The sequence below is a fragment of the Planctellipticum variicoloris genome (genome assembly GCF_030622045.1).
GTDB classification, from domain to species: domain Bacteria; phylum Planctomycetota; class Planctomycetia; order Planctomycetales; family Planctomycetaceae; genus Planctellipticum; species Planctellipticum variicoloris.
This window is the reverse complement of record NZ_CP130886.1, coordinates 5,592,859-5,650,529: the sequence shown is the minus strand read 5'-3', so window position 1 is coordinate 5,650,529 and position 57,671 is coordinate 5,592,859. Positions and strand designations below refer to the sequence as shown.

44 protein-coding genes (2 of these 44 only partly in view) are annotated in these 57,671 nt (G+C 64.4%); 17 read left to right on the top strand and 27 right to left on the bottom strand.

The window, feature by feature from the left end; genetic code table 11:
* The 3 genes from SH412_RS22030 to SH412_RS22020 form a co-directional block, all read left to right on the top strand.
* A protein-coding gene (locus SH412_RS22030; RefSeq protein ID WP_336518647.1) for an IS630 family transposase crosses the window boundary here: on the top strand, positions 1–1,005 show its 3' portion. 27 nt of this gene lie to the left of the window's left edge; 1,005 of the gene's 1,032 nt are visible here — the last part of the coding sequence; the start codon falls outside the window, past its left edge; it ends in the stop codon at positions 1,003–1,005.
* A 383-nt stretch (positions 1,006–1,388) separates the two neighbouring features.
* Positions 1,389–2,198: an enoyl-ACP reductase FabI gene (locus SH412_RS22025; protein WP_336520185.1), complete on the top strand. Its 810-nt coding sequence runs from the start codon at positions 1,389–1,391 to the stop codon at positions 2,196–2,198.
* Between the two features lie 86 nt (positions 2,199–2,284).
* Entirely contained in the window at positions 2,285–2,677 is a 393-nt protein-coding gene (locus SH412_RS22020; protein WP_336520184.1) for a (deoxy)nucleoside triphosphate pyrophosphohydrolase, read from the top strand.
* A 24-nt stretch (positions 2,678–2,701) separates the two neighbouring features.
* Here the strand turns inward: SH412_RS22020 and SH412_RS22015 are convergent, their stop codons facing one another.
* From SH412_RS22015 to rfaE2, 3 genes are read right to left on the bottom strand one after another with little or no spacing between them, the layout of a single operon-like run.
* Entirely contained in the window at positions 2,702–3,871 is a 1,170-nt protein-coding gene (locus tag SH412_RS22015; protein WP_336520183.1) for a glycosyltransferase family 4 protein, read from the bottom strand.
* A 27-nt stretch (positions 3,872–3,898) separates the two neighbouring features.
* A complete protein-coding gene (gene waaF, locus SH412_RS22010; protein ID WP_336520182.1) occupies positions 3,899–4,948 on the bottom strand; it encodes a lipopolysaccharide heptosyltransferase II in 1,050 nt (349 codons plus the stop codon).
* Positions 4,945–6,483, bottom strand: a complete 1,539-nt coding sequence (gene rfaE2 / locus SH412_RS22005; protein WP_336520181.1) for a D-glycero-beta-D-manno-heptose 1-phosphate adenylyltransferase — start codon at positions 6,481–6,483, stop codon at positions 4,945–4,947. Before rfaE2 ends, waaF begins: the two co-directional genes overlap by 4 nt.
* 700 nt (positions 6,484–7,183) lie before the next feature.
* Between rfaE2 and SH412_RS22000 the strand changes: the two genes are divergently transcribed.
* A complete protein-coding gene (locus SH412_RS22000; protein WP_336520180.1) occupies positions 7,184–7,831 on the top strand; it encodes a hypothetical protein in 648 nt (215 codons plus the stop codon).
* A 101-nt stretch (positions 7,832–7,932) separates the two neighbouring features.
* On the opposite strand, the gene SH412_RS21995 is transcribed toward SH412_RS22000, so the two are convergent.
* Both SH412_RS21995 and SH412_RS21990 read right to left on the bottom strand, forming a co-directional pair.
* Positions 7,933–10,524, bottom strand: coding sequence for a bifunctional serine/threonine-protein kinase/formylglycine-generating enzyme family protein (locus tag SH412_RS21995; RefSeq protein WP_336520179.1), 2,592 nt, complete (start codon positions 10,522–10,524; stop codon positions 7,933–7,935).
* Positions 10,525–10,594: 70 nt separating this feature from the next.
* On the bottom strand, positions 10,595–11,191 hold the full coding sequence (locus SH412_RS21990) for an ECF-type sigma factor (protein ID WP_336520178.1): 597 nt from the start codon (positions 11,189–11,191) through the stop codon (positions 10,595–10,597).
* Between the two features lie 161 nt (positions 11,192–11,352).
* On the opposite strand from SH412_RS21990, the gene SH412_RS21985 reads away from it, so the two are divergent.
* Genes SH412_RS21985 through SH412_RS21970 form a run of 4 tightly spaced genes read left to right on the top strand, consistent with a single transcriptional unit; the run spans position 11,353 to position 16,435 of the window.
* Complete coding sequence (locus SH412_RS21985) at positions 11,353–12,387, top strand: efflux RND transporter periplasmic adaptor subunit (protein WP_336520177.1); 1,035 nt, start codon at positions 11,353–11,355, stop codon at positions 12,385–12,387.
* Complete coding sequence (locus SH412_RS21980) at positions 12,365–14,161, top strand: ATP-binding cassette domain-containing protein (RefSeq protein WP_336520176.1); 1,797 nt, start codon at positions 12,365–12,367, stop codon at positions 14,159–14,161. Before SH412_RS21985 ends, SH412_RS21980 begins: the two co-directional genes overlap by 23 nt.
* Entirely contained in the window at positions 14,158–15,309 is a 1,152-nt protein-coding gene (locus SH412_RS21975) for an ABC transporter permease (protein WP_336520175.1), read from the top strand. The genes SH412_RS21980 and SH412_RS21975 overlap by 4 nt, the downstream gene beginning before the upstream one ends.
* A 16-nt stretch (positions 15,310–15,325) precedes the next feature.
* Positions 15,326–16,435 (top strand): ABC transporter permease, encoded by a 1,110-nt coding sequence (locus tag SH412_RS21970; RefSeq protein WP_336520174.1) that lies wholly within the window; start codon positions 15,326–15,328, stop codon positions 16,433–16,435.
* A 365-nt stretch (positions 16,436–16,800) separates the two neighbouring features.
* Here SH412_RS21970 and SH412_RS21965 read toward each other — a convergent pair whose 3' ends face one another.
* The 5 genes from SH412_RS21965 to SH412_RS21945 form a co-directional block, all read right to left on the bottom strand.
* Positions 16,801–18,531 (bottom strand): NCS2 family permease, encoded by a 1,731-nt coding sequence (locus SH412_RS21965; protein ID WP_336520173.1) that lies wholly within the window; start codon positions 18,529–18,531, stop codon positions 16,801–16,803.
* A gap of 153 nt (positions 18,532–18,684) precedes the next feature.
* On the bottom strand, positions 18,685–19,914 hold the full coding sequence (locus tag SH412_RS21960) for an MFS transporter (RefSeq protein ID WP_336520172.1): 1,230 nt from the start codon (positions 19,912–19,914) through the stop codon (positions 18,685–18,687).
* Between the two features lie 182 nt (positions 19,915–20,096).
* On the bottom strand, positions 20,097–23,153 hold the full coding sequence (locus tag SH412_RS21955; protein ID WP_336520171.1) for a PSD1 and planctomycete cytochrome C domain-containing protein: 3,057 nt from the start codon (positions 23,151–23,153) through the stop codon (positions 20,097–20,099).
* Between the two features lie 78 nt (positions 23,154–23,231).
* A complete protein-coding gene (locus SH412_RS21950; protein WP_336520170.1) occupies positions 23,232–24,428 on the bottom strand; it encodes a hypothetical protein in 1,197 nt (398 codons plus the stop codon).
* A gap of 207 nt (positions 24,429–24,635) precedes the next feature.
* Positions 24,636–25,367, bottom strand: a complete 732-nt coding sequence (locus SH412_RS21945; protein ID WP_336520169.1) for a M90 metallopeptidase family protein — start codon at positions 25,365–25,367, stop codon at positions 24,636–24,638.
* Between the two features lie 574 nt (positions 25,368–25,941).
* Here SH412_RS21945 and SH412_RS21940 point away from each other — a divergent pair.
* Entirely contained in the window at positions 25,942–27,048 is a 1,107-nt protein-coding gene (locus SH412_RS21940) for a DUF1559 family PulG-like putative transporter (RefSeq protein WP_336520168.1), read from the top strand.
* Between the two features lie 92 nt (positions 27,049–27,140).
* The gene (locus tag SH412_RS21935; protein WP_336520167.1) at positions 27,141–28,403 is read left to right on the top strand and encodes a transthyretin-like family protein; all 1,263 of its coding nucleotides are present in this window, start codon (positions 27,141–27,143) and stop codon (positions 28,401–28,403) included.
* A gap of 57 nt (positions 28,404–28,460) precedes the next feature.
* Here SH412_RS21935 and SH412_RS21930 read toward each other — a convergent pair whose 3' ends face one another.
* From SH412_RS21930 to SH412_RS21900, 7 genes are all read right to left on the bottom strand, one after another.
* On the bottom strand, positions 28,461–30,071 hold the full coding sequence (locus SH412_RS21930) for a tetratricopeptide repeat protein (protein ID WP_336520166.1): 1,611 nt from the start codon (positions 30,069–30,071) through the stop codon (positions 28,461–28,463).
* Between the two features lie 160 nt (positions 30,072–30,231).
* Positions 30,232–31,080 (bottom strand): 3-deoxy-8-phosphooctulonate synthase, encoded by an 849-nt coding sequence (gene kdsA, locus SH412_RS21925; RefSeq protein ID WP_336520165.1) that lies wholly within the window; start codon positions 31,078–31,080, stop codon positions 30,232–30,234.
* Positions 31,081–31,107: 27 nt separating this feature from the next.
* A complete protein-coding gene (locus tag SH412_RS21920; RefSeq protein WP_336520164.1) occupies positions 31,108–32,010 on the bottom strand; it encodes a diacylglycerol/lipid kinase family protein in 903 nt (300 codons plus the stop codon).
* A 121-nt stretch (positions 32,011–32,131) separates the two neighbouring features.
* Positions 32,132–33,118, bottom strand: a complete 987-nt coding sequence (locus SH412_RS21915) for an adenosine kinase (protein ID WP_336520163.1) — start codon at positions 33,116–33,118, stop codon at positions 32,132–32,134.
* Between the two features lie 209 nt (positions 33,119–33,327).
* Positions 33,328–34,572 carry a PDZ domain-containing protein gene (locus SH412_RS21910; protein WP_336520162.1) on the bottom strand — a complete coding sequence of 415 codons (1,245 nt, stop codon included), beginning with the start codon at positions 34,570–34,572 and terminating at the stop codon, positions 33,328–33,330.
* A 71-nt stretch (positions 34,573–34,643) separates the two neighbouring features.
* Positions 34,644–35,339, bottom strand: coding sequence for a hypothetical protein (locus tag SH412_RS21905; protein ID WP_336520161.1), 696 nt, complete (start codon positions 35,337–35,339; stop codon positions 34,644–34,646).
* Between the two features lie 23 nt (positions 35,340–35,362).
* Complete coding sequence (locus SH412_RS21900) at positions 35,363–35,926, bottom strand: RNA polymerase sigma factor (RefSeq protein ID WP_336520160.1); 564 nt, start codon at positions 35,924–35,926, stop codon at positions 35,363–35,365.
* A 261-nt stretch (positions 35,927–36,187) separates the two neighbouring features.
* Between SH412_RS21900 and SH412_RS21895 the strand changes: the two genes are divergently transcribed.
* Complete coding sequence (locus SH412_RS21895; protein ID WP_336520159.1) at positions 36,188–37,555, top strand: cytochrome c3 family protein; 1,368 nt, start codon at positions 36,188–36,190, stop codon at positions 37,553–37,555.
* Between the two features lie 79 nt (positions 37,556–37,634).
* Here the strand turns inward: SH412_RS21895 and SH412_RS21890 are convergent, their stop codons facing one another.
* Both SH412_RS21890 and SH412_RS21885 read right to left on the bottom strand, forming a co-directional pair.
* Complete coding sequence (locus tag SH412_RS21890) at positions 37,635–38,981, bottom strand: SH3 domain-containing protein (RefSeq protein ID WP_336520158.1); 1,347 nt, start codon at positions 38,979–38,981, stop codon at positions 37,635–37,637.
* 454 nt (positions 38,982–39,435) lie between these two features.
* Positions 39,436–41,490: a DUF2079 domain-containing protein gene (locus SH412_RS21885; protein WP_336520157.1), complete on the bottom strand. Its 2,055-nt coding sequence runs from the start codon at positions 41,488–41,490 to the stop codon at positions 39,436–39,438.
* 442 nt (positions 41,491–41,932) lie between these two features.
* Here SH412_RS21885 and SH412_RS21880 point away from each other — a divergent pair, with 442 nt between their 5' ends.
* Genes SH412_RS21880 through SH412_RS21870 form a run of 3 tightly spaced genes read left to right on the top strand, consistent with a single transcriptional unit; the run spans position 41,933 to position 43,002 of the window.
* Entirely contained in the window at positions 41,933–42,076 is a 144-nt protein-coding gene (locus tag SH412_RS21880) for a hypothetical protein (protein WP_336520156.1), read from the top strand.
* A 52-nt stretch (positions 42,077–42,128) separates the two neighbouring features.
* Positions 42,129–42,587: a hypothetical protein gene (locus SH412_RS21875; RefSeq protein WP_336520155.1), complete on the top strand. Its 459-nt coding sequence runs from the start codon at positions 42,129–42,131 to the stop codon at positions 42,585–42,587.
* Between the two features lie 52 nt (positions 42,588–42,639).
* Entirely contained in the window at positions 42,640–43,002 is a 363-nt protein-coding gene (locus tag SH412_RS21870) for a cupin domain-containing protein (RefSeq protein WP_336520154.1), read from the top strand.
* A gap of 120 nt (positions 43,003–43,122) precedes the next feature.
* Here the strand turns inward: SH412_RS21870 and SH412_RS21865 are convergent, their stop codons facing one another.
* From SH412_RS21865 to SH412_RS21845, 5 genes are all read right to left on the bottom strand, one after another.
* Positions 43,123–43,371 carry a carbon storage regulator gene (locus SH412_RS21865; protein ID WP_336520153.1) on the bottom strand — a complete coding sequence of 83 codons (249 nt, stop codon included), beginning with the start codon at positions 43,369–43,371 and terminating at the stop codon, positions 43,123–43,125.
* A 348-nt stretch (positions 43,372–43,719) separates the two neighbouring features.
* Positions 43,720–45,216, bottom strand: coding sequence for an NAD(P)/FAD-dependent oxidoreductase (locus SH412_RS21860; protein ID WP_336520152.1), 1,497 nt, complete (start codon positions 45,214–45,216; stop codon positions 43,720–43,722).
* On the bottom strand, positions 45,213–46,166 hold the full coding sequence (locus SH412_RS21855) for a radical SAM protein (RefSeq protein ID WP_336520151.1): 954 nt from the start codon (positions 46,164–46,166) through the stop codon (positions 45,213–45,215). Before SH412_RS21855 ends, SH412_RS21860 begins: the two co-directional genes overlap by 4 nt.
* A gap of 171 nt (positions 46,167–46,337) precedes the next feature.
* Positions 46,338–47,015 carry a HEAT repeat domain-containing protein gene (locus SH412_RS21850; protein WP_336520150.1) on the bottom strand — a complete coding sequence of 226 codons (678 nt, stop codon included), beginning with the start codon at positions 47,013–47,015 and terminating at the stop codon, positions 46,338–46,340.
* A gap of 1 nt (position 47,016) precedes the next feature.
* On the bottom strand, positions 47,017–48,348 hold the full coding sequence (locus SH412_RS21845) for an asparagine synthase-related protein (RefSeq protein WP_336520149.1): 1,332 nt from the start codon (positions 48,346–48,348) through the stop codon (positions 47,017–47,019).
* 178 nt (positions 48,349–48,526) lie between these two features.
* Here SH412_RS21845 and SH412_RS21840 point away from each other — a divergent pair, with 178 nt between their 5' ends.
* Positions 48,527–51,265: a WD40 repeat domain-containing protein gene (locus SH412_RS21840; RefSeq protein WP_336520148.1), complete on the top strand. Its 2,739-nt coding sequence runs from the start codon at positions 48,527–48,529 to the stop codon at positions 51,263–51,265.
* Between the two features lie 30 nt (positions 51,266–51,295).
* Here the strand turns inward: SH412_RS21840 and SH412_RS21835 are convergent, their stop codons facing one another.
* The gene (locus SH412_RS21835) at positions 51,296–52,822 is read right to left on the bottom strand and encodes a serine/threonine-protein kinase (RefSeq protein WP_336520147.1); all 1,527 of its coding nucleotides are present in this window, start codon (positions 52,820–52,822) and stop codon (positions 51,296–51,298) included.
* Positions 52,823–53,246: 424 nt separating this feature from the next.
* On the opposite strand from SH412_RS21835, the gene SH412_RS21830 reads away from it, so the two are divergent.
* Both SH412_RS21830 and SH412_RS21825 read left to right on the top strand, forming a co-directional pair.
* Entirely contained in the window at positions 53,247–54,440 is a 1,194-nt protein-coding gene (locus SH412_RS21830; protein ID WP_336520146.1) for an ATP-binding protein, read from the top strand.
* Positions 54,433–54,774 (top strand): STAS-like domain-containing protein, encoded by a 342-nt coding sequence (locus SH412_RS21825; RefSeq protein ID WP_336520145.1) that lies wholly within the window; start codon positions 54,433–54,435, stop codon positions 54,772–54,774. The genes SH412_RS21830 and SH412_RS21825 overlap by 8 nt, the downstream gene beginning before the upstream one ends.
* A gap of 68 nt (positions 54,775–54,842) precedes the next feature.
* On the opposite strand, the gene SH412_RS21820 is transcribed toward SH412_RS21825, so the two are convergent.
* Together SH412_RS21820 and SH412_RS21815 are read right to left on the bottom strand one after the other, a co-directional pair.
* On the bottom strand, positions 54,843–57,296 hold the full coding sequence (locus SH412_RS21820; RefSeq protein WP_336520144.1) for a DUF1549 and DUF1553 domain-containing protein: 2,454 nt from the start codon (positions 57,294–57,296) through the stop codon (positions 54,843–54,845).
* Positions 57,297–57,545: 249 nt separating this feature from the next.
* Positions 57,546–57,671, bottom strand: the 3' end of a protein-coding gene (locus SH412_RS21815) for a PPC domain-containing protein (RefSeq protein ID WP_336520143.1). 2,166 nt of this gene lie beyond the right edge of the window; only the last 126 of its 2,292 coding nucleotides appear in the window; the start codon falls outside the window, past its right edge — the gene reads right to left on this strand; it ends in the stop codon at positions 57,546–57,548.

Here is a 57,671-nt window from a genome sequence, read left to right as displayed (position 1 = left end):
GAGCGCGCCAAGCAGCGGTTGTCCGAGCAGTTGAAGTTTCTGAAGGACGCCGGGCTGAGAACGCGGTATCTGATCGTGATCCATCGACTGGAAGGACGTTCTCCCACCTGGATTGCCCGCTCGCTCAAGGTCGGTCGCAGCACCGTGTATCGGACCGAGCAGCGTTACGGGAAGGACGGCGAGATCGGTTTGTTCGACCGGCGGGGCGGCAACGGGCCACGGAAACTGACCGAGGAGTACCTGACGCAGTTGCGGGAGGTCGTGGCCGGCGATCCGCTGCAGGACGGCTGGAAGCGGCCGACCTGGACGCGGGAGATGCTGATCACAACGCTCCGTCGACGGACGAGTGTGAAGATCAGCCTGTCGACGATGAGCCGGGCCTTGCGGCTGATCGGGGCGCGGCGCGGACGACCGAAGCCAACGGTCGAGTGTCCGTGGCCGGAGGCCGAAAAACAGCAGTGTCTGGAGCAGATCGAGGAACTGGTGGCGCATCTGCCGACGGGCGAAGTGGCGGTCTGGGAGGACGAGATCGACATCCATCTCAATCCGAAGATCGGCGAGGACTGGATGCTCCGCGGGCAGCAGAAACAGGTTCTCACGCCGGGGAAGAACGAGAAGCGTTACCTGGCGGGGGCTCAGGATGCGCGGACGAAGGAGTTGATCGCGATCGAAGGCGACCGGAAGGACACGGCGTTGTTCGTACTGCTGCTGTGGGAGCTGACGCAGCGCTATCCGCAGGCGAAGAAGATCCATGTCGTCCTGGACAACTACGCGATCCATACGACCCGACTGGTGCGGGAGAGTCTGGCGACGCCGCTGGGGCGCAGGCTGCGCCTGCACTTCCTGCCGCCGTACTGTCCGGATCACAACCGGATCGAACGAACGTGGGAGGACTTACACGCCAACGTGACACGGAACCACAAATGCTCGACGATGCCGCAACTGATGCGAAACGTCCGCTCCTACATCCGCCGACACAACCACCGGCGACCGGCGGCGCTGTAGGAACGACCATCGAAGTGTTTCAGAATCGTGGCCGGTGATTTAGACTCTCGTCTCTCGATTCTCTTCGACATACCGCCTTCGACATTCGACATTTCTTCGTGGCGTCTCTGCGTTCCTCCCTGCGTCTTTGCGTGAAATCCTCCCTTCCCTACGGCGGAACAGCACTGTTCTTTCCAAGTTCCATCTGGACAAGCTGTAGGGTGAGTCGAGTCTTCGAGGCTCACCGCAACTTGTGATCACACAGGTGAGCCTCGCGGACTCGACTCACCCTACTTTGAAACTTGGAAGAGCCGTAAGCGGAACAGCCGTCGCAGTTGCCGCTCTCCCCGCCAGTCGCTATTTTGCCTCTTTGGTCTCGCGGATAATCGCATCAGGAGCTGAGCATGGGTTTGATGACTGGCAAGAAGGGTCTTGTCTTTGGCGTGGCCAACGATCACTCGATCGCCTGGGCGATCGCCGAGAAGCTGCACCAGGAGGGGGCTCATCTCGGTTTTACGCACCTGCCCGACAAAGATCCCGCCAACCCCAAGATGGAACGCCGGGTCCGCAAGCTCGCCGACCCGATCGGCGCGAAGCTCATCACCCCCTGCAACGTCCAGGACGATGCCGACCTCGACCGGGCCTTTGCCGCGGCGAAGGAGACGTTCGGCGAGCTCGATTTCGTCGTCCACTCGATCGCCTACGCCCCCATCGACGACCTCAAGGGCCCCGTCTACAACGTCAGCCGGGAAGGCTTCAAGACGTCGATGGACATCAGCGTCTACAGCCTGATGGCCGTCTGCAAGCGGGCTCGCGACCTGATGCCTCGCGGCGGCAGCATCATTACGCTGTCCTACCTGGGCGGCGAGCGGGTCATTCCCGGCTACAACGTGATGGGGCTCTGCAAGGCGGCGCTGGAGTCGAGCGTCGGCTACCTGGCCCACGAGCTGGGACCGCAGGGGATTCGCGTCAACGCCTTGAGCGCCGGCCCGATCAAGACCCTCAGCTCGTCTGCGGTCAAAGACTTCGACGTCATGCTGCAGATGTACGACGCGATGGCCCCGCTCCGCCGGAACGTGGAGATCGAAGAAGTCGGCAAGACCGGCCTCTACCTGGTCTCGGACTTGTCGACCGGCGTCACGGGCGAAACGCTGCACGTCGACTCGGGCTACCACGTGATGGGGGCGCCTCCTGCGGACGCCAAGTTCGGCTGAGCGCGAGCCGGTCGGTCGCAAATGATTTCCGGGAGCCCGCAGGCGATACAGCGTCTGCGGGCTCTCCATATTTCCGAGGGGATATCATGTCGTCAGTCACGCGCGTCGGAATCGCCGTGGTGGAACACCGGGGACGGTATCTGGTCGGAACGCGCGGGGCCGATCTCGTCCTGGCTGGCAAGGCCGAGTTCCCCGGCGGCAAGGCCGAGCGTGAGGAAGATCCCCAGGTTGCCGCCGTTCGCGAGTGCCGCGAGGAGACCGGGTTGGCAGTCACCGCCACCCGATTGCTGCACCAGGTGCGGCACACCTATGACCACGGCACAGTCGAACTGTTTTTCTGGCTCTGTCAGCCGCTCCCAACCGCGGAGGTCGTCGAGGAGCTGAACGGGTTCCGCTGGCTGACGCCGGCGGAGATGCGGCCCCTCGACTGGCCCGCGGCGAATCGGGCGGTGCTGGAAGAGTTGAGAGTTGAGAGTTGAGAGTTGAGCGTCGACGTTCGCGGCTCAGGCAGCCCGACGGACGGGGGCTGTGCGGCGGTTGGCGGCTTCGCTCAACACCGCCAGGAACTCGTGGTAGTTCCGGTCGAGCGAATGATCGATTGCCAGCTCGCAGGCTTCTTGACTCATCGCCTGCCGCAGGTCGGCGTCCAGCAGGGCCGTCATTGCCTTCTCCAGCTCGTCGAGGCTCCACGGGACCGGGATCACGAAACCTTCCTGGCCGGGAGTGACTAGTTCCCCCGCGCCGTTGAACTCTGTGGTGATGACTGGCAGCCCGCAGGCCAGCGCCTCCAGAACCGTCAGGCTGCAGGGGTCGTAGTAGGTCGGGTGGACGTAGGCGTCCGCCGCCGCATAGGCGGCCAGGGAATCCGCGATCGCACCGACAAACTGCACGCGGTTGCCGCAGCCCAGCCGATCGGCTTGCCGCCGGTAGCGTCCCGGCCGATCCTTACCGGCAATGACTAAGCGCGCGTTCGAGTCCTTCCGGGCGACTGCGGCGAAGGCGGCGATCAATTCGCGAACGCCCTTCAGAGCGAAGTTATGGGCGACCAGCAGGAAGACGGTTTCCTGACCGGCGAAACCCCAGGCCGTCCGTTGTGCGGACCGGAGCGACTGGCAGCGCGCGGGCGAGAACCGTTCGATGTCGACGCCGTTGTAGACCTGGCGGATTGCGGCCGTCGGAACGTGGTCCAGCGTCCGGTAGTGTCGTTCGGTCATCTCCGACAGGGCGATGATCAGCCGGCCGTCGGCCACATCGAACTGTCGTCGCTGCAGATCGAGCTGCTGGCGATAACGGGGCGCGACCGCCTGCAATCCTCGGCGGACCCAGCGCAGGGCTGGAGAAACGAGCAGATCGTTCTGCTGCAACGAGGCCTGGCGCGAGCCGCCGTGCGGCAGGATCACGTCGCCTGTCCAGGAGTGTCCCATGTCGGCGAGGACGTCGAAGTCCCGGCCGCAGGATGTCCGCTCGACCGCGTCCGCAAAGCCGGTCACTCCGTGCGTCGGCGGAACCGGAACCCAGCCGATGCCCGCCGCGGAGACTTCGGAGGACTGAGCCTGGCCGATGTGGACCACTTCGTGCCCGGCCCGGACCATGCGGGCGGCCATCTGAAACGTCCACTGCTCGGCGCCGCCGCGGGCGGGGTCCAGGTATTTGAGAATCAGGGCGATGCGCATGCGAGCGGGCTTTCAGTCGGAGAGCGATCAGGCGGCATCGCGCCGGGCGGAGTGACGTGACCAGAGCCGGCTGGCGGTTGCAAAGACCTGGTCCACCGACAGCTCTCGCATGCACTTGTGGTGCCCCAGCGGGCACTCGCGCTGCTGGCACGGACCGCAGTCGACGGCGAGCTGGACGTGTTCCGCCCTGGCGAAATGGGTTTCGCTCCAGGCGATGTGCGTGGGACCGAACAGCGTGACCACGGGGACATCGAACGCCGCCGCGAAGTGCCGGGGGCCGGAGTCGGTCGTCACCATCAGTTGAGACGCCTCGACTGCGGCCTTGGTCAAGCCGATGCTCAGCGGCTCGCCGGCCAGGCTGAGGACGGCGGGATGCCGGGCGGCTTCGGCGATCCAGCGGGCGTCGTCCCGTTCGGCCGGTCCGCAGAGGACCAGCACGCGCGCTCCCAGCTCGTCGACAAGCCGTCGAGCGAGCTCGGCGAAGGACTCCCGTGGCCAATTCTTGGCCCCGCCGAACGCCCCCCCCGTGTTCAAGGTGACCAGCGGTCGATTCTGCCACGACTCCGGAAACGTGGCGAGGACCTTCTGCACCGCCTGACGGTCTTCCGGCAGCAGGGCGAGCTCCAGTTGGCGGGTCGCAAGCAGTCCGCCGGCCCGGGCGGCCAGCGTCAGATAGTCGTCGAGCGCCGGATGCGGCACGCGCCGCTGGGGGGCGGGGACTGCATCCGTCAGCAGCCAGCGACGGCCGTCGCGGTCGAAGCCGATCCGCCGACGGGCGCCGGAAACCCACGCCAGCCAGGCCGACCGGAGCGAGTTCGGCAGGAGCACGGCGGCGTCGAAATGTTCGGACTGCAGGCGTCGCCAGAGCTTCCACCCGGAAAGGGCGGACGGCTGGGATTTCTTCTGGTAGAGAATGGTCCGGTCGAACAGATCGAGCCCGGCGAGCACGTCCCCGATCACCGGACGCATGATTCCGACCAGCTCCGCGTCCCGGTGGGCCAGACGGAGCGCCCGCAGCGCGGGGGTCGCCATCACGGCGTCGCCGACCCAGTTCGGGAGATAGATGGCCAGTTTCATCCGGCGCGTCGCTCCACCCGGCCGGCGTCGGGAACCGGGAAGGGAATGGTGTGGGCGGATTCTTCGCGGAGCCGGCGGACGATGTCCGTCGTCGACAGCCCGGGAGTGATGCCGAGCGCCTTGACCCGGCCGCCGTAGGACTGGACGACTTCGCGGCCGACGATTTCGTCGTCGCGATAGGTCCCCCCTTTGACCAGGACGTGAGGCTTGAGAGTTTCCAGGACTGAATGCGGCGTGTCTTCGTCGAAGACGACGACATAGTCCACGGATTCCAGGGCCGCGAGCATCTGGGCGCGATAGTCCTGGTCGAAGATCGGGCGATCCGGAGCTTTGCCGAGTCGGCGGACGCTGTCGTCGCTGTTGACCGCGACGATCAGGCAGTCCCCCTCGCGGGCGGCCTCCTGCAGATAGGAGACGTGCCCGGCGTGCAGTAGATCGAAGCAGCCGTTCGTCAGGACGATCTGCTGGCCGATCTTCTTGCGGGCGGAAACTTGTTTCTGCAGCTCAGAGAGCGTGCAGACTTTTCCGCCGCTGCGGCGGGCGCCCTGCAGCAGATCGGTCAGGATTTCCCGGCGGCTGATGGGGACGACGCCGATTTGTTCGACTTCCAGGCCGCCGGCGATGTTGGCCAGCCGGGAGAGGCTGACCGGATCGACCCCCGCCGCCATGCCGACGCCGATCATGGCGAGGACCATGTCGCCGGCGCCGGTGATGTCGTAGACCTCGCGGGTTCGCGTCGGCAGATGGATGGGCTCGGCGTCCCGGCGGGCGAGGACGATGCCGTCCCGATCGAGCGTGACGAACGCCATGTCGAGATCGAACTGCTCGACGAGCTGGTCGCCGGCAAGGAATGCTTCGGAAATCGACCGGACGTCGCGTCCGGTCGCCTTGCCCGTTTCCGAGCGATTGGGAGTGACGCCGGCCGCGCCGCGATAGAGGTTGTAATCGCCGCCGGCCGCCGGGTCGGCGACAACCGGGATGCCCGCCTTGCGTGCGGCTTCGATGAGCGGCTGCAGCACTTCGCTGGTGCAGACCCCCTTGGCGTAGTCTGAGATCAGGATGGCGTCGAAGTCCCGCAGACGGGGCAGCGTCTGACGGAGGAATTGGCGGGCCAGCTCGGACGAGACCGGCCGGCGGACTTCGCGGTCGACTCGCAGCATCTGATGTGGATGTCGATGCTGAGCCCGGCCCATGAACCGGACTTTGACGGTCGTCGGGCGATCGGGATCGCTCATGACTGCGGAGCAGTTGACGCCTGATCGTTCGAGCTCCTGCGAGACCAGCACGCCGTCGGAGTCGTGGCCGACGATGCCGGCGAGCGTCACTTCGGCATCCAGACCGCGGAGCATGTTCGCGACGTTCGCGGCGCCGCCGAGTCGATTTTCCTGACGTTCCTCGCGGAGCAGGATGACAGGCGCTTCCTGGCTGATGCGTTCGGCGTCGCCCCAGACGTAGCGGTCGAGGATCAGGTCCCCCAGGACCAGGATCCGGGGCGTACCGAGTTGCTCGACGATCTCAACGAGATGCTGCGACATGCGTCAGCCGTCCCTGGCTTGGCGAGTGTGACCCGTCGCTCCGCGACGGTGGCTGCGAGGGGGACCGGCGCGCACCGGCCCCTTCAGATCGGCGGAATCATCTCGCAGGACGGGAGTTAAGTCAATCCCGTTTCCCGTGTGAAACGGGGCCGGGTGCCGTCGGCCGGCGGATTCCCGTTGGTGCGACGTCCGGGCAGCGCTTCCTTCTGGCAGGGGCGCTGGCCGTCGCTACAGGGTGGTGCGCGGAGGGGCGTCGTCGCGCGGGTTGCACTCAGTCCGCCGTCCGTTCGAAGACTTTGTCGAGAAGCCCGGACAGGGATGTCTGAGCCACCTTATTCAGGGGATTTACTTCAAGCGGGACCGATATTTCGGGTCTTTCTCCGATTCTTCAACAGGCTGTCGGGCGGATTCAGTTTCACTCGTGGCGACAGTCGGCCGCCCACTTCCGGGCTCAGGTTTCGAAACGATCGTCTTGGCGTTCGCAAGGCCGGTTCTCCAACCAGCAATTCGCGACGGCGGCCCGAAGTGAGCTTCGATTCGAGATCCGATACGACTTCGAATCATTGAGATGTCGGTGTGCGCCGAGAACTCAAAAGTTCCATCGAGCGATGGACGTCGGTTTCTGAGTACGATGATTGCCGAACTCGGGCGGGCCGAATTCTCGCCCGTTCCAAATCTGCGGGATCAGGAGCAGACAACTATGAACAGTCGATGTCTTGCCGTCGCCGGCGGCGTTCTGATGTTTGTCGCGGTCGCGAGCTCGTCCTTGCTCGCCGCTCCCGGCGATCAGTACCCCGAGCACTTCGTCGATCTGCTGGAGATCGGTCAGCGGGTGATGCTGGTTTCCGTCAAGGACGCGGGGGCGTTTGAGATTCACGTCGTCGCGCGTCCTGTGGCGGGGAATGTGCGTGCGGACCGTATCCGGACGGTCATCGCCCGGGGACGGGACTACGTTTCCTTCCGCGCCGGCGAGGAGACGCTCCATGTCCCGCTGCATTCCATTCGTTCCATCACCGACGGTTCGCTCGACGTGCTCGAACGGCCGGTAACGCTGGAGCTGACTCGGGCGCCGCTTCGTTCGGCGATGGAGGCGCTGGCGAAAGAGATCGGCGTCCCGATCCAGATCGATGCGGACGCGCTGAAGACGGACGGCTACACGCTCAATATGCCGGTGAACGCCTCCCTCAAGGGAGCCCCGGGCCGAAGGCTGCTGACGATCGTTCAGCAGGATCAGCCGGAACTGGTCCTGGCGATTTTCGACGATCATTTCCTGTTGACGACCCGGGCGGCGGCGAAACGTGACAAGCTGGAGGTTCGCGACGTCCGGGGTGACGGGCCGCGCCGTTGATGTGCGCTGTCGCGGACTTCTGGTTGGGTCGGTGCGCCAGTGGAAACGTCACTCCAAGCCGCACGTGGTTCACGGATTGAATTTCATTCGCGAAGGGCGATCTACTCCGGTCGGGAGGCGTCGGCAGGGCCGGCTGCGGGAGCGGGCGACGAGGCCGGAACCGGCAGCGTTCCTTGCTGTTGCTCCTTCAGTCGTCGCAGGTCATTGCTGATCCGGGGCAGATTCCCCTGAATGGAGACGCGGAAGCCTTTGTGCGTGAGCGGGGTGCGGGCGAAGTCGAAGTTGCGGATTGCCGAGTGCGTGGCCCACGGATGATTGCTCCAGATGCCCCCACGGGCGACTTTGCCCGAGTTGGGCTGGATCGGTTCCTGCAGGCAGATCGGGTCGTTCACCGGTCCGACGCGATAATAGTCCTGCTGGTGCCAGTCCAGGCACCACTCGTCGATGTTGCCGTGCATGTCGAACAGGCCCCAGGGGTTCGGCTTCCGGCTGCCGACATCCGCCACCGATTTCGCGATCCCGTCGTGAAACACGGCATACTGCCGCAGGTCTCGTTCGTCATCGCCGAACGACCAGAGGGTCTGGCTGCCGGCCCGGCAGGCGTACTCCCACTGGGCCTCGCTCGGCAGGTCGTAGCGCAATCCTTCCTTCTCGCTCAGCCAGACGCAAAAGGCCCGTGCGTCGTGCCAGCTCACGCCGACGACCGGTCGGCGGTCGACGCCGGGATTTGCCGCAAACGTCTTCCAGGTGAATGCTGGCTTGGATTGTTCCTCCATTGTTGAGCGATAGCCCGTTTCTTCGACGAACAGGCGGAACTGGGCCACGGTGACTTCGTGGATGCCGAGGTAGAACGGCTGCGTCAGCGTCACCCGATGCCGCGGCCCGCTGGAACTGACCACGAACTTGTCGTAGTCGGAGCCCTTTTCCCGCGTGAGCCGCGCCTGGAGGTCGCGCAGCTCCTCAGGGGTCGCCCCCATTTCGAATTCGCCGGGAGGAATCAGGCGCAGCGTGATTCCAAGGGGGTCGGCCAACTGCACGGGCAACGCGTGCTGGTCGGCATAGGCGGCCTGAACCGCGGCGGCTTCTTCGGCGGAGAGCGGCTTCGGCTCGGCCTTCGGTACGATCGGCAGCTTGGGCCGCTCCGGTTCCGCAGTCACCGACATCAGCACGTGGATGTCGTCACCGGGATAGATGCGGTACGTCATCGTTGGCGCTCGCCACTGCTGGTGCTGAAACGTCCAGGGCCAGGTGCGCCGGTTCGCGACCATGTCATAGAAGCGATAGCCCGAGGCTGGAACGGGGCGGAACTCGTAGGTCCCGGCGGCGATCTCGACATTGTCGAAACCGCCGTAATCTCCGATGAGCTGCCCGTCGCGATAAACCTCAAGCCGAATCGTGCCGTCTGACTGGCGGAACGACAGTCGTCCGCGACCGGCGATTCTGAGGCTGATCGTCGGCCCCACGAGCAGCACAACGATGAACAGGATCATGGCTGCCGTCGCCAGACTGAACCTGGATGCCAGCCATCGGTATGTACGGCGAACCCTCGCGACCACGGGTTCCGATTGAAGGGGCGCCGGCGCCAGCCCCTGCTGGTGAGCCAGGTGCTCGCTGAGCAGCCGGGCGACTTCCTCGGCGGTCTGATAGCGATCCTGCGGATCCTTGGCCAACAGTCGACTGATGATTGCGCAGAGCCATTCGGGGATGTCCGGATTGATCTCGCGAATCGGGCGGGGGGCGTCCTCGCAGACGCGTTTGAGGACCGCCAGCGTGGTCGTCGCCCGGAACGGAGCGTGACCGGTGCACAGGACGTAGAGCACGCTGCCCAGGCTGAACAGGTCGCTCCGGTGATCGACGGTCAGCCCTTCGGCCTGCTCGGGGGACATATACTGCGGCGTTCCGGCGATGACGCCGCTCTGCGTGTGGCTGGCGTCGTCGGCGATGCGCGCCAGGCCGAAGTCGGTCAGCTTGACCCGTTCGACGCCGTTCTCCAGCAGGATGTTCGCCGGCTTGATATCGCGATGAACCAGCCCCTGCTTGTGGGCGGCCGCGAGTCCTGCGGCGATCTGATAGCCGATCCGCAGAATCTCCGGCAGGCTCGGCGGGCCCTGGCGATCGAGCTTCTCCTGCAGCGAGCAGCCCTCGACGTACTGCATGACGATGAACGGCGGCCGGTGCTCCTCGTCGACCGCGTGAATGGTGACCACGTGTTCGTGGGCAATGGCGGCCGCCGCGCGGGCCTCCCGGATGAACCGTCGGCGGGCCGTGGCGTGGGCGGCCAGTTCGCCGGAAATGATCTTGATCGCGACAATTCGGTGGAGCTGTTCGTCGAAGGCCTTGAAGACGGTCCCCATGCCCCCTTGCCCGACCACGGCGAGAATGTGGTAGTGGCCCAGTCGTCCGAGTGAGTCAGGCCGGGTGGCCGGCGCCAGGAATTCCAGTCCGACCAGATCGCCGGCGACCGTCTTGGCTTCTGGCAGGCTGGAGCGGACTTGAGTCGCCGGTACTGATCCGCCGAACTGCTCGACGACCGGGCGTTCCAGAAACCCGCCGGCCGCGTCGTGGGCGGCCAGCAGCGTTTCCAGCTCCCGGCGTTGCTCCGGATTTCCGGCGCAGACCCGATCGAGGTAGGCTGCCCGGTCGGCGGGTGTGGGTTGATTGAGGGCCGTTTCGAAGATGGTGGGGTCGTGCATTGTGGAATCTTCCCCGTCGCGGGATGTCGAGTCGTCTGCTCCACCATGCGAAAACCGCAGCGGATCGGGCTCATTCGGTCCGCAGATTCTCCGAGGAATTCGGATCCGGCGGACTGCCGGTCAGTTCCCGATATAACCACGCCCGCGCGTAAGTCCAGTGCCGCTTTACGGTTGCGGTTGAGATTCCCAGGGCGTTGGCGGCTTCTTCCACCGTCAGACCGGCGAAGTACCGCAGCTCGACAAGCCTGGCTTTTTCCGGGTCTTCGGCGGCCAGCTTCGTCAGGGCCTCGTCGAGCGCCAGCAGATCCTCGACCGGCTCGGGGAGCGTGATCGCGTACTCCTCCGCGTCGTGCCGGACCTGTCCCCCTCCCCGTTTGAGGGCATGCTTCCGCCGGGCGTGGTCGACGAGGATTCGTCGCATGGACTCGGCCGCAGCGGCAAAAAAGTGCCCGCGATGATCCCATCGATCGGGTCCCGCTCCCCGCACCAGCCGGACATAGGCCTCGTGGACCAGGGCCGTGGCCTGCAGGGTATGGCCGGAGGCTTCGCGGCCGAGCTGAACCGCTGCGAGTCGCCGCAGTTCGTCGTAGACGACGGGGAGGAGCTCGGCGGCCGCGCGGCCGTCGCCGGTGTCGATTCTCTGCAGGAGTTGCGTCACGTCGGTCATGGTTCCGGGACAGTGTACCGGAGGAGTTGCCCGGACTGAATGGGGGACAATGCGAGATTGCCACGGCATGCCGCAAGGGCGCGTCGCGTGTTATTCTGTCCGAACGTCACCCGCGGAACGCCACGATGCGGGCCGCGGTGTTCCGCCACAGGATGCCTTGCATGATCGAACGTCGAACGACTGGTTTCGTCATCGTCCTGATGGCCGGTGGATTGAGTTCCGGCTGCGGGCTCTGGTTCGGGGAGGCGTCCCGTCCGGACCGGCTGCAGCTCTACGGCAATGTCGATATTCGCGAAGTGGAACTGGCCTTTGTTCAGAGCGAGCGGGTGACCGAGCTGCTGGTCGAGGAAGGCGATCGAGTCGAATCGCAGCAGCTCCTGGCGAAACTGGACTCGGAAGGTTTCGAGTTTGCGGTGGCCCGCGCCGAGGCGCAGCTCGAAACGCAGCGACAGGTCGTTGCGCGGCTGGAATCGGGGACCCGCCCCGAGGAGATTCGTGAGGCTCGCGCGGCTCTGGAGGCGATTACTGCCACGGCCGAAGATGCCGCGACCAGGCTGGGCCGCGTCCGCAAGCTGCACGACATGAAGGTTGCGACCCGCGAGGAGCTCGACGACGCGGAGGCGACCGCCAATACGACCGCCGCGCAACAGAAGTCGGCCCAAGCTGCGCTGGACCTGGCGATCGCCGGCCCGCGGAAAGAAGACATTCTGGAGGCCAAGGCGGCGCTGAAGGGGCTGGAGGCTGCGCTGTCGCTGGCTCGGCGAGATCTGAAGAACGCATCGCTGCTGGCGCCGTCGGACGGGATCATCCGCAATCGCATCCTGCAGGTGGGGGACATGGCGTCGCCGCAGAAGCCGGTTTTCACAGTCGCGCTGGTCGATCCAGTGTGGGTCCGGGCGTATGTGTCCGAGACGGACCTGGGCCGCATCTGGCCGGGGATGAAAGCGACAATCTCGACGGACGCCTTTCCCGACAAAACCTACGACGGATGGGTTGGTTTCATCTCCCCGACCGCGGAGTTCACTCCCCGGCAGGTCGAAACTCCCGAATTGCGGACGCGTCTGGTCTACCAGGTCCGAGTTTTTGCGGACAACCCGCAGAATGAGCTGCGACTGGGGATGCCTGCCACCGTGCACATCGACCTCGGGCAGCCGAAGTCGACGAAGGACAGCCATGACGCCCCCGCCGTCCGCTGACCTTGCCGGCTCCGGCGCCGTGGCCGACTCCTCGGAGATGGTGCTGGAGGTCCGCGGCGTGTCGAAACGGTTTCGCACGGGCGGCCGCGACGTACAGGCTCTGGAGCAGGTGAGCCTGCGGTTGCGTCGCGGGCGCGTGATGGGCTTGATCGGCCCGGACGGGGCCGGCAAGACGACGCTCATGCGGCTCTGCGCCGGCCTGCTGCTGCCGGACGCCGGCGAGATCACCGCCGTCGGAAAGAACGTTCTCCGCGATCCGCTCGGGGTGCAGTGCTCGATCGGCTACATGCCGCAGCGGTTCGGTCTGTACGAGGATCTGACGGTTCAGGAGAACCTCGACCTCTACGCGGATCTGCAGGGGGTTCCTTACGATCAGCGGCCGGCGCGCTATGCCGAACTGATGAAAATGACCGGACTCGCGCCGTTTACGAAGCGTCTGGCGGGGAATCTTTCGGGGGGCATGAAACAGAAGCTGGGGCTGGCGTGCGTGCTGGTCCGTTCGCCGGAACTGCTGCTGCTCGACGAGCCGACAGTGGGGGTCGATCCGGTCTCGCGACGCGAGTTGTGGGGGATCGTCGGGCGGGCGGTGGAGAACGAAGGGACGAGCGTGCTGTTGAGCACGGCGTATCTCGACGAAGCCGAACGCTGCGATGAACTGGTGATCCTGCATGAGGGCGAGGTGCTGGGTGACGGGACGCCCGCCGCGTTGACTGCCGGCCTGGAAGGGCGAGTTTTTCTGGCGGAGGTCCCGGCCGAGAATCGTCGTCGGATGCAGGCGCAATTGTCGGCGGCGTCGGGCGTCACCGATTCGATCATTCAGGGGAGTCGAGTCCGGTTTGTCATGGAAACCGCCGCTCCGCCCGATACCAGTCAGTTTCGATCCGAAGGAATGTCGATTGCCGTGGTTCCGGCGGCGCCGCGGCTGGAAGACCGGTTTGTCGATCTGCTGCGCAAACGCGAGTCGACATCGAACCGGAAGTCGGCCGTTCCGGTCCGGCCTTCGCGGAGCGCCGCGTCCGAAGCCATGATCGAAGTTCGCGATGTCCAGCGGCGTTTCGGGAGTTTTTATGCCGTCAAGGGGGTGACGTTTGACGTCGCCCGGGGGGAGGTGTTCGGGCTGCTGGGGGCGAATGGCGCCGGCAAGTCGACGCTGTTTCGGATGCTGTGCGGGCTGCTGCCGGCGAGTGGCGGGACGTTGAAGATCGCCGGCGTCGATGTCCGGAAGACGGCCGCGGCGGCCCGCGCGCGACTGGGCTACATGTCGCAGAAGTTTTCGCTGTACGGGAATCTGACGGTGGCTCAGAACCTGCGGTTCTTCAGTCAGGCTTACGGGCTGACGGGAAGCCGGCAGAATGAACAGACGGCCTGGGCCGTCGAGCATTTTGAGCTGCAGGGCGTTCGCGACGCCACGAGCGGGGACCTGCCGCTGGGCTACAAGCAGCGACTGGCTTTAGCGTGTTCGCTGATGCACGAGCCGGACGTGCTGTTCCTGGATGAACCGACGTCGGGCGTGGATCCGCTGGCCCGGCGGGAGTTCTGGCAGCGCATCAACGAGCTCTCCGCCCGGCAGGTGACGGTGATGGTTACGACGCATTTCATGGAAGAGGCCGAGTATTGCGACCGGGTTGCGATCATGGTCGCGGGGGAAGTCCCGGAGCTGGACACGCCGGATGCGATTCGCGCCCGGGCCCGTTCGGAAGAGTGTCCCGAACCGACGATGGAGGATGCGTTCATCTCGGTGATCGAGTCCCGCCAGCGGGAGATCGATGCATGACGGGAAAGTCCCGGACCCTGAGTCCCGGCGCGCTCCGACGGATGCGGCTGCGGGGATTGCTCCGCAAGGAGCTGCTGCAGATCGTGCGCGATCCCAGCAGCATCGCCATTGCCTTTCTGCTGCCCGTCGTCCTGCTGCTGCTGTTTGGCTACGGAGTCTCGCTCGACGCCGAGCATGTGCCGCTGGCTCTCGTCGTCGAGCATCCGACCGCCGACACGGCGGCGGTTGTGGGAGCTTTTCAGCGGTCGCGGTATTTCCGTCCGGTCGTGATGCCGACGATGCCCGAAGCGGAAGCCGCTTTGATGCGGCGGGACGTCGACGGCATCCTTCGGCTGCGGGCCAATTTTTCCGAGCGGCTGCATACTCCATCGGGCACTGCGATGCAGCTCATCGTCGATGGCAGCGACGCCAATACGGCGCGGATTGTGATCGGTTACGTGGAAGGGGTCTGGTCTCACTGGCTGCAGGATCGTCTGGCGGAGACCGGTCAGGACTTCGCCGTTCCCGTCGAAGTCGAACAGCGGGTCTGGTTCAACAGCAATCTCCGCAGCCGCAACTTTCTGGTGCCGGGTTTGATTGCGGTGATCATGACGCTGATCGGGGGGCTGCTGACGGCGCTGGTGATGGCGCGGGAATGGGAGCGGGGGACGATGGAGGCCCTGCTGGTCACGCCGGTCGCCATGTCGGAGATTCTGATCGGCAAGATCGCTCCCTACTACATCCTGGGGATGGGGGGGATGGGGATCAGCGTTGTGATGGCGGAGTGGCTGTTTCTGGTGCCGCTGCGCGGTTCGCTCTGGATTCTGATCGGGACGACGTCGCTGTTCCTGCTGTCGGCGCTCGGCATGGGGCTGCTGATTTCGACGCTGGCCAAGGTGCAGTTCGTCGCCGCTCAGATCGCGATCATCGCCACGTTTCTCCCGGCGTTCATGCTCTCCGGATTCATTTTCGACATTCAGAGCATGCCGGCGGTGATCCGCGGCGTGACTTATCTGCTGCCGGCCCGCTACTTCGTTTCGTCGCTGCAGACCATTTTTTCCGCCGGAGATGTTCCCGAGATCCTCATTCCCAACGGCGCAGCGCTGCTGTTGATGGCCGTCGTGTTCCTCGGACTGACCCGGTTCGTGGCTCGAAAGCGACTCGCGTAGCGCGGCAGGAATACTTATGTTCTCCCGGATTCTGGCGTTGACGATCAAAGAGTTCCTGGCGCTGCTGCGGGATCCGCGGAGCCGGACCGTCATCATCCTGCCGCCGATGATTCAGCTCTTTGTCTTCAGTTATGCCGCGACGTTCGATCTCAACGACCTGGCGTTCGCGGTTTACGATGAAGACCGGAGCGCGGTCTCGCGCGAGCTGCTGGCCCGTTTCTCCGGTTCGCCGAACTTCAAGGAAGTCGCCGTCCTGTCGCACGATCGCGAGATTCCGCCGCTGATCGATGGCAAGTCGGTGCTGCTGGTGGTGCATATCGGGCCGCAGTTCAGCCGGGACCTGGCGGCAGGAAGTTCGGCCACGATTCAGGCGATCGTGGATGGGCGGAACTCCAACACGGCGGCCATCGCCCTGAATTATGTCCGGTCGATCGTGGAGGACTTCAACCGCGACCGGATCGAACAGACGGAGGGGATGGCGTTGCCGGCGACGCTCGAGACGCGGGCCTGGTTCAACCCCAACCTGGAGAGCCGCTGGTTTATCGTGCCGGGGATTGTCGGCATGCTTTCGCTGGCGGTGACGGTGCTGGTGACCGGTCTGTCGGTGGCCCGCGAACGCGAACAGGGGACCTTCGACCAGCTTCTGGCGACGCCCTTTCATCCGTTCGAGATTTTGATCGGCAAAGCCATCCCCGGCTTCGTGATCGGGCTGGCGGAGGCGAGTGCGATCATTTTCCTGGCGGTGCACTGGTTCGAAGTCCCGCTCCGCGGCAGTCTCGCGGCCCTCTATACCGGGGTCGTGCTGTTTCTGCTGGCGACGATCGGTTTCGGATTGATGATTTCCTCGCTGGCGGTAACGCAGCAGCAGGGCCTGCTGGGCTCGTTCCTGTTCATGGTTCCCGCCACGATCCTGTCCGGGTTTTCGACCCCCATCGCCAATATGCCCACCGCGGTGCAGGCGGTCACATACCTCAACCCGTTGCGATATTACCTGATTATCATCCGCGGGGTTTTCCTGGAAGGGACGCCGTTCGGGCTGCTGATCAACCAGTACTGGCCGATGGCGGTCATCGCCGTCGTGAATCTGACGCTGGCCGCCTGGCTGTTTCGTCGGCGGATGAATTGAGACCGCGGTTCGGCACTTTGCCGCGTCCCTCTGCGGCCTACAATGGGAGTAGAGACGGATCGCGAACGACGGACACTCAACGGAAACGCCCGTGGACTGGCAGGGACTATTCACCGGAAGCATCGTGCTGGCGGCAGCCGCATACGTCGCCCTGCGCGTTTGGCAATCCGTCTCCGGCCGAGCAAAAGCCGGCTGCGGCACCGGTTGCGACACCTGCCCGGCCAACAAGTCATCCGACACACCCGAGGGGTTTGTCTCCCTGGACCAGCTTCATCGACCCGAACATTGAGATTCAACCGGGCCGAAGTCGGGAAATACAGAGCCCGCCAATCACTTGGCTCTCAGCACTTCTCACTTGGCTCTCCTCAGTGCTCCACCCGCCTGTCGTCCCCATGCTTCGCGTGGTACCAGCCGAAGGCCAGAAACGCTGCGGCGGTCAGCAGGTAGCCGATCGCAATCGGCGTGGCCCGGAATTCCAGTGACCCGTCGCGCGGGGCGTCGAAGGCGAACAGGAAGTCGACGATGTTTCCCTGCAACTGATACGCGTGCGTCAGGCCGATCCCGGCGAAGAACGCCCCGAGCAGCGCCCAGAACGCTGCCGCCCGGAACTTGCGATCGATCAGAAACGCCGAGATCGCCGCCAGGATCATGCAGGTGAAAATGTAGCCCCGCTCGATCGACAGCAGGCCGTGCAGCAGGAATCCGTTGATCTCGGCCGACTGGTTGACCGTCAACAGATCCTGCATCGTCCGCCCGCCGTGCGCGGCGAACTCGTCGTGCGGGACTTTCAAAAAATCCCAGGCGCTGATGAAGGCGCCCTGCACGACGGTCTGGCCCCAGGCGGCGATCGCGGGGAAGAGTCCGATCGCTACGGCGGGGGCATGATTCGTCGGCGTGGCGGCAAACGCCTGGGCGGTAATCACGATGCCGATCCAGAGGACGATGGCCACGCCGGCCTCGATCGGGATCAGGCTCTGAATGACCGCCACGGTCCCCGTGCAGCAGAGGATGGTGATTACGACGCCGTTGAGGGTCGAGTATCCCGCCCGTGCGCCGAGGGCCTTCCAGCCGGGGTGTCCGATGTAGATCGTCGTCGGGAAACAGCTCCCGAACAGCCCGGCGCAGAGGGTGCCGATTCCGTTTGCCGCCAGCGACGGGGCCGTCGGGAATCGATCGCCCCCCGCCTCGGCGGATTCGATGTTCTGCAGGCTGCCGACCAGATTGAACAGCCCCATCGGCACGATGACCGACAGATGCCCCAGCCATGCCGTCGGGTTCGAGAGGACCGTCCAGAGAGCGTCGCCGCAGAAATGCGGAAGCTGCAGCCCGGCCTGACTCCAGGCGGCAGGGACTGCGGCCGCCTTCATCGTGGAATCGGAGATCCACGCGGGCGCATCGGGCCAGACCTGCACGAGCCCGGTCAACAGCCAGGCGGTGGCCGTCCCGAGGGCGACGGCGATCAGCCCGCCGGGCAGCCCCAGTGGAAACGACGACTGGCTGAAGTAGGTGATCAGCACGGCGGCGAGCGGCAGCATGGCGATCAGCGGCTTCTGATAGATCTGCAACGCGAACGTCATCGCGATGAAGCCGATCGCAATCCCCGCCAGCGTCGACAGCAGCGCCGCCCGCGGAGTTCGCTTGCGAATCGATTCGGCCACGAACGACCCCAGAAATTCGATCACGCCCGAACCGATGCACGCCACCAGCCCCATCTGCCAGGCCAGCTCGGCGGCGGCGACGGGGGACAGCTTCTGTTCGATTCCCTGCCGGAAGACCGGACCCATCACGAAGAAGACGTAGACCAGGAGCGAGGGCGTATTGATGCCGTACGGCAAGGCTGTGACGTCGCTGCGGCCCTCCCGCTGCGCCAGTCGGCGGGCCTGCCAGGCGTAGAACAGATTGCCGAGGATGATGCTCACCGCCGCTCCGGGGAGGATCCTCCCGTAGAGCAGCCAGGCGGCGTCGCCGGTCATGCCGCACTGCGTCGAGCAGAGGGCGACGATCAGCAGGAGCTGCACCAGGTTGTCGATGAACAGGCCGAAGAATCCGTCGAGATCGCGACGGACAAACCACGGATAGGGGGCGGCGTTTGGCATGGAGAGCAGCGTAGCTTTGACGCCTGAGGTCGTCCAGTACCGTCGCCGGAGAAGGGAAATGTCGAATGACGAAGGCGGAATGTCGAAAGGCCGTCGAGAGTCCAGAGTCGAGAGCCAGAAAGGACGTCCGCACTTGCGGACTTTCGCCACGGACTACTGCCGACGGACGACTGACCAATCTCCGGCAGTTCGCGACTCGCTGCTCCCTGCACCCCACAGCCCGATTGCGGCGATCGCTGCGAATGTGGCTCCGACGAAGAACGTGGCCGACGGGCCCAGGGTGGTCCACAGTCCGCCGGCGATCACGCTGGCCAGCAGCAGGGAGACGCCGGACACCAGGTTGAAGATGCCGAAGGAGCTGCCGCGCAGATCGAGCGGGGCCGTGTCGGCGACGAGCTTCGACAGCAGACCCTGCGTGCCGGCCAGATACAGTCCCCACAGGGCCGCCCCGGCCAGTGCGGCTGCGGGTGAAGTGGCCAGGGCCAGCAGCAGGTCTGCACCGATCAGGAAACCCAGGCCGATCAGCAGCAGCGTCCGCGCGCTGCAGCGGTCGGCGGCGGCCCCTGCGGGGTAGGCGCCCGCCGCGTAGACGACGTTCATGACCATCATCACCAGCGGCACGGCGGCCAGCGGCAGGCCGACATTCTGCGCCCGCAATACCAGAAACGCTTCGCTGAACCGGGCGAGCGTGAAGACGGCCCCCAGCAGCACCACGAGCCAGAATCGCCGCGGCAGCCGTCGGGCGTCGGCGAAGGTCGGCGGCGGCCGGAGCGCTTCCCCCGTCGAACGTGGCGCGGGTTCGCGAACTCCGACGATCAGCACGATGACGGTGATCGCCGCCGGGATGACCGCGAACCACATCGCCGCGGGGATGCTGTCCGCGAACACCGACAGGAGGATCAATGCCAGCAGCGGCCCGAGGAAAGCTCCGACGGAATCGAGCGCCTGTCGCAAGCCATAAGCGGCTCCGCGCAACTCCGGCGGCGTGATGTCGGCAACGAGCGCATCCCGCGGCGCATCGCGAATGCCTTTGCCGATGCGATCGACAAACCGGGCTGCAAAGACCCAGCCGATCGAAGTGGCCAGCGGGAAGACCGGTTTGGTGATCGCGGCGAGGCCGTACCCCAGGACGAGCAGAAACTTTCGCCTGCGGAGAAAGTCGCTGAGGGCGCCCGAAAAGACTTTCGTGATCGACGCGGTCGCTTCTGCCAGTCCCTCGACCAGCCCGATCGTCAGCATGGACGCCCCGAGCGTGGTGGCCATGAACACTGGCAGCAGGCTGTGGATCAGCTCGGACGACGTATCCATGCAGAGCGAAGCGACGCCGAGCGCCCAGATGCTCGCGGGAAGTCGGCGATCGGGGCTGGCGTCGGTGGATGACATGAGCGGCAGCGTAGCTGTCGCGCGGTGGTGCGTCCAGTTGCCGCGAGGAGGCAGATTTCACGCAAAGACGCCAAGAGGAAATGTCGAATGACGAAGGCGGAATGTCGAAAGGGGGATGTTTAGAGTCCACCGTTGCCCGTCGTCGAATTCTTGTATTCATTGCGTGAGCTCGTTGCCGGCCGCTACAGGCGCGTCACTGTCTCGTGCAGATTCAGCAGCACGCGCGTCACCGAGACCCAGGCCGCCAGCTCGGGCTCGCTGACTCCGTCGGGCAGCGCGGCGGAGCCGACGGACGTCAGCAACGCCCTGGCCGCGGCGGGGTCGGCCGCGTAATCCTGCCGATGCTTCTGCAGCAGCGTCAGGATCAACTGCTGTTCCGCGGCGCGCGGCGGACGGGAGAGAGCCCGTTGCCAGGCCCACGCCAGCCGGGACTCGTCGGTCGGACCACCCTCCAGCAGCGTCCGGGTCGCGAAGACGCGGGCCGCTTCGAAGAAGGTTGGATCGTTGAGCAGCACCAGCGCCTGCTGCGGCGTGTTCGAGCGCGGTCGGTCGGCGACGCATTCCTCCCGGCTCGGGGCGTCGAAAATGAGCATCTGCGGGTGCAGAAACGATCGCTGCCAGAACGTGTAAAGTCCCCGGCGATACTGCCGCTCGCCCCGATCGGCCTGCCAGGTCCGCCGCGGAAAATTGAGGTAATCCCAGTACCCCTCCGGTTGATAGGGCTTTACGCTTTCGCCCCCGACCTGCGACGACAGCAGCCCGCTGATCGCCAGCGCGTTGTCGCGGACGAATTCGGCGTCCAGGCGGAATCGCTGCTGGGCGGAGAGGAGGCGGTTGAAGGGATCGACGGCCCGCGCCTCGGACGTCTGCACGGAGGACTGCCGGTACGAGTGTGAAAGGACCATCAACTGGACCATGTGCTCGACGTCCCAGTCCGATTCGCGGAACTCGACCGCCAGCCAGTCGAGCAACTCCGGATGCGTCGGCCATTCCCCCTGGCTGCCGCTGTCTTCGAGCGTCTGGGACAACCCGACGCCGTAGAAGAGCTTCCACAAGCGATTTACAAACACGCGAGCCGTCAGCGGGTTCTCCGGGGACACTAGCCAACTGGCGAGGTCGAGGCGATTGGCGCGCCGGCCTTCAGCATTCACCTGTCCCAGAAACGCGGGGATGGCGGGCTCGCGGATTTCGCCGGTATCGTCCATCCAGTTCCCCCGCGGCAGGACTCGGACAGTTCGCGGCGGCCCGGCCTGCGCGATCAGCGACCGGGGAATGGTCGCCACAAACTGGTCCCGCGCCTGCTGCCGCTGCTGGCTCACCTGCCGCTGCGGCTGAAGCTGCAGCGACTGATCCCGAAGAAATTGCGTCAGCACCGTCTGCTGATCCGCGCTGCGCTGGTCGCGCGGCGTCGCCAGGACCGATCGCACTTGCGGCGGCGTCCAGCGGGCGATTGGATCCGGCAGCGTCGTCGCCGACAGACGGAACCGGCCGATCGAGTGACTGGCGTGGGGCGAGCGGAATTCGAGACGGACAGTCAACGTCCCGGCGTCTTCGCTGACAAACGGCTGTTCCGCCGCAAACACGGCTTCATGCGGCTGTCCGACGTGCGGGAGAATCGCCCAGCCGGTGGCGTCTTTGCCGTCGAACGCCGTCTCGATGGCGTGTCCATTCTGGGCGTGATCGGCGACGGCCCGGACCAGCTTGACGGGTTGTTCTTTCCCGTCCGCGCCGGTCGTCGACAGATTGAACTCCGTCAGCACAAAGTTTCCGTTGCCGGCCGTTCCTGGACCTTTGGCGGGCAAGCTGTCATCCGCCAGCACCTCCAGTTTCAGCGCGGTCAGTCCGCGAGGGGACGCCGGATACGTCAGCACAAAGCTCTCCTGAGCGCCGACCGCGCCTTGCGCCAGCCACGATCCGTCGGTCTGTTCGGCGAGCTTCACGTCGCTTCCTTCGACCTTCGCTTCGGCCGAGCCCAGCGGCCGCCAGCCCGAGTCGGCGAGCAATTCCTGCTCCCAGGCGGCGTCGCCGGCAAGGAGCGCCTGCACGGCGGCGTCCAGATCCTGCCGGGCGGAGGCTACGGTCTGATCCAGCTCGGCCAGTCGCTGCGACTGGTCCGGGCTCGGAACCAGCATTCCGGGACCGCGCCCGCCGATGGCTGGTTCCTGCACGTCGGCGAAAAACGCTCCCAGGCTGTAGAAGTCCTGCGTAGTGAACGGGTCGAATTTGTGGTCGTGGCACTCGGCGCACCCCAGCGTCGCTCCGAGCCAGACATCGGCGACGTTGCGGACGCGATCGGCGGAGTACTTGGCGATGTATTCCTTCGCCTGGGCGCCCCCTTCTTCGGTGGTCTGCAGCAGTCGGTTGTAGCCTGAGGCCACCTTCTGGCCGAGCGTCGGTTCGGGAAGGAGATCGCCGGCGAGCTGCTCGATCGTAAATTGATCGAAAGGAAGATTGCGGTTGAATGCGTCGATCACGTAGTCGCGGTAGGGGACGATGTCCCGCAGGTTGTCGCTGTGGTAGCCGGCGGTATCGGCGAACCGCACGAGATCCAGCCAGTAGACGGCCATCCGTTCGCCAAAGTGAGGCGACTCCAGCAGCCGCTCGACGAGCCGATCATAGGCATCGGGCCGCGCGTCCTGCAGGAAGGCCTGAACGTCGGCGGGCGTCGGCGGCAGCCCGGTCAGGTCGAATGTCAGCCGGCGGATCAACGTGACCCGATCGGCTTCCGCTGCGGGCTGCAGACCGGCGGCGGCCAGCCGAGCCTGAATGAAGCGGTCAATTTCGTTGCGTGCCGGTATGGCCGGCGTCGCGGCGGGGACCGCCGGTCGGGTTGGCACGAGGTAGGCCCAGTGCCCCTGGTACTCCGCTCCCTGCTCAATCCAGCGCCGCAGGATCTCTTTGTCGCGGGCAGAGAGCGTCTTGCCGCTGTCTTTCGGCGGCATGACTTCATCGGGGGCCGCGGTCGTCACCCGGCGGAACAGCTCGCTGGCCTCCGGCTTGTGCGGGATCACAGCGCCGGGCTTGTCGTTTGTTCCTGCGTAGCCGGCCGCCTGGTCGAGCCGCAGTTCGGCCTGACGCTGGTTCTTATCGGGGCCGTGACATTGAAAACAGGCATCGGACAGGATCGGCCGGACGTCGCGATTGAACTCGATCTGCTCCGGGAGGGGTTTGTCGGCGGCGCGACTCTCAACCCCGAGCCCCAGGCTCCAGACGACGGCCAGGAGTGTCAATCGTTGCATGTTGCGCCTCATCGTGGACCCATCAAGATCCGTCGATCTTACCCGGCGCACCGTATCGAGGACAACGCGGCGGTCCAGTCAGTCGGCGGCGGGGTCGACGCCGGCGAGGACCGTGATGCGCTCCACCAGGCGCTGGCGGGCGAGTTCGGTGTCGAGCCCCGCGGCGGTTCTCAGGCGAATTGCGGTTCCGGTCGAATAGACGATGTCGCCTGCCGGCGTCAGGTCGAACGACAGGACGCCGCGTGCCAGAACCTCTTCGGCTCCGCCCGACGCCCGCTGGACGAGCTGCCAATCGCGCGGAACCAGCGAGGAGGCGACTTCTCCCTTCTGCGCGTACTGTTTGCGGGGATCGATCCACTGGCCGGAAATGCGGAAGAAGTCTTCGGGAACGGGGATCTTTCGTTCGGGGCCGCCGGCGGTACGGAGAGGTTCGCCCGTGTAGCGCATCGAAAAGAAGTCGAGATAGGCGAACCCGGCCCGCAGCAGCCGATATGGAAACAGCCCGACGTCTTTTGCCACCTGCAGCAATGACGGACGGGTTTGAGGAGCGCGGTACGGCCGGCGGATGTAGTACAGCGCACCGGCCGCGTCCTCGCGCGGCTGAAGACAGTCGTAGTCCTCCTCCTCGTGGAGCAGCGAGAGTTTCTTCGCGTCGAGATCGACTTCTTCGATCGCGTAGGGACCGAGCCCCAGCGGATATCCAGCGGCGTTTCGCAGGATCGGAGCGGCCTGGTAGACGATTCGTCGGCGGCCCTGGCCTGTCCAGTTCGGCGCTTCATCGACGGTGTCGCCGTCGGTGACTTCGCGAACCAGCCGGCCGTCCGGTTCGCAGACAGCGATCCGGCTGGAACCGTCCGCCTGGGCCACCGACATCGCCAGCATGCCCGAGTGGCGATCTCGCGTCAGTTCCCGGGCGGGAAACTCGTTGCGGTGAAACAACCGGCGCTCGCTGTGATCGGCGAGCGTTTGCTGAAAGAGGCCGGTCATGTGACCAAAGTCGACCAGATAGGAGACCTCGCCCGGCGCGGTTCCGAGTGCGGCGCTGCTGAAGCGAATCCGACGGGGGGCCGCCTGTTCTCCCATGGCGCCGAACGGGGAGCCCACGCCGAACTCGCCCCAAAGCCCGCTGCGGTCCTTCCAGCCGTGCGCCTGCTGCTGACGGGCCTGGCGGTCCTCGTACTGGCCGGCGAACTGGCTGGTCAGTTCCTGCGGCGGCAGATGGTCCTGCGCCACAAACAGACGTCCCTGGGAGACGAAAGCGTAAGTCACTGACATCCGCGGTGGCTCCGGCGATCAGAGTGAAGGAATCCGGGGAGACACTTTAGCATGCCGGGCGCGCGGAATGTCGAATGACGAAGGCGGAATGTCGAATGGCAGAGGGCTTATCGCAGATCGCGAATCGCTGATCGCCAGAGCTGCAATTCGCGCGTTAAGTCTTCCTCCGGCGATCAGCGATCAGCGAAAAGCCCGCTTCCCTGTTCGCTATTCGCTGACTGGCGGTCCCCAGATTTCGTGCAGCAGCTTGAATAGCTCGGGTTCGTCGCGTTGCAGTTCGGCGCGGTGGAACGGGTAGAAGTCGTTGAGGCCGAAGTAGGCTTCGGACATTTCCGCGAAGAATTCTTTCTGGTTGGTCAGGGCATAGTGCCGGCGGTTTCCGCCGTCGATATGCAGGACTTTTTCGTACTTGCCGCCGTCGCGGAATCGTTCCCAGGCGGCTTTGATCTCGGCATGTTCGAAATCCAGCACCTGGTCGTGGTAGGCGTGGGCCAATTCGTGCAGGACGGCCCAGGGCTGCTGCTGGTGATGCTTCGGGCTGGCAAAGCCCGCGGCGTCGGGGAGGTGGACGCATCTGGCCAGCGTTTCGCTGTAGCCGTTGTTCCGCAGCCAGTCTGCGCTGGGATGATATTGCATGGAGGTCAGCTTGCCATGAGTCCGGTCGAGCTGGATGGTGACTTTGCGTAGTTGCTCGACACGATCGGCCGGGACGACGAGCTGAATCTCGTAGAGGCGATCGCCGAGCAATCGGAGCGCACGGCGGCCCAGGGCCACATCTTCGCTTTCGCCGTCGAGCAGCCGTTGATCGATCCGGACCGACCAGCCTTCGATGGTTTGCGACTGATGAGTCGTGGGTCTGGCGGGTTCGTCGGCAATCGCCGCGGTCGTTGCTGCCAGCAGGCCGAGCGTGAGCAGCAGCCATCGCGGGGTGGAGATCATGTCGGATTCCGGTACGGGGAGAGGAAAGAGGTGAGCAAGCAGAACAGGCCGTGCGGGGAGGCGATGATCGATCGGCAGATCGATCCGGCGAGAAAACTCAGGCGATGAATCGCTCGGAATCATACCGGGAATTCCCAGCGTCACGCTCGCGAATACTACTGCACAAACCGTTGACGGTCGGTTCGAGCGACCGGTTCGCAGATTGCGAGAGATCGGCGTATCTGCTTGCTGCTAGAGAAGTTCTCAAAATTGGAGCGGGCAGGATCTGCCGGGAGAACTTCGGGGACTGCGTTGACTGCGTAAGCTTCGGCGGCCGTCTCAGCGGGCCGAGGGCGAGAACAAATGCTTTCAAAAAAACAAGTGCATCGGGGAGATCACATATTGACGGGGCAATCGAAACCAATAGATCATCAAGAGCTGTGCCAGTTTCGGATTGCGCCGAACGGATAGAAATTTGAGCCTCATCTCTGCGCAGGTGCGACGGTTGCGCACCGGAACGTTGCGGGGTGGGTGAACGAATAAGGGATTCGCTTTGATTTTGTAGTTCAACTTGTCGTCGGACCGGGAGCATGCCATGAGCACACGATTGCGTCGCAACGGCTTCACCCTGATCGAGCTGCTGGTGGTGATCGCCATCATCGCGGTGCTCATCGGCCTCCTGCTGCCAGCCGTCCAGCGGGCGCGGGAAGCGGCTCGCCGGTCCTCGTGCCAGAACAATCTGAAGCAGATCGGACTGGCGCTCCACAACTATCACGACGCTCATGGAGTCCTGCCGCCGGGCCAGATCAGCAATGTCTATCTGACGGACACGATCGGTCGCTACGCCAGTCCGGTGGAGCCGCGGGCGTATCAGCTCAACGGGCTGAACAATCTGGGCTATCACGGGACGAGCTGGATGCTGCACATCCTGCCGATGCTCGATCAGACGCCGCTCTACAACGCCTGGAATTTTGGGAACAACGTCCGGTCGAATGGCGAAATCGGTCTGCAGTTGCCTCCGCCGGATCTGACATTGTTGTATGCCCCCAAGACCGACATCCGGGTGTTTTACTGCCCGTCGCGCCGGTCTTCGATGATGTCGACATCGACGTTCTCAGCGCCCGATCGTGTCGAACAGGCGAGTCCGCTGCAAAATCAGGCGCCGTGGGGTCAGGGGGGCAACGACTATGCCGGCTGCAGCGGATCGGGAATTACCTTTCACGACAACGTAAACGACGCCACAGATCGCCAGACTTACGAGCTGACTCCGGCGCAGTTGACTGCCACCGTCACCTCGGCGATCGGACTGACCGGCCAGACGATCTATTCGTCGCAGTACACGCAGTACCAGACCAACATCGGCGTGTTTGGCGTCAACACGGCGTTCGGGCTCCGCGATATCACCGATGGCACGTCCAACGTGATGGTGGTCGCCGAGCGGCGTGTTTCGCAGTTGTTGCTGCCGCCGCCGCAGCGGAGCGCCGACGGCTGGGCGTGGGGCGGGCCGGCGACGCTCTTCAGCGCTCGCAATGCTCCGCACAGCGGTCTGTATTTCGACGAAGCCGACAGCCCGCACGATCAGGTCGTGCAGACCCTGTTTGCCGACGGCAGCGTGCGAAACGTCGGCTTCAATATCGACCTGCGGACCTGGCGCAACCTGGGCAATATGGCCCAGGGGAGCCCGGTGAATCTGCCGCAGTAGCTGGCGTAGCGTTCCTGCGCGACTGCGCTGCCGGTTTTCACGGTCGGCAATGCTCCAGAGATTGGCCGGGGGTTCGTCCGAGAGGTTCGCTGATGACGATTCACATGCTCTGTTCCGAGTGCGGCTCGGCGTTGAACGTGCGAGACGACCTTGCCGGAACGGTCCGGCACTGTCCGAAGTGCAAGGTCGAGCTGCACATCCCCGTTGCTGTGGGCGGGCCGCCGCCGTCCGACATGGAGCTTGAGGCGATGTCGGCGGGCTTTGCCGATGCCGAGGCGCCCCGGCAGAGCCCCGCGAGTTCCTTGCGAAACGGCGGTGTTTCCGAGTCGGACGATGTCGAGGACGGGGAGGATCGCGAACTCGGTCGGGATTCCGTCTCGGAGGGGGATGACGGGACGGCGGAGATGCAGGCCAGCGATGACACGCGCGAGATCGATGCGCCGGTCGCCCGCGTCGAGCCTGAGGCTCGAAACGGCGCGCCATCGTCCAACGGAAAAACTCCGGCCACATCTCAGGCCGCCGGGAACGAAGATGAGGACTTCGATCCGGTTGCGTTTCTGAACGAAGCTCCTGCCGGTTCCGCTCCGCCGCGAAGCGCCGCTCCGCGTCCAAAGCAGGCCCCCGTCGACCGACCGCAACGGCGGGAGCCCGCCGATCGTCCGCGTCCGCCTGAGCCGGTCGTTCGACAGCGCCGCGAGGAGCCGGAGCGGGGCTCTGAGCCGGTGGCGGCGCCGGTTCGATCGTCCACGGTCTCCGGGGCCTCGGCGGCGGCAGATCTGTGGGATCATGCCAAAGCGGTGAAGCAGTTGCGGAAGGCGATGAAGGACGGCTCGGCGGAGATGAAGCAGCACGACGCCCGCGAGCCGGCGATCGACTGGTCGGGGATGGCGCGCGAGGTCGGGTTGAAGGGCGTCGGCATTCTGCTGATCGGGCTGCTGGCGGCGGCCGGCGCGTACTACGGCTTCGACAGCATGATGGGCGGGGGGATCAAGCTGCCGAAGCTGGGATATGTCGAAGGGGTCGCCACGCTCGACGGCCAGCCGGTCGTCGGCGCCACCGTCTACTTTTCGCCGATCGAAGGCGAAACGGGAGGGGCAGGTGGGGAACGGGTGCGGACTTCGACCGCCATCACGGACGAGAAGGGGCATTTCAAAATGCTCTACATCGATCGGATTGCGGGAGTCGCCGTGGGACGCAACCGCGTCTGGATCTCGGCGGTCGGCGCTCCGACTGCGATCAATATTCCGCCGGACTTCGGCGAAGGCTCCATGGTCCTTCGAGAGGTGAAGGAGGGGAATCAGACGATCGACATTGAGATGAAAGGGGCTCCAACACGGGCGGCCGCTCGAAGATGACGGTCCCGTTTTCGCGGAGTCGATCGAAGCGGCCGGTCGCCGCAATCCACCGCGACTTTACTTGTTCGCGGCTTCGGCCAGGGCCGCCCAGCGCCGCGCGAGGACCGCGTTGGCGGGACGGTAGGGATCGTCGGCGATCGGACGGGCCAGCGCTTTGATGGCCTCGTCGTATTTGCCCTGGTCCGCCAGCGACCAGGCGAGGAGTTGTCTGGCGGCGGGCTGCCAGCGCTGCCGGGTGGCGATGCGGCGCGAATAGTCTGCGAGCGCATCGGCCGCTTCAACATACTCGCCCAGTTCGTACTTGCCGACGGCGCTCCAGTAGAACGCGTCGTCGGCTGCGATCTGGTGAATCTGCTGGCGCGTCGGTTCGGGGAACGGTTTGAGTCCCAGCATCCGGATGGCCAGAAAGCCAGTCGTCGCTTCCTGGAACTGACCGAGCAACTGGCTCGTGCGGACGCGGAGCTGCTGCTTCTCGGCCGGGCCAAGTTGCGGCTGCCCGGTCTCCTTGTCGACTTCGTAGGTGAAGGGGACCATGAACGGCATATGGACGTCGTTCATCATCTTCATGAGGTCCTGCTGCGGCATCTGCTGCTGCCGGATCAGCGTGATCAGCGGATGATTCCACAACGTCCAGCCCGACGCGGGCCTGGGGACGCCGGCGCTTTCCAGCCGCTGAATCAGGCCCGGCTGGGTCGTCGATTCGACGAGCGCGTCGTAGAGCACGCAGAGTTTCTCGCCCGGAAGGACTTGCTCCAGCTCCCACATTCGTTGCGACCATGACGGCAGATCGGACATGATTTCGATTCGCGGCGACTTCAGTTGTTCCGCGTCGAGACGGTAGGGCTGGTCGGTGCGGGCCGAGAGCGCCGCCAGCCACTCGGGATGCTCGACGATCGTTTTCAGCGTTGCCGGCTGGCGGGGATGGGCTTCCGTCGGAGCCGACTCTGCGGGAATCGGCAGCCCCAGCATCAGATCGAACAGATAGACTTCTCCGCCGACGGGAACCCCCATCAACCAGGCGTCCTCGTCGCCGCCGGCGTCTTCCGGGCGAATGATGACGGCGTCGATCCGCCACTGCTTGAGCAGATTGGAGAAGACCCAGGCGCGGTCTGAGGCGGTCCCGCGCCCGGAGAGGAGGATGTCGTAGGGAAAGAGGGGCGGGGCTGATACGGGATCGTCGTTCAACGCCACGTTGCGACAGACGTATTCGAAGAGCAGAACCACCCGTCGCAGATCGTCGTCAGAGCGGTCGGAAACATAACCGGCGACGGCGCGCGCCAGGATGCACATCCGAATGTACATGGCGTCCATCGGCGTGTACTTCTTTTCGCCGAGCGTCGCCAGCAGTTCTGCGTTCAGGAAATTTTTGGGGAGATCGTCGACCTGCGGGACCGGGGGGACGGCCGGGTTGGCTTCGGCCAGCAGCCGCCAACTGTTGAGCATGCTGACGGCGGATTCGAGGTCCGAATCGATCCCCAGATTTTCGGGCTGAAGCTGATGCAGAGCACTGTCGAGCATGTGTTCCGAAGTCTGCTTCTCGCCGGCGGAAGCTGCTTCGGTCGCTTTGGAGTCTGCTGCGGGCTTCGCGGCCGGGCGGGAACATCCGGAGCTGAGAATCAACAGACCGGCAAGGAGGGCTGTGCAGGATCGCCCGGCTGCAAACGACATGAGGAATTCCGACCGAGAAAGGAGTTCACGGAGCTTGGCGACGGAACCCGCGGAGATTGCGGCGGACCGCTTCTGGAAATTACGCCGTAACGACGCCAAATGATGGCGAAATCCTCGCCAACTTTCCCGTCCGAACGATCGCGGGCGGCGAGACTCGTCGTTATTCCGCGGGCCTGGCGAACTCCAGAGCCAGCGTCCGGAGGCGCACGAGCTGATCGATGAGTCTCGGCAACTCATTGAGCGGAACCATGTTGGGGCCATCGCTGAGGGCCCGGTCGGGGTCCGGATGGGTCTCAAAAAACACCCCATCGCAGCCGGAGGCCACCGCCGCCCGGGCGAGAAACGGAACCATTTCCCGTTTGCCGCCGGTCGTGGCGCCTCCGGGCATTTGAACACTGTGCGTGGCGTCAAAAATGACCGGCGTCCCGAACGACTGCATCACGGGAATCGATCGCATGTCGTTGATCAGGCGTCCATACCCGAACATTGTGCCGCGCTCGGTCAGCAGCACGCGCGGATTGCCGAACGCTTCGCACTTCCGGACGACGTGGACCATGTCTTCCGGGGCGACGAACTGCGGCTTTTTCACATTCACTACGCCCCCCCGTCGGGCGGTCTGCTCGGCGACCGCCTCCACGAGGTCGGTCTGCCGAGCCAGGAACGCCGGGATCTGCAGGATCTGGCAGACTTCGGCGACCGGGGCCGCCTGCTGGGGTTCGTGAATATCGGTCGTCAGCGGCAACCCGAACTTCTCGCGGACTTTTGCGAGGATCTCCAGGCCTTTCGCCAGTCCCGGCCCGCGAAAGCTGTCGACGCTGGTCCGATTCGCTTTGTCGAAACTGGCCTTGAAGACGATCTGCAGGCTCAGCGTCGAGGACAGTTCCGCCAGGCGCTCGGCGATCTGCATCACCAGCGGTTCGCTCTCAATGACACACGGACCGGCGATCAGCAGCAGCGGCTGGCCGGCGCCGCACTTCCATTGCTGCACGGGAACGGGATTGACCGGCATGACGAATCCTTTCATCAGAGAGCGGGTTCAGCGTTGGCTTTCGGCGGCGACGGGCGGGACGACGATTTCCAGAGCACTCGGAACGACGATCAGTTCCAGCGGCGTATGTCCCGCCGGGTCGCCATCGACTTGAACTGGAGCCCGTCCGACCGACGCCAGTCGGACGCGGGCGGCGGTTCGCGCCACCAGATCCGCCGATCGACCCAGCCGGCCGAACCAGGCCGCCAGGAACCAGCCGAAAGTATGACTGACGCCGCCTCGGGAGAACAGCCACAGATTCAGCAGACCGTCGTCGCTGCGGGCTTCCGGCGCCACTTTGAGACCGAGCGCATAGGCCGGGTGGTTGATCAGAAAGACCTGCCGGGCCTTCAGGGGCTCCGCGGCATCGTCGAGATAGACATCGAGCTCTGGAAACCGGTAGGTCCCCAGCGAGCGGAGAATGTGCCACGCGTACTTCCAGCGGGAGGCGTGGCCGCGGCGATAGTGATGGACTCGGCGGATGACTTCGGCGTCGATTCCGACGCTGGCCATGAGACAGAACCGGCGGTCCCCATGAGCGACCAGATCCATCCGGCGCGTCACTCCCGCGGCGATGAAATCGGCCAGTGCCTGTCCCGACCGGGAGATCCCGAGCGACTTCGCCAGCAGGTTTTCGGTGCCGAGCGGCAGAACCGCCAGTCGGACTCCGGGATAGCGCGAGACGAGGTCGTCTACGGTTCCGTCGCCTCCCGCGGCAACGAGACATTCCAGGCGACTGCGCCGGCGCTCGTCGTTCATCCAGTGCCGCAGCCGTTCGCGACGGGAGAACATGCGCGGCGTGAAGCCCCGGATCCGCAGTTCGCGAATCAGTTCCAGCAGCTCCTGCCGGCGGGCCCGTGGCCCGGAGTGCGGGTTTCGCTGAATGGCGACGTAACGAGGTGGTGGCGTCATGCCCGAGGACGGTAGCACGACAGCGGGGGCTTGCGAAAGTCTCCGGCGCCGCCGATTCAAAGCGTCGGCAGCGCCGGGGAAACGTCCTGGACGCTGCCCGGCGTCCGGTCAGCATCCGCGATCAGCCCCGCAGCTCGGCGATTTCCGCGGGCGTGAACTTCTGGCTCAGCCGCGCCCCCATCTGGCCGACGATCCGGGCCGCCGCGTGGGAGGCCAGGTGCCCCGCCTGCGACCACGACAGGCCGTTGGTGAGGCCATACAGAATGCCGGCGGCGTACATATCACCGGCGCCGGTCGTATCGATCGCGGTGACGGGCTGCCCTTCGATCGGGTGGATCTTCTGCTCGTGCATCAGGAGCGAGCCGTCGGCGCCGAGGGTCAAGGCGACGTCGGCCGCGTGGTGGTGGATCTTGTGGGCGCAGTCGACGGGATCCTGGAGCCCGGTCAGGCTGCGGGCTTCTTCGAGATTGCAGAACAGCAGGTCAATCGGGCCGGCGATCAGCTCCCAGAACAGTTCCCGATGCATCCCGATGAGGAACGGGTCGGAAACGGTGAAGGCCACCTTCACGTTATGCTTCTTCGCCAGCTCGATGGCCCGCATGGCAGCCTGTTTTGTCGATTCGCCGGCGAAGAGGTAGCCTTCGATGTAAACGTATTTTGACTTCTTGATTTCGGCTTCCGAGATGTCTTCGGGCCCCAGCGTGGCCGAAAGCCCCAGGTGGGTCAGCATGGTCCGCTGGGCGTCTTCGGTGATCAGCACGACACAGGCCCCGGTCTTGCCCAGCGACTGATCGACCTCAATTTTGATCCCGAGGTTGCGCATGTCTTCGAGCCAGAAATCCCCCAGCTCGTCCTGGCCGACTTTCCCGGCATAGGCGGCTTTTCCGCCGAAGTCGGCGATGCCGACGATCGTGTTGGCGGCGGAGCCCCCTGCGCAGCGACTGACGGCGGCCCCTTCCAGGGAACTGAGGACGCGGACCTGCGTGTGCTCGTCGACGAGGGTCATGATCCCCTTGCCGAAGCCGAGCGGCTCCAGCAGGGAGTCGGGAATGCGGGACTGAATATCGACCAGGGCGTTGCCGACGCCGTACACGTCATACTGACTCATGCGATCGAGTTCCTTGAGGAGGCGGTCCGGGGCGCGTCGCCGCCGGTGGGGGAGAGTGTACCGGGTGGCGGGCGGGGAGTCATGGGGGCGAGCGGGTATCGAGTCTCGGGATTCGGGTATCGCAGAGAAGGTCAGGACCAGGAATAGAGCGAGCCCGCGACTGGGACAGTCGCGGGCTCGGCGCGTTGAGGACTCGGGGCGAGGGAACGCTATTCGTTCCGTTGGGGCTTCTCGGCCGGAGGAGCCTGGAGTTTTTCGACGGCCTGCTGCAGGGCTTCGATCTTTTTGTCCAAGGCTTCGAGCTGCGCCTTCTGTTCCTGCAACTGGAGTTTCTGCAGTTTCTCCAGCTTGGCGTCCATTTCCCGTTCGAGGGCTTCGCGAGATTGTTGCAGAGCTTCCTTCTGCACTTTCTGCGGCTGACCAGGAACGACTTTCTCGATCCGGAATGCCTGCGGCGGAACGGGCGGCTGTGGCGGCAGCACTCCCGGTCCCGGCCCATCGCTTCCAGACACCAACGGATATGGGAATCTCACCGGCAGCGGCGGATGCTGCAGCATCTCGTTGATCGGTCCGCGGAGGTCTTCCGGCAGGACCGAGAGATCTTTCTCCGTCGTTTCCCATGACTGCTCGCCGCGCTTGACGGTCACCTTGGCGGGCTCGTTCCCGGTCCGTGTGATTGAGACGGTTACGCCTTCGGGCAGGCCGCCGAATTTGCGGACGTGAGCGAACGCGAACGCCGGGCCGGCGACATTCAGGCGATAGACGCCGGTCGTCGTCGTTCCCTGTTCCGGTGCTTCGCCTGTTGTCGCGAAGATCTCAAATCTCTCGGACGGGACATAGGAGACGGGATTCGGCCTCGCTTCAGCCGTCATCTTCAGCGACTGTCGTTCGCCGGCCCGCAGCAGCTCAATCTGCATTTCGTCGGTCTTCACGTGGCTGACCGCGGTCGACAGGTCCGCCAGATCTTTGAGGACGATCGACTTCTCGCCATGCTGGATCTTCAAGAGCAGATCGTGGACTTTAAGGCCGGCCTTGTCTGCCGGACTGCCGGGCACCACGTGGTCGACGACCAGTCCGACGCCGGTTTCCAGCTTGAGCTGCGATCGGAGCGTTTCCGTCGCGGGCGAGCAGCCTACGCCGATCCAGTGCGTTCCCGTTTCATGCACGGTGACCACTTGGGCCTTGAGGGCGTCGGCCGGCTGATCGGGGCTTCGATAAAAGATCACATTCGGAACTGGGGGTCGGGGAAACAGGTTCGGATCGACGACGATGGTGTCCTTGGTCGTCTGTGGATTGGCTGGTCCGAGGTATGCTCCCGGCGGAACATCCAATTTCGTCTTCCTTTGTCGGATCACGGGAGACGGTTCAAGTGGCGTCTCCTGGGCCATAATCGGATACGTCACGGCCACAAAGGCCGTCGCGAATACCAGCGGCGTCCAGTTCGTCAGCGTCATAAAAAACTCTCCTTGTTGACTTTGGATACGGCGACCGGCGACATCCTTGCGCGCGGCCGAGATGGCTCGAACTACTGAAAATCGTCCGGACCCAGGGGGCCGAACGTGACATTTCGAATCGGAATCAGCGCTTGCCGACCGTCGCCGAGCGTCACCTGGTAGAGTTCGGTTTCTTCTCGGACGTCGTTTCCCGCCCGCCTGAGTCGCTCGCGTTCGCTGTCGCTGACCATCGACTGCGCGAGCCAGGCGCGGACGTTCCCCGCCGACTGGTCGATGACGGGGATTTCCACGTTCTCGGTGATTTCGCCCGCCGGGTTGGCGAAGCCGATCCGCAACGTTTCGACCCGTTGAGGGGGATCGACCGCAGCCACCGCTGCAGATGTCGGATCGGGATCGGCGAACGTGGAAGGGGGGGCCGCGTTGGCGATCTCGGCGACGGGCCGGACAAAGTGTCCGTGTCCCCACCAGCCGCCAGCGAAGGCCATCAGGCAGGTGGCGGCCAGCAGTGCCGTCCAGGCGCCGCGAGCGCGGGAGGCCCGGACGACGGTTGCTGCCGCCTGGGGGACGCGAAGCGCGATCGGGAGGGCCTCAGGCAGGTCTCGGCAGGACCGACGCAGAGCCTGCGCTTCCACAAACGCCAGCGCCAACGGCCGCCAGTGTTCCGGTTCGAGATCCAGCCTTAGCAGCAAATCCTGCTGCTCGGCGTCGGTCAGTTCGCCGTCGGCCCAGCGGTCCCAGGTCGCGGCATTCAGCGGTCGTGAAGTCATGGATGTTCGATCGGGAGAGAGGCTCATCGGGACACCTCGCTTTCCTGCAGAATGGTCAACTCCGTCCGCAGCCGCTGGCGGGCGCGATGCAGCCGGGCTTCGAGGGCGCTTTCGGTAATTCCCAGATGCTCGGCCAGCGTGCGATAGCTCCAGTCCTCGGCATATTTCAGCAGCAGAATCTCCGCATCGCGCGTGGCCAGGAGTCCCGGGGCCTGCCGCACCAGTTGCTGACGTTCTCCCGCCAGCAGCCACGCCAGCGGATCGGGTTCCGTTTCAATTCTCGTCGTGCGCTCCCGGCCGACGCGCTCGTTCAGCCGCCGCAACCGGCCCAGCTTGCGACGGTACAGCAGCGATTGCCGGACCGCCAGACGATACAGCCAAGGAGCGGCCCTGTCCGCCGGAACAGTCCCCCACGGGGTTCGGACGGCGCCGAGCGCGACTTCCTGCAGGATCTCGTCCACAGCCTGGGCCTCGCGGCTGCGGGCGAGAATCACGGCCCGCAGCCACCGCTGATGGAGCGTCAGGGCGGAGGCCCAGTCGCTGGGCTCCGCGGCCGGACGTCCGTGGCTCGGCGGTGACGTGTGCATGTCACCAGAATAGTTGCCGCAAGGGGGCGGATCTTGCGGAATTTTTCAGAACGGTCCCGTTGATGACTGCGTGGAATGGCTCGGCGGTCAGGTCGTGGCCCTTGGATCGCAATTCCCTATTCGCCAATAAATCAGTTTCAAAACATAAATATCGACAAGTCGCCACATCAAGAATTAACGATTGACAGACATGAATGTCTCATTACGATGTCTCGTGGCGGGCCAGCCGATTCGAGTTCCATTGTTTTGAGGAGTCTCAACATGGTCCGTGCCCGCTCGTCGCCGCACGTCAGACGTCGTCTGATCCCGGTCTCTCTCACCGTCCTTGGGTTGTCGCTGTTCGCAGGCGTCGTCGTCTCGACGTCTCCGATGCAGGAACAGGCGCTGGGCGCATCGAAGGAGAAGTCCAAATCGAAGGCGAAGGTCAAGGCCCAGGAGACCGAAACGCGAAAGCCAAGACCGGCTCCCAGTCCCACGGCGGCGAAGTCGCCCTACGTGGTGCTGGGCTACAACGATCTGGGCATGCACTGCATGAACCAGGACTTCTCCGAGATCTGCATTCTCCCGCCGTTTAACACGCTGCATGCGACCGTCATCGATCGGACCAAAGGCAGCCCGGAGATTGTCACCGAGCACGTCAACGTCGAGTTCTCGATCCCGGGAAACGCGACTTCTGTCACGAAAACCAATTTCTGGGTCTACGCCTTCGGCCTGTTCGGTGTCGTATTGCCGCCCGATATCGGACTGACCGGCAACGGACTGTTTGGCCGCCTGTTTCCTACCGGAAAGGGCGACTGGAACGTCACCGGCATTCCGATCACTCCCCTGACCGACTCCGGCATCAACAACCCGTTTCAGCTCGCGCACATCACGGTCAAGAACGAACAGGGAACACTTGTCGGTCAGACCGATGCCGTGGTTCCCGTGTCGTGGGAGATCAACTGCAATCTCTGCCACAAGGAAGTTCTGGACGACAAGGGCAACGTGCTCGTCAGCGTCGCCACCGACATCCTCCGCAAGCACGATGCCACGGTGACGAAGTACAACGCCGCCAACGGAACGAACTTCCCCACAGACCTGGAGCTCCGCAAACCCGTCCTCTGCGCGGGATGCCACGCCGACCCGGCGCTGGGAACCACCGGCATGCCGGGAGTCAGCATGTTCTCGCACGCGATGCACGGTGCTCACGCGCCGCGCATGAACCAGTTGCCGCCGAACGTCACCAACGCCTGTTACGCCTGCCATCCGGGTGTGAATACGGAGTGTCAGCGGGATGTGCACCTCTCGAAGGGGATCACCTGCGTGAACTGCCACGGCGACATGGCCGCGGTCGGCGACGTCAATCGACGCCCGTGGGTCGACGAACCGACCTGTGCCTCCTGCCACCAGGCGATGAAGCCGAAATTCCAGTTCGAAGAACCCGGCAAGCTGTTCAAGGAGTCCCGCGGCCACGGCGGCGTCCACTGTGCCGCCTGCCACGGTCCGCAGCACGCCACCGGACCGGCGGTCACCGATGCCGACAACGTCCAGGCCAAGCTGGTCCAGGGACATGCGGGCGTCATCAACGACTGCACCGTCTGCCACAAAGAGAAGCCGTCGGATCCGTTCCCGCATCGTCGGGAAGACTAGCATCCAGGATGGATGAAGTCCGATGACCGACCGCGGCCGGCTGGTACTTCCAGCCGGCCGTTTGGCTTGATGAGGCGTCCTATGGCGCCGGCCGCAGGCGGACGGGCTGCACCTGCCGCACGACGATGACGTCGGCCTGCAGTTCCTGGCGGTACGTGCGCTCGCCAACGACCGCGAGCTGTCGTCCGACCAGCGGCGCCAGGTCGAGTCCCTGTACCGGGTAAAGGTGCGCGAGAATGCGATTGTCCAAACTGACCAGCACGTACGGTGCTCCGCCGGGAACGTTTGCCCCGCCGCGCTGCAGGACTCCGGCGCCGGCGAACTGGGAGAGTCCGCGCGTCGGGGCCTGTGAAGTCGCCGCTCCGGGCTGGGGGGCGATCGGTCCCGTACCGGCAACTCCTGGCGCCGGTTGAGGCGCGACCGGCTGGGGTTGAGAAACGGTCTGTCCCGCGGCGAGCTGTCCCGATTGCGCCATGCTCAGGAGCTGAGCGTCGCGGGCGCGGGTTTCCGCGGTGATCCGGGTCACGTCTTCCCAGTTCTGTTTGATCTTCGCATAACGCTCGACGGCGTCGAGACGCAGCTTGAGCTGAGTCGCCGATGCGGGATGGCTCGCGTCGGCTTCGAGCTGCCGATAGGCCTGGTCGAGGCTCGCCAGGTCCCAGGTGGGGGGGGCGTCCTTGATCATGGACCGGAAGCGGTCGTCCGCTTCTGCGAGGCGTTGACGAAAGCCGCCGTCATCGGCCGCTGCGACGTTCGGCCCGGCGGGGCCTGGAGATTCCATTCCCCCGGACTTGATCATGGGCCGCTCGACGACATCGGTGGGGGCCTTCGTCGCAATGGGGTCTGAGGCGAATTCCTGCTCGTCGACGGGGAGAATTTTCTTTGCGACCGGCGGATTGGCATCGGGCTGGGCAAAGGAGGGTTTGGGGGCATCGGCGGGGACGACGGCCTTGCCGGCGATCCAGCGAAATTCGCGCTCGGGCGGCACGATTTTGTACATGGACACCGGGCCGGAGTCGGCCTGGAACGTCTTCTGGCCGAGGATCTGGACGGTATCGCCGCGCGACAGGCTTCGCTGCCAGATCTCGACATCGTCGCCGAAGGCGCTCCCCACTCGGACGATGACGTTGTTCATCGTGATCGTGCCGCGGTCAGGCGCCGTGCGCTGCACGTGGTCGGTTTTGACCCAGGAGAAGCTTCCCTCGGGGGGGGCGATCATGTACCAGCCGCCGGGGTCGTGGCGGTGGACCATCACCTTCGTGCTGCGGTTCAACTTTGCCGTGACGTAGTATTTGGGGCCCGGGCCGCTGCGGACGGGTTCCTCTTCGACGTCGACAATCGCGATGTACGGAAAGCGGCGATCCTGGCCGGCGAGGGGGCCGGTCAGCAGCAGGCAGATCAGCGGTGCGACGAACGCGGCACGCATCGACCGGGCCTCCGTAAAAACAATGCAGCACAAGGCTTGCGGACAAGTCGTCCGGCAAGATCTGCCGAAATCGAATCGAACATCCGGAAAAGGGAAGGGGAGGTGTAGTGAATTCCGGGTTTTGGCTCAAGACGGACCCGGGGCGGACATCGGCGCGAACCTCACAATGCAGAAGACATGCCACCACGAATGACACGAATTCGCACGAATGAATTCAGAAGAGGGGGGGGAACCACGGAGCTCACGGAGTTCACGGAAAACAAAAGACTTGGAGGATCTCTCGCGGGAGCGACACCCGGCACTCGCATGTTCGAGTCGGACATCAATAGACCGAACTCGGCGTTTCTTCTCTCTCCGTGAACTCCGTGCTCTTCGTGGTTCCCTCCTCCCTCTTCCGTACTCCTCATCCGTATTCATTCGTGTGATTCGTGGTTAAGTCCTACTTCTGTGGTGTTCACCGCCGGCGCCGCAGCACGATAAAGTAGCCGTCCGTCTGATCGGGGAGCAGTTCCCACTGGTCCGGATGGTCGCGGTATTCGGGGACGTCTTCCGGGCGATGAATTGTGCTGTAGCGGTGCCGGGTGTCGATCACGATGTATTCCGTATCGTCCGGCACGCGCTGCTCGTAGTTGCTGACCTTCCGCGCGTAGCCGCTGTAGTCGTACGACCGTGCGTAGTGCGTGAATCTCGGGTGGACGAAGTCTGTGGAAGCGACCCGCGCAGTCTGCGGAATCACCGCCGCAACTGAAGCGAACTTCGCCGCGCGCTCCTGCGGGGCGTAGAGTCGCTGCCAGCTCCAGCTCGAACCGGGATCCCAGAAGGCGACTCCCAGCGGAGACACGCTGAAGAACAGCCCCGTCGTCAGTGAGAATGTCCAGACTGCATGCCGGACGATCGCCGCCGACTGCTCTGCGGACAGGTTCCGACCCAGCCGCCGGGAAAGTCCGTTGAGAAATCCCGTCGCGTGGGGCAGTCCGGCGGCGGCGGCCCAGAAGACGATCGCCACCAGCGGCGCATGAAACTGATGCCGCGGATCTTTGGCCAGCTCGTTGAGACACAGGATGCCGAACAGGGGCAGGCCCACCAGCAACCGAGACGGGGAGAGCAATGCGATTCCCGCGACGGGGACCAGCAGCGACAGGGCGTAGAGCAGCGTCGGAATGGAAATCAGTTCGCCAAACAGCAGCCCCGGCTGCGTGAGCATCGTCCGGACGATCTGCTCGGGGGTCTCGCCGAACTTGCTGAAGTACCGCGCGTAATGGACCTCGGCCCCGCTGCGGAACCAGGGCATCACGACCCGCGTCGCCAGAAACAGGTAGATGACCGAGGCCGCCGTGAGCGCCAGTCCCGACCACTGCCAGCGTCTTGCGGTCGTCGGATTGTCGATCCCCGTCCGCGTCCAGCCCTGCCAGGCGATCCAGAGCCCGAGCGGTCCGAAAACGAGCGAATAGTCTTCCTTGACGGTCAGCGTCAGCAACAGCCCGACCAGGAACCCGCGCCACTGCTTCCGGTCGAGCTGATCGAGCGTCAACAGCAGCAGCGGCAGTCCGAACGCTTCCGGACGGAACGTCTTGATATCGATCTCGATGTCGAGGAACTGGGTGGGGAAGTAGAGCAGGTAACTGGCCGCCAGGCAGACCGCCGCCCGCGAGTCGCCGGAATGCCGTCGGGCCAGCCAATAGACAGGCCACGCTCCGGCCGCCAGCACGCACGACTCGCACAGTTCCAGGAGCAGATGGGACGGCCAGAGTGCATAGAGCGGCAAAAGAAACAGATGCACGCACTGGATGTGCTCGCCCCAGAAGAGACCCTGGTCGAGGTAGCTGCGAAATCCCTTGCCGTGCAGCAGATTCCACAGGTGCTCCTCGTACATCGCGGAGTCGCCGTGGGGAATCAGCAGGTTGAAATAGAGCCGCCAGTTCATCGTCACGAAGACCAGAGCGTACGTCGCGACGCATGCCCAGACCGCCGCGCTCCGCGACCGGTCCGGATTGGTCGTCGATTTCTCTGGCTGAGCGGCTGCGAGAGTCGCGGTCAATCCGCCCCCCAGGGCCGTTGCCGCCCAGAATGGCGGCAGAACGCTCATCAGCAGCATTGGCGCCTGCCAGGGGAGCAGTGCCGTCACCAGCCAGACCCATTCCCAGAGATCGAGTGAGATCGCCGTCAGGCCGCAGATCCACGCCGACCGCCGCAGGGATTCGGACCAGCCGAGTCGCCGCAGTGCAACCAGCGACAGGATTCCTCCGCTCACGCAGAATCCCGCACTGAGAACGAGACATGGAGCATAGGGCAGCTCCGCCGTTGCGCCGTCGCTCGCGACGCGACCGCCGATGAAGTCCGAGGCGACCACGTGTCGCCAGCTCTCCGGCGACAGAAACTGCGTCGCCAGAGAAGCCGTTCCCAGCCAGGTCTGCAGCAGGCTGGCCAGCAGTGCGACGCCGACGACGAGGCAGACGATCGCTGGCCAGAGGCGTATTGGCTGCGGTCGATCAGGTGCAGGGCGGGGCATCAGTCGTTTTTTCGTGGGGGGCGTCTCGGCGCACCGACGCGGGGCGGATACCCCTGTCATGGTGCGTTGCAATGCACCTTGCGGCAAGCGCAACGGCGTCGGTCTGTCGATTGAGAAAGGCGGCCGTCAACGTCCTGCCCGTTCTCCCGCCGTCTGTGGCGAGGGAGGAGACCGGACCAACCCACCCAACGCCGTTCACGAAGTCACCGGCAGAAGTTTTGCAAAGTTGGCCTGCCAAAGAACTTCGAGCCTGTGCGTCACGGGTGGTTGGACGAACGGATCCAGTGGTGCAGGGGGGGGGCGAAGATGGCCCGCAGGCCGCATCGCAAATCAGATTATGACGGGCTGGTGCCTGCGATTCGCTGCCTGCCGCCGCCGCATATGGTTTTCCCGCCAGTCCGCTCCGGCGAACGCCAACTGGGTGTCGCAGGCGCTCAGTTGGATGCTGCTGGTTCCGATCTCCGTGATCCGGACGCGCGGATGGGTTGGCGTCGGATGGGTGGTCCTGCATGCTGTCGTCTGGCTGTTTCTCGCGAATGTGTCGTCGCTGGCGATCTGGTGGGACTTGAACTGGGGCGCTGAGTGATTTCCCCACGACGCGATTGTGCTGACCGTCAGATTGTTCTGGAGGACACGCCATGCCCGGCGGTTCGGACTTCACGTCGTCGCGCTGCACGCTGCACTCACAACCCGTCTCATTTTCCGACCGGCGGATCGAGATCGTGCTGCAGTTTGAACTGCTCGACGACCAAGAGACGGAGTGGGGTCTTGAGTTCCGGAACGGCACTTCGCTGCAGTTTCAGGCGAGAGGATTTCTCCATGCCGGGCAGATCAAGGAATTCATCCGGCAGTTGCGGCAGTCGATCGATCGTCAACAGGGAGAAGTTGTACTGGAGGACTGCGACCATGCCGTCGACCTGGAGGTCCGCGTGGAGAACGGCGGCGGGCTGCTGTCACTCCAGTTTCGCTGTGAAAGCCGGTACGACGGCGATCGGAGAACTTCTCAAGCCGTGACAACGATCAACGATCTGCCTCTCGAAGACGGGGACGTTCAACGGATCTACGAATGGGCGCGAGACTGGTCCAACTTGCTATAACTCGTCGATCCGACGAACCCACTTATGATTATTCCATCGCAGGACGATCGCCATGCCCACGCTGATCCCCGCTCCGACGATCATTCAGGCCGCAGGGAACAAGCCCAAGAGGATTGAAGAGTTTGTCGGGCGGGTGAATTCAGGGACTTCGGCGCTGAGCCTGGCGCGGATGACGAGTCCCTCGGGCTGGGTTGAGCCGGGGCAGACGCCGGAGTTTGACGAGTTCACGCTGGTTCTGCGCGGCGAGCTGACGGTCGAGAGCCGGGGGTCGACGCTGACGGTTGGTGCCGGGCAGGCGGTGATTGTGGCGGCGGGGGAGTGGGTCCGCTACAGCACGCCGCATCCGGACGGGGCCGAGTACGTCGCCGTCTGCCTGCCGGCGTTTTCGCCGGCGACGGTGCATCGGGACGAATAGCGAATAGCCGGAGAAGAGGGCTGATCGCTTATCGCGGATCGCTTGTCGCCGGAGAAAGGCCGTCGTGTTTCTCCGGCCTGGCTTTGCTGGCTCTGGACTCTCGTCTCTCGACTGCCCTCCCTATGACACCGTTCCGCCGAATGGCAGCACGGTCTGCTTGGGGCGTGGTGCGGGGGCCGGGGCGGGCGATTCGGCCCGGCGGACGGGTTCCGCGGGGGGCTGTTCGGTCAGTTCGCTGCGGGCGATCTTGACCGAACGGGGGGCCTGGATGCCGAGGCGGACGCTCCCCCGGCCGCAACTGACGACTTCAATGACAATGTCGTCGCCAATCCGAATGGATTCCGAAATCGAACGTGTCAAAACCAGCATCTGTGCCATCCTTTTCACAACGTGGCCAACCAACCTGTACCGCCGCCCGGCAACAGCAAGGCGGCTCGACGGTGGCGTGCAGGGGCTCTGAGAGCCCGCCGCCACTTCATCTCCGGCCGGGCACTCTTGTGCGGCCGGAGTCATTTCCTGCGCATCGCCAACGGCCGAATGGTCGTACGACGACACAACCGAGACCTGCGACTCGTAATCTTGCAGCAATCGCCCGCACCTTCAGCGGCGGGCACGCGGCCGTCCCAGACGAACGAGGAGGTGATTCGAGCAACACATTACTGCTCGAATCGCGACGGGAATGTATGCAAGGATTGAAAATCGTGCAAGAGCAATTTTTCAGAATTCCGGCGCGGCCGTGTGGGCATACATATGGGGCGTTTCGGGGCTGAAAAGGCCGACGACGTCCACCGGCGCCAGAATGCCGGCGAGCTGCCGCCGGATCGTGGCGAGGTCATTCCGGCTCAGGACTTGCTGACGGGCGGCGAGGAGGAGCTGGCGAGACTGGCGGACGGCTTCGCGGAGGAGGGGCCACTCGGCTCCGAGGAACCCGGCGGACAGTCCGCCGGGCTGGCGTTCGCAGCTTGTCGCTGCGGCGAAGTAGAGCATTGTCGCCATGGCGAACAGGCCGAACTGCCGGCGGGTGGCGTAGCAGGTTGCCACCAGTTCGTCGATGAAGGCCAGCTCGTGGTCCATGGAGAACGCATAGGCGGCGAGCTGCTGCTGGCGGGCGTCGGCGGAGCGGGCGGGATCGAGGGCCAGGGCCAGCCGGGCGACGGCGCTGAGGCTGTGTGCGATGCCGCTGCTGTGGAGCGGATCGACGAAACCGGCCGAGTGCGCCAGCAGGGCGTAGTCCGGTCCGGCGGCGGGGGAACGCCAGCGCTGCAGTCGCCCCGAGCGGAGGATGCCGACGGCGGGAGCGACGACGCGGGCATGCCGCATCTGCTCGGCGACGCTGGGGGCGCGCTGGAGCCACTGGTGGAATTCGTCCGCGGGGGTGACGTCGGCGGGAGCGGGATGCTCGGCGGCGTCGAGGGCGAAGCCGATGCTGACCACGTCGTTCACGAAACGAAGCTGCCACATCCAGCCGAAGTCGAAGACCTGGTGCTGGGCGGCATCGTCGCAGGGGAAGGGGTAGTCGGCGGTGACCGCGCCGTGGGCCTTGGCGCAGGTTTCCCAGCGGGTGACGCTGTCGAAATGGGCGAAGACGCCGCGGGAGTTGGTGAGCATTTCCGCCGAGCGATCCTGCAGGCCGAGGAAGTTCGGGAGCAGGGCGGCTTCGCCGGTGCCGTCGATGAGGAACGGGGCTTCGACTTCGAAGGCTTCGCCCCGGCGTTCGCAGGCGAGTTGCCACAGGGGGGATCGCTCGCGAATCTCGACGCGGGTCTGGTCGCGGGCGATGGCTCCCGCCGCGATGGCCTGCTCGTAGAGGTAGGTATCGACGTCGGCCCGGAGCCAGTGGGTGTCGCTGTGTTCGTTGCTGGAACTGGCGGCGACGAGGAGCTCGGTGGCGTGATCGGCGGTCGGCTGGAAGGGCTGGTCGAGCGGGTGCTGGAAGTAGCTGAAGCCCCGCTTGAGGCCGCCGGTGAGCTGGGGGAGTTTTTGCTGCCAGGAGCCGAATTTTGCGAGCGGGGCGATCTCGGCGAGATCCCATGTCTGACAGAGGTCACGGAGCAGCCGGTTGCCGAGGGGGGTCGAGGATTCGCCGATGGCGAATCGCGGGTGCCGGCCGCGATCGAGCAGCACCACCTGGCGTCCCTGCCGGCGGAGGATGTTTGCCAGCAGGCTGCCGGCGAACCCGGCCCCCACGATACAGACGTCGGCGGTGAGCTTCATGCGGCGGAGCCTCCACAGCCGCACGCGACGGCGGGCTGGATCTGTTGCGTCAGGTTCATGGCCTGCAGGCGGGCTTTGCGGGCCGGGCCGCATTCGGGGCAGCTATAGAACTTCTCGACATCCCAGAGGTCGACGAAGACCCGGCCGCGACGCCGGGCGATGCCTTCCGACAACACGCGTTCGAGGGATGCCAGTTGCGGGGGTGCGAACTGCCCCTGTCGCTGCAGTTCTTCCATCATGCCATTTCCCGCGCGCACCGGCACGATCGAGCAGACGCGGACACTCTGGTCGAAGGCGTGGTCGAGGGAGCGAAGGGTCCACTCGACGGCGGCTTCCTCGTCGAGGAAAGGCGGCTTCAAGAGGAGGAAGGTGCGGAGTTCGATGCCGTTTGAACGGAGGAATCCAGCGGCCCGGTCGAAGTCGTCGACGGTCATTCGCTTGTTGAGAGCCGGGAGGACTTCGGGGTGGATGGTTTCGAGGCCGAGGGCGACTTCGAATTCGCCGTTCAGGCGGTCGCGGAAGCGGAGACAGTCCTCGGTGCAGAGCTTGGGGTGGTTTTCGACGATGACCGTCCGGAAGTCGCGGACCAGGTCGGCGATGGCGGGATGATCGTCCGGCGGGATGGCCCGGCGGTCGAAGAAGTTGCCGTTGTTGTAGAGCTTGATGTGACGGGCCAGGGGAAGCCGTTCCAGGGCGTGGCGAATCTGGGCGGGGATCGCGCCGCGGGGAGTGTCGGTCGTGGTGGTGTGCTGCCACAGGTCGCACATCAGGCAGCGGAAGAGGCACTCGCGATTGGTGAGAAAGAGCGTCGAGACCGGTTCGATGACGCCGGCTGCGGAGTGTTCGGGTTCCGAGAAAAAGGCGTACGGCAGCAACGGATCGACGGCCGCCCGCTCCGGTCGAACGGCGACGATCTCGGCGTCGGTGAAGCGAGGTGGCTCGGGGGGCACGGAGAAGACTTTTGAACAACCACAAATGACACGAATCGACGCGAATGAAGACAGAGGATTAAACCACGGAAGTCACGGAAAACACGGAGAGATGAAAGATTTCAGAGGGCTTCCTGGCACGCGGGCCTCACAGCTTCGACCCTGGCCACTGCAGTCTGACACTGAATGAGTTCAGCGTTTTCCTTCGACGATTTCCTGAACGATGACTTCGACGCCGCACTCGGACAGTTCCGACTGATCGATGAATGCTCCCTTCGAAGAACATTGCGATTCATCCGGCAACAGCACCCACACTAATACCTGCCCTCTGCTTGCATTCCCGAGAACATATCCGTCGCGAAGCATGCGCAGTCCTTGGTCCATTGTTTCCCTCGTTTCAACATGCTTCTCGACGGCAAGAGCTGACTCAAGATCGGGGATACACTCGCGGATCCTTCGTTGGAGAATCCAGTCTGCTGCTTTTGTTCGAACACGTGAGCTCTTATCTCTCAAACCGGTCCGCAAGATCTGCAAAGCCAACGGGCGTGGTGTTGACTTACCGATGCTGATGATGGCGTTAAACCGCACGTGGCTTTTCGAGTGCTGCGAGAGAGCCAGAAGGGCGTCACAGGCATCTGGATACTGTCCGGTCAGACCGCCGAGCAAATCGGCGGCGTTCGCGCAGAGAGGTCCGCGGGAACTCTGGACTGCGTCGATAATCGGCGCGAGTCGACCGGGGGTGATCTGCCCTGTGTCCTGGATGGCGTCATACGCATCGACGGCACGGAGGAGAGGTTCCTCCAGCTCCGGGTATCGGCGGCGGAGATAGTCCCGTAGCCACAGTTCATACGACTCCCGCTTTGTCGTCATGTCACAGCCCGAAGGCTTCCAGCATGGCGCGGCGGTAGGCTCGTTCGTCGCGGGGGAAGAGGTCGTCGAAGAGCTGGGCCTCGACGGCGCCGCGCTGGAAGCGGCACTTTTCGAAGACCGGCATGTCGAGGCCCGTGATCGCCATCACGCCCCGGCGGACGATCTCTCCCTTCAGTGCGTAGAGCTTGCTGTGGTCCCAGTCGGTCAGTTCGATGAAGGGGATGCCCTCGGCGACGTCGATCACGTTCGGCAGCGCGTAGGGGCTGAGGGCCGTGAAGCCCATGGCGCGGGCGGGGGCGGAGGTCCGGACGTGGCCCCGGCTCTGGCCGCCCGAGTAAGTCAACGAGTGCTTGACGGCGTCGACGCCCCAGCCTTCCTGGTAGAGCATCAGGTTGTTGAGGACGCTGCGGATGGTCAGCTCGGGATTCTCCTCGATGGGATAGTCCTTGAGGTTTTCGTCGCCGCCGTCGCCGTCCAGCAGGTACTTCCAGTCGGGGTAGCGGGCCCGGATGTGCTTGCAGAGGGCCAGCCCCATCGTTGCGGCCTGCACGTCGAGCGGTTTGTAGTCCTCGATCACGCGGACGGCCGCCTTGTAGTCGAGCTCCATCCGGTTGACGTCGATCGGCTCCAGCAGCATGTCGAGCTGCAGCTCGCGGAGGAACTGGCGGGCCTGCTGGAGATCTTTCCCCTGCCCCTCGACAGAGAGAGTGAAGGCTTTTAGACGGGACGGCGAATTGCCGCGGGCGCGGAGCAGGTGATACGTCACCAGGAGGATCGAGCCGCTGTCGACGCCGCCCGAGAAGAGGACGCCGATCGGCTCCTGGCGGTCGATCTGATCGAGCCAGGTATTGATCTCGTTGGCGAGCGCAGCAATGTACGCCTGGCCGATTTGATCGAGGTCGGTTCCCCAGCGGTTGCGTTCGGGGGCGAAGTATCGGCGGTAAATCGGGTTGGGGTCGGGGCAGCCGAGCAGGGCCAGTTCGGTGACGTAGTGGGCGGGGACCATGCGGGTGTAGGACGGATGGAACTGGCCGCCGAGGCCTTCGCTGTTGAGAAAGACGGCGATTTCGTCGATGCGTTCGGCGACGACCAGGCAGGGGCCTTCGGCGCGTTTGGCGAGGAAGTAGCGCATCGGCCGGCCGATCGAGCGGGCCATGCGGATCGACTTGCCGTCGCGGTGCAGCAGGGCGAACTGGCCGTCGATTTCGCGGACGCGTTCCGGATCGCCGGTCGCCAGCCGGGCGAGAGCATCGTCGACGGACATATTGAGGAGGATGTTGCCGGCGGGATCGAGCAGATTGACGACTCGTTCGACGTACGCGTGATGCTGCATGATGAACGCCCGGATGCGGGAGGAAGAATTGGACGGCTTTACGATAGACGAGCCGGGGCAAAGTCGCGAGGGAACGCGGGCGGGGGGTTGCGGCGGACGCCCCGAACGGCTGATGATACCGCAGTTCGCCTGCCGTTCCTGCCCGCCTGCCCTGTCCTGCCACCGGGAGTCATCACGGATGCCGGTTTTCTGCTGCCGCTCGCCGTCTGTTGTCATCGCCGTTCTGGCCGCCGTTGTCAGCGGAGTCGCTGAGGCCCAGCCAAAGACTCTCGCGGGACACTCCGACCCGCCGTATGCAGCGGTCTATACGCCGGACGGCCAGCGGCTGATTACGGCGGCGTTCGACAAGACGCTGCGGATGTGGGACCTGACGTCGCTGACGAGCCTCCGGACGATGCAGGGGCATACGGGGCTGGTGCTGTGTCTGTCGCTGTCGAAGGACGCGAAGCGGCTGGCGTCTGGCTCGCTCGATAACACCGTTCGCCTGTGGGATCTGCCGGTCAATACCCCCCTCACAACGCTCGCAGCTCAACCGGGCCTGGCATCCGTCGCGGTCAGCAGCGACGGGCAGTGGTGGGTGACGGGGGGGGCGGGAAATTCGATCAAGATCTGGAACGCCGCCGACCGGCAGCTCGTGCGCGAGATCGGCGGTCTGCCGCATCCGATCGTCCGAGTGGCCCTGCGGGCGGACAAGCAGCAGATCGCCGCTGCGGATGCCGCCGGTTTCGTTCGATTGTTCAACGCGAACGACGGGACGCCTCAGGGAGCGTTCGGCGTCAGTACGCCGGAGATTACCGGGCTCGTCGGTGCGCCGAACAACTCGTTCTGGCTGACGGCGGGGGCAGACGGGCTGGTGAAGCGCTGGCTGAATCAGGCCGCCGCGGCGCGCGTGGGGGCCGGGCACGAAGGGGCGATCCTCGCCCTGAAGGTCAGCCCGAACAATCAGGTTGTGGTGACGGGGGGACAGGACAAGGCGGTGCGGGTGTGGAACTTTGGCGACGCCAAACAGATCCGGACGCTCGACGGGCATGCCGGCGCGGTGGCAGCGGTGGCGTTCAACCACAATGACGCAGGCCGGGTGGCGACAGGGGGCGAGGACAAGATCGCCCGTCTGTTCAACGTGAACGACGGGATGCTGATTAAGGCGTTTCCGGAACAGGCGTCGGCGATCGCGGCTGTCGCGATCCATCCGAACAATCAGGAACTGGCCGCGGCGGACGCCAGCGGCGCGATTCGCGTTTGGAAGATTGAGGATGGCACGGAGATTCGCGCATTCGCCGGGCATCCGGGAGGGACGTGGTCGCTGGCTTATACGGCCGATGGCAGTCGTCTGGTCTCCGGCGGGCAGGACAAGACGGTCCGTGTGTGGAATTCCGGCGACGGAGTTGAAGCCCGCAAATTCGAGCTGCCGGAGGTCGTGCGGGCGGTGGCGGTGTCGTGGGATCAGCAGCAGGTGGCGATCGGCTGCGATGACAAACTGGTGCGGACGTTCAACCTGAATGACGGGGCGGCCGTGGCCACGTTCGCCGGCCATGGGGACAAGATCTCCGGGCTCGAATACAGCCGGGACAATCAGCGGCTGGCTTCGTCGAGCCATGACGGGACCGTTCGCGTGTGGCATGCCGTGCAAAAGCGGCCGCTGCAGCATTTTGCAGGGGGCGGCGGAGCGGTTGGCGGCGTGAGCTTTGCGACCGATAACCAGACGCTGGCGTTCGCTGGGGCCGATAAGCTTCTGACGATCGACGCGGTGACGATCCAGATGGTGCATCAGGCCGATGACAAGCGGGTGAATGCGCTGGCCGTGCATCCCAACAGCAGTTCGCACCTGACCGGGGGGGATGATGGTGCGGTCAAGCTCTGGAATACGGGCGGCGGGGAACCGCAGCGTCAGTTTCCCGGGCATCAGGGGCCGGTCCGTTCGGTGGCCTTCAGCCCGAATCAGCAGCAGGTGGCATCGGGGGGGAGCGATCGAACGCTGATCGTCTGGAATCTCAACGACGCCCGGATGCAGTTCAAGATCGCGACGCCGGCGGAAGTTGCTCAGATCGCGTTCAGCCCGGACAATAAGAAGCTGGTGATTGCGGGGAGCGATCATCTGATCCGCAGCTACGATCCGACGCCCCCCAATCCTCTGCCCCCGATGCCCCCCGGCCAGGAGCCGGCCCAGACTACGGACGGGCATGCGGCGACGATCACCAGCCTGGCGTTTTTCAACGACAACAAGACTGTGGTCAGTGCCGCAGCGGATGGTTCGGTGAAGAACTGGTCGATTGCCGCGGCGGGGGCGGTGCAGACCTTTACGGGGCACGGTTCGCAGGTGTATGGCGTGGCGCTGCATCCGACGCTGCCGCTGCTGGTTTCGGTCTCGAACGACAAGACGGTCAAGTGGTGGGATCTGGAGAAGAACCAGAACACGCGGACGTCGCCGCCGCAGGGAGGGGCGATCTACGCGGTCGTCTTCCGGCCGGACGGTCAGACGTTTCTGACGGCGGGGGCGGATAAGACGGTGCGGGTCTACAAGACCGACGACGGCACCGAGGTGAAGCAGTTCGCCGGGGCGGGAGACGCAGTTTATACGGTGGCGGTCGATCCCGCTGGGCAGAACGTGGCGGCGGCGGGGCTGGATCGGAAGATTCAACTCTGGAACTACGAAACCGGCCAACTGACGAAGACGCTCAGCGGTCACAAGGATGACATTTACAAGGTCGAGTACAACCCGGCAGGGACGCGGCTGCTGTCGGTCGGGTATGCCGGGAATCTGCTGGTCTGGGATCCCGCGCAGGATCAGCCGTTGTATGCCAGCAAAGTCGCGCCGGTGGTCTATTCCGCAACGTGGTCGCCCAACGGGGAGCAGATTGCGGTGATGGCCAATGACGGCAAAGTCTACCTGGTCGAGGTTCCGGCCGCGGCCCGCTGAGCTCGCTGGCCGGGCGTCGATCAGACTCCGTCAGTCTCCCCGACGGCCGCGCTGGATGTCGCGCATCAGGTTCGCCATCTCGCCGTTCAGCGACTGGCCGGAGGCGCGAGCCTTTTCGTAGAGCCGTTCGGCTTCGCGCTGATTTTTCTTCTGAAACTCGACATAGGCCAGCCCGGCGTAGCCGTGGGCGATCATCCACGTGCGGTTGGTGCCGATGTCGTTGACGAATTCCTGAAAGACCTGTTCGGCTTCGGGAATGCGGTCGTTCCGCAGGTCGATGATGGCCAGTCGCAGGCGGGCGAGGTCGAGGGTGGCGGCGTGGTTGGCGGCGTCCTTGTGGTTCTTGACGGCAAGCCAGGCGTCGCGGTCGTCGCCGCGGGACATGGCCTCGAAAACCTGCTGCTGAATGCCGTCGTACTGCGGCACGCTCGATGCGGTCGGGCGCTCGACAGGAGGGGTGGCGAGCGGATCGGGGGTTCGCATCAGCCAGCCTGCGCCGGCGGAGGCGCTGGCCGTCAGGAAGCAGGCGAGTGCAATCCAGCCGATCTGCCGCTTGAGGGGCCGGCGGTAGACGGGAGTCCTGCGCGACGGCCCGCTGCTGGAGAATGTGATCGTGGGTTCGCCGTCGGCGTCCTTGCCGAGGACCTGGCGCGTGATCTTCTTGAGCTCGTTGAGCACCGCCTGGGCGTCGACGGGGCGGTCGTCCTTCTTTTTCGCCATCAGCCGGCGGACGAGATCGCACAGCGACGCCGGGAGGTCGGGGCGGAGCTCGGCGAGCGGCGCGGGGGTCTCGTTCATGTGCTGGACGGCGATGGAGAGCGCGGTCTCGCCCGTGAAGGGGGGGCGGCCGGAGAGCATGTGATAGGCCATCACGCCGTAGGAATAGAGATCGCTGCGGTGATCGACGGGTTTGCCGGCGACCTGCTCGGGGCTCATGTAGAGGGGGGTGCCCATCGTGATGCCGGCCTGGGTCAGGGCGACCCGTTCGCCCTGCAGCGTCAATTGCGCCAGGCCGAAGTCGGCGACTTTGGCTTCCCCTTTGCGGGTGAGCATGATGTTTTCAGGTTTGATGTCGCGGTGGACGATGCCGGCCTGGCCGGCGACCTGCAGAGCGGCGGCGACCTGCTTGAGGATGTGCAGCGTGAGGGGGACTTCGAGGGGGCCTTTCTTCTTCATGAAGTCGCGGAGGTTGCGGCCCTGGACGTATTCCTGGGCGATGTATTCGATGCCGTCCGTCTGGCCGATCATGTAGACCTGGACGATGTTGGGATGGCTGAGTCCGCCGGCGGCGGCGGCCTCCTGGCGGAAGCGTTTGACGTAGCTTTCGTCGGTCAGAAACTCGGGGCGGAGCACTTTGACCGCCACCTGCCGACGGAGGGAGGTCTGCTCGGCGAGGTAGACCTCGGCCATGCCTCCTTTGCCGAGTCGGCGGAGCATGCGGAACTCGCCGAGCTGGCGGTCGGTGAGGTCGAGCGAGGGGGCGTTGTCGCCGTTGCCCGGGAGGGTGACGTTGGGCACGGAGGTCTTACGACCGGCGCCGGGTTTCGGATCCGCCATGAAGCTGCACACTCCGGAGAAAACCGTTGAGGTCGGCGGATCGAACCGAAACGACCATCCAGATTGATCTTAGCTCACGGGCCGCAGGTCGCCAAGCGACCTGAACAAAACGCAAGGGGAGAAGCCCTCCGCGGCTTCCGTCGACCGCTGGTGCTGGAGTTACCTCGGAACAAGACGTCCGGTGTCGTGAATTTGAGCGTACATTCGGAGGGACCGCGCGGTTTTCGGCATTTTTCTGGATGCGCCATGCGTCGCCGACGGTGCCCCGCGTCTTCAAACGCTCTCGGCGAAACGGCGGGCAACGGGTATACCTCCGCACCGATTTCGGCTTGTCTGGGGCTGGAGCGTTTGTATACATTTCCGGATAGCCGAGTGGAACCCTGTCGTCGATGGGCCAACTTGACCGGTCACAAGGAGTCTTGCAGTGGACTTGTTTGTCCGCAGTTTGCCGGCAACTCGAAAAGCTGAACGACGTGCATTGATTCTACGAGAACTTGAATTACGGTCAGACCGGGCGGCCGTCCTCGAACTGCTGAGCGGAATCGCCGACTTGGGTCGAAAGTGGGAAAGACTGCTGATCAACGTGCTTCTCGAATCCGTCAACGCACAGCCGGAGTCGCTGCAGTCAGTTCTTTGTCGCGAGTTTCTCGACTCCTCAAGAGGAGTCTCGCTGGTCATTCACGGGAAGGAAACGGGCGCTGATCTTCGCGACATGGTCAGTTTACTGGGACGGCTCGAACGCATTTCTCGCCATTCAAGACCGAGACCGATCTTGAATATTCAATTCGATACGCAAGACGCGTACGTCTATGGCCTTTGCGCCATCGCGGCGTGGACATCCGCTCATTCTGCCGACATCACGTTCAAGAGCGAATTTCCGCGAGTTAAATACTTCCTGGAACGGGCTGGCGTCATCGAGGGAATCCGTGATCCTTCATCTGAACCCGTTCGATTCGATACTGAAACAATCCTGGGGTTCACTCGGATTGATGCGGGCAAGCGGTTTGAGACCGACGCGCACGCTGGTCGCCTGGTTCGATTGTTTCGCCACAATATGGACTTAAGCGAGCAAACCGCTCAGGCTCTCTCCATCAGCTTTGCCGAATTGATTGAGAACGCGATCAAACACGGCGAGATTTCGTCCCCAGCGTGGCTTTTCGCCAATTACCATCCTCAGCCTCAGAAAATGCACATCTGCATTTGCGATCGTGGCATTGGCGTAAAACAGACTTTTGAGAAAAGTTCAAATCCTCGGCTCAGAGAGTTGGCCGGCGATGGCCTTCGCTGGATTCGAGAAGCTGCTGAACCGTTGGTGACGTCGAAATCCGAAGGCCATGCGGGGTACGGCCTCTATCTGGCGCGCGAGCTGTGTCGAAGGAACGGAGGGTTGTTCGCGATCATCAGTGGCAACGCCGGATACTCGGTCCATCCGAGATCGCCGGATGCGGAATACTCCGACGTTGAAGAACTGGCGTCGCTCGAAACCCCATGGCGCGGTACGTTGGTAGCGTTGCAGTTTCGCCTGGACAGGCCGCTAAAGCTTGGCCCGATCTACAGTTCATTGCCATCGCCAGATGACGATGAATCGTTCGAGAATGTGAGTCTGTTCGATGACTGATCCCGTATTTGTGTTGCAGTCCCATGCCGCGGACTTCGTCAGCCGCGACATCGGGAGATTACTGCGGGAGCAACTGCTTCAACTGGAGATCGCGATCCCGGAGGATCAGCGAATCACAATTGACGCTTCGGGCGTGGTCATCATGACGCCAAGTTTCGTTGACGAGTTCTTCGGCCGAACAGCCGCACTTCTCGGTCTGGAACGGTTTCAAAGTCGATTTCACATCGTCGGCATTGACGGTGAAAATAGGACGCTGGTCAATAACGTCGTTCGAAATCGGCTGATCCTCCATCGCAGAAGCGGCGTCGGAGGATCAGCCGTTGATGTCGAATGACGGCCTCGCGGCGCTGATGGCAATGACTTGAGGCTTGGGCCGTCTCACCAGCCTCGTCCCGACAGAACTCAGTGCTGGAACAGGAACTCCTTCGAGTTCAGCACGGCCCAGCCGACGTCTTCCAGGGCCTGCCGACGATCTGTCGAGCCGGCGATGTGCTGTTTCGCGGCGGTCAGCTCTTCCGCGACGGGGGGACGGCTCAGGGCCGCCAGATACAGCGTCGTGATGATGTCGTCGTCCGACTTCTGCTCGCCGATCATCTTCGCGATCCGGCCGTTGTCGGCCCGCAGCTTGTTGTGGACGACCGGTCCGTTGATCATCTGCAGCGCCTGCGACAGATTCGAATCGGTCGACCGCTCGCACTGGCAGGCCATTTCGCGCTGGGGCTGGCCGAAGACCTTCAGGAAGTAGTTGTCCGTCGGCGGGTCGGCCAGCTCGGACGCCCGCGTTCCCACCGGCATGCCGGGGAACTGCTCGGGAATGTCGGTCACTTCGCAGATCGCGTCGAGCAACTGCTCGGCGGTCAGCAGGCGGGTTGTGGCGTGCGAGTTATACAGCTCGTCCTGCTTGTTGAAGTCGTTCTTCCGCGAGCTGAGCTGGTAGGTCCGGCTGTTCATGATCGTCCGGATCGCCCACTTCTGGCTGAAGTGATTGGCGGCGAACTGGCGGGCGAGCTCCTCCAGAAGCGGACCGTTTGAGGCCGGGTTCGAGTCGCGGAAATCATCCACCGGCTCCACCAGCCCGCGTCCCATCAGATGGCCCCACATGCGGTTCACCAGCGAGCGGGCGAAGAACGGATTGTCCGGCTTCGTCAGCCATTCGGCGAACACGACGCGGCGGTCCTGATCGGCGGCGACGTCGACGTCCCCCTGCAGCAGCAGATGGACCTTCATCTGCTTACCGGTCCGGGGCTGGGTCACTTCTCCGGCATTCTGCACGAAGATCACCTCGTCCTCGGGATCGGCAGTGTTCTTCCGGCCGACGCGGGTGAAGGCCGCGGCGATGCCGTAGTAGTTATCCTGGGTCCAGCGTTCAAACGGGTGGTTGTGGCACTTCGCGCACTGGATGCGGACTCCGAGGAAGAGCTGCGACGTCGTTTCGACCGCGTCCTGCGGGTCGCGACTGGCGCGCCAGTAGTTGGCGGCGGGGTTCTCGAAGACGCTCCCCTGGGCGGTCAGCAGTTCTTTCGCGAATTGATCGAACGGCTTATCGTCGCGGACGGACTCGTAGATCCACCGCTTGAACTTGTGGACGCCGGCGACCTTCAGCTTCTTGCTGTTCGACCGGAGCACGTCGGCCCACTTCAGCGACCAGTACGAGGCGAAGTCCTCGCTGTCGAGCAACTGATCGATCAGGGCCGACCGCTTGCTCGGGCTGACGTCCGCCAGGAAGGTCTGCGTCTCGGTCAGGGTCGGCAGCCGGCCGGTCAGGTCCAGGTACGAGCGCCGGAGGAACTCGTCGTCGGTGCACAGCTCCGAGGGCAGGATCTGCATCTGGAGTTGCTTCTGGAACACCAGCGCGTCGACGAAGTTGTGCTCCGGGGGATTGGTCCAGGCGAATCCCGGCACGTCTTCGAGGAAGGTCACCGGCGTGACGGCGGTCTTATCGAGATACCGCATCAGGATCACGGCCTCGCCCCGACCCATCTTTGTCGCCAGGCCGTCGGCGTTGACCGAGGCGACGGCTTCCGCCGACGACGTGAAGTCCGTCAGGGCGGTCAGGTCGCGGACCGAGCCGTCGCTGAAGTGCCCCATCACGGCGATCTGCTGCCGGTCCGCGGGAGCCTTGAGAATTCGCACGGCGGGAATCGGCTCGAGCTTCACCAGATCCGGTTCGGTCGGCGAGTCGACGCGGAGTCCTTCGGCGATCCAGTTTTCCAGGACCTGGTAGGCCGCATCGCCCTTCTTGATCCGTTTGCCGCCGGCGTGGGAGACTTCCATCAGCGGCTTCTTAAGCAGCAGGCTTTCCGAGGGATTCATCGGGTTGACCCGACGGCCGAAGAACTCGCTGCGGAGGGTCATGATGTCGAGGTCGGGATCGTAGGCCCGGAGCGACAGGCGGAAGCCCCCTTTACCCGATGGAGAGCCGTGGCAGGCCCCCATATTGCAGCTCGACTTGGTCAGCGCCATCTGGGTTTCGTTCTTAAAACTGATCGGCGCCGGATCCCCCATCTTCGAGACCTGGACCTCGACGACCGCGGTCAGCGGTCCGACGACGGCGGTGATCTTCGCTGCTCCATCCCCGACGGGGCGGACGATCATCCCGTCGATCCGGACGACGTTGGGGTCGGAGGATTCGAATTTCGCCACGCCGGTCAGGTCGCGCAGTTCCTCTCCGGCGTACTTGCCGGTCAGCACCAACTGCTGCTGCGCCCGCTTGCCGACCAGCGGGAAACGACCCGGTTCGAGCTGGAGCTGCACTGGCTGCCCGACCGATTCGGGACGATCGCTGCTCTGGGCGCGGGCCTCAACAGCCGTCAGTCCGACGACGATCAGCCACAACATCGTGCGAAGGCTGGGCATGGAGAAACTCCTTGGGAGTTGGTGAATTTGTTCTTGGTGATTTGTCAGTTGTCAGTTGTCAGTTGGAAAAACTGGCTCAGCCTCGGGCGGCACGCCCAGAGTCTTCGATGGGCGTGGTCTTCGTCTTAACTCGTTCCCAGGCTCTGCCTGGGAACGCCTCTTCGCCACGCTCCGCGTGGCCCGCACCGGCCCGATGCTCTGTCCTGTTCTCTTTGTGTCCGTTTCGGACTTCGGATTTTCTGAAATCCCCTATTCCACCGTCAGTCCCACGTTCCCCGAGACCGCTTCCACCTTGGCGGCTCCCGCCATGACTTCCACCTTGGCCGACAGGTTGGCGACGGCGCCGACGGCTGCGTCTTCCGCGGCGGTCAGCTC

Bases quoted from the DNA above. Each gene is read 5' to 3' on its own strand.
- SH412_RS22025 (WP_336520185.1), top strand. From the start codon at position 1,389: ATGGGTTTGATGACTGGCAAGAAGGGTCTTGTCTTTGGCGTGGCCAAC.
- SH412_RS22020 (WP_336520184.1), top strand. From the start codon at position 2,285: ATGTCGTCAGTCACGCGCGTCGGAATCGCCGTGGTGGAACACCGGGGA.
- SH412_RS22015 (WP_336520183.1), bottom strand. From the start codon at position 3,871: ATGCGCATCGCCCTGATTCTCAAATACCTGGACCCCGCCCGCGGCGGC.
- waaF (WP_336520182.1), bottom strand. From the start codon at position 4,948: ATGAAACTGGCCATCTATCTCCCGAACTGGGTCGGCGACGCCGTGATG.
- rfaE2 (WP_336520181.1), bottom strand. From the start codon at position 6,483: ATGTCGCAGCATCTCGTTGAGATCGTCGAGCAACTCGGTACGCCCCGG.
- SH412_RS22000 (WP_336520180.1), top strand. From the start codon at position 7,184: ATGAACAGTCGATGTCTTGCCGTCGCCGGCGGCGTTCTGATGTTTGTC.
- SH412_RS21995 (WP_336520179.1), bottom strand. From the start codon at position 10,524: ATGCACGACCCCACCATCTTCGAAACGGCCCTCAATCAACCCACACCC.
- SH412_RS21990 (WP_336520178.1), bottom strand. From the start codon at position 11,191: ATGACCGACGTGACGCAACTCCTGCAGAGAATCGACACCGGCGACGGC.
- SH412_RS21985 (WP_336520177.1), top strand. From the start codon at position 11,353: ATGATCGAACGTCGAACGACTGGTTTCGTCATCGTCCTGATGGCCGGT.
- SH412_RS21980 (WP_336520176.1), top strand. From the start codon at position 12,365: ATGACGCCCCCGCCGTCCGCTGACCTTGCCGGCTCCGGCGCCGTGGCC.
- SH412_RS21975 (WP_336520175.1), top strand. From the start codon at position 14,158: ATGACGGGAAAGTCCCGGACCCTGAGTCCCGGCGCGCTCCGACGGATG.
- SH412_RS21970 (WP_336520174.1), top strand. From the start codon at position 15,326: ATGTTCTCCCGGATTCTGGCGTTGACGATCAAAGAGTTCCTGGCGCTG.
- SH412_RS21965 (WP_336520173.1), bottom strand. From the start codon at position 18,531: ATGCCAAACGCCGCCCCCTATCCGTGGTTTGTCCGTCGCGATCTCGAC.
- SH412_RS21960 (WP_336520172.1), bottom strand. From the start codon at position 19,914: ATGTCATCCACCGACGCCAGCCCCGATCGCCGACTTCCCGCGAGCATC.
- SH412_RS21955 (WP_336520171.1), bottom strand. From the start codon at position 23,153: ATGCAACGATTGACACTCCTGGCCGTCGTCTGGAGCCTGGGGCTCGGG.
- SH412_RS21950 (WP_336520170.1), bottom strand. From the start codon at position 24,428: ATGTCAGTGACTTACGCTTTCGTCTCCCAGGGACGTCTGTTTGTGGCG.
- SH412_RS21945 (WP_336520169.1), bottom strand. From the start codon at position 25,367: ATGATCTCCACCCCGCGATGGCTGCTGCTCACGCTCGGCCTGCTGGCA.
- SH412_RS21940 (WP_336520168.1), top strand. From the start codon at position 25,942: ATGAGCACACGATTGCGTCGCAACGGCTTCACCCTGATCGAGCTGCTG.
- SH412_RS21935 (WP_336520167.1), top strand. From the start codon at position 27,141: ATGACGATTCACATGCTCTGTTCCGAGTGCGGCTCGGCGTTGAACGTG.
- SH412_RS21930 (WP_336520166.1), bottom strand. From the start codon at position 30,071: ATGTCGTTTGCAGCCGGGCGATCCTGCACAGCCCTCCTTGCCGGTCTG.
- kdsA (WP_336520165.1), bottom strand. From the start codon at position 31,080: ATGCCGGTCAATCCCGTTCCCGTGCAGCAATGGAAGTGCGGCGCCGGC.
- SH412_RS21920 (WP_336520164.1), bottom strand. From the start codon at position 32,010: ATGACGCCACCACCTCGTTACGTCGCCATTCAGCGAAACCCGCACTCC.
- SH412_RS21915 (WP_336520163.1), bottom strand. From the start codon at position 33,118: ATGAGTCAGTATGACGTGTACGGCGTCGGCAACGCCCTGGTCGATATT.
- SH412_RS21910 (WP_336520162.1), bottom strand. From the start codon at position 34,572: ATGACGCTGACGAACTGGACGCCGCTGGTATTCGCGACGGCCTTTGTG.
- SH412_RS21905 (WP_336520161.1), bottom strand. From the start codon at position 35,339: ATGACTTCACGACCGCTGAATGCCGCGACCTGGGACCGCTGGGCCGAC.
- SH412_RS21900 (WP_336520160.1), bottom strand. From the start codon at position 35,926: ATGCACACGTCACCGCCGAGCCACGGACGTCCGGCCGCGGAGCCCAGC.
- SH412_RS21895 (WP_336520159.1), top strand. From the start codon at position 36,188: ATGGTCCGTGCCCGCTCGTCGCCGCACGTCAGACGTCGTCTGATCCCG.
- SH412_RS21890 (WP_336520158.1), bottom strand. From the start codon at position 38,981: ATGCGTGCCGCGTTCGTCGCACCGCTGATCTGCCTGCTGCTGACCGGC.
- SH412_RS21885 (WP_336520157.1), bottom strand. From the start codon at position 41,490: ATGCCCCGCCCTGCACCTGATCGACCGCAGCCAATACGCCTCTGGCCA.
- SH412_RS21880 (WP_336520156.1), top strand. From the start codon at position 41,933: ATGCTGCTGGTTCCGATCTCCGTGATCCGGACGCGCGGATGGGTTGGC.
- SH412_RS21875 (WP_336520155.1), top strand. From the start codon at position 42,129: ATGCCCGGCGGTTCGGACTTCACGTCGTCGCGCTGCACGCTGCACTCA.
- SH412_RS21870 (WP_336520154.1), top strand. From the start codon at position 42,640: ATGCCCACGCTGATCCCCGCTCCGACGATCATTCAGGCCGCAGGGAAC.
- SH412_RS21865 (WP_336520153.1), bottom strand. From the start codon at position 43,371: ATGCTGGTTTTGACACGTTCGATTTCGGAATCCATTCGGATTGGCGAC.
- SH412_RS21860 (WP_336520152.1), bottom strand. From the start codon at position 45,216: ATGAAGCTCACCGCCGACGTCTGTATCGTGGGGGCCGGGTTCGCCGGC.
- SH412_RS21850 (WP_336520150.1), bottom strand. From the start codon at position 47,015: ATGACGACAAAGCGGGAGTCGTATGAACTGTGGCTACGGGACTATCTC.
- SH412_RS21845 (WP_336520149.1), bottom strand. From the start codon at position 48,348: ATGCAGCATCACGCGTACGTCGAACGAGTCGTCAATCTGCTCGATCCC.
- SH412_RS21840 (WP_336520148.1), top strand. From the start codon at position 48,527: ATGCCGGTTTTCTGCTGCCGCTCGCCGTCTGTTGTCATCGCCGTTCTG.
- SH412_RS21835 (WP_336520147.1), bottom strand. From the start codon at position 52,822: ATGGCGGATCCGAAACCCGGCGCCGGTCGTAAGACCTCCGTGCCCAAC.
- SH412_RS21825 (WP_336520145.1), top strand. From the start codon at position 54,433: ATGACTGATCCCGTATTTGTGTTGCAGTCCCATGCCGCGGACTTCGTC.
- SH412_RS21820 (WP_336520144.1), bottom strand. From the start codon at position 57,296: ATGCCCAGCCTTCGCACGATGTTGTGGCTGATCGTCGTCGGACTGACG.